The sequence below is a fragment of the Polyangiaceae bacterium genome (assembly GCA_020633205.1).
In the GTDB taxonomy this organism is placed as follows: Bacteria; Myxococcota_A; Polyangia; order Polyangiales; family Polyangiaceae; genus JAHBVY01.
In genome coordinates this window covers 1-57,671 of the sequence record JACKEB010000013.1, presented here as the reverse complement: position 1 = coordinate 57,671, position 57,671 = coordinate 1, and the positions used below count along the sequence as shown (strand labels likewise).

At 64.7% G+C, this 57,671-nt stretch carries 43 protein-coding genes (1 of these 43 running past the window's edge); 18 read left to right on the top strand and 25 right to left on the bottom strand.

All coding sequences use genetic code 11. The annotated features are described in order from the left end of the window. Together H6718_16560 and trxA are read right to left on the bottom strand one after the other, a co-directional pair. On the bottom strand, positions 1–502 hold the 5' portion of the coding sequence (locus H6718_16560; GenBank protein ID MCB9587013.1) for a metallophosphoesterase. The gene continues 485 nt to the left of window position 1, outside the view; the window shows 502 of its 987 coding nt (coding positions 1–502); its start codon is at positions 500–502; its stop codon lies beyond the left edge, outside the window. 176 nt (positions 503–678) lie between these two features. Next, a complete protein-coding gene (trxA, locus tag H6718_16555; protein MCB9587012.1) occupies positions 679–1,005 on the bottom strand; it encodes a thioredoxin in 327 nt (108 codons plus the stop codon). A gap of 347 nt (positions 1,006–1,352) precedes the next feature. On the opposite strand from trxA, the gene H6718_16550 reads away from it, so the two are divergent. After that, a complete protein-coding gene (locus tag H6718_16550; protein MCB9587011.1) occupies positions 1,353–2,804 on the top strand; it encodes a sigma 54-interacting transcriptional regulator in 1,452 nt (483 codons plus the stop codon). Positions 2,805–2,819: 15 nt separating this feature from the next. On the opposite strand, the gene H6718_16545 is transcribed toward H6718_16550, so the two are convergent. From H6718_16545 to H6718_16530, 4 genes are all read right to left on the bottom strand, one after another. Continuing rightward, positions 2,820–4,880, bottom strand: a complete 2,061-nt coding sequence (locus H6718_16545; GenBank protein MCB9587010.1) for a hypothetical protein — start codon at positions 4,878–4,880, stop codon at positions 2,820–2,822. Between the two features lie 165 nt (positions 4,881–5,045). Beyond that, complete coding sequence (locus H6718_16540; GenBank protein ID MCB9587009.1) at positions 5,046–5,993, bottom strand: hypothetical protein; 948 nt, start codon at positions 5,991–5,993, stop codon at positions 5,046–5,048. Further along, positions 5,993–7,105, bottom strand: a complete 1,113-nt coding sequence (locus H6718_16535; GenBank protein MCB9587008.1) for a hypothetical protein — start codon at positions 7,103–7,105, stop codon at positions 5,993–5,995. Before H6718_16535 ends, H6718_16540 begins: the two co-directional genes overlap by 1 nt. Before the next feature lie 59 nt (positions 7,106–7,164). After that, positions 7,165–7,986 (bottom strand): SDR family NAD(P)-dependent oxidoreductase, encoded by an 822-nt coding sequence (locus H6718_16530; GenBank protein ID MCB9587007.1) that lies wholly within the window; start codon positions 7,984–7,986, stop codon positions 7,165–7,167. A 186-nt stretch (positions 7,987–8,172) separates the two neighbouring features. On the opposite strand from H6718_16530, the gene H6718_16525 reads away from it, so the two are divergent. After that, on the top strand, positions 8,173–8,823 hold the full coding sequence (locus H6718_16525; protein MCB9587006.1) for a TetR/AcrR family transcriptional regulator: 651 nt from the start codon (positions 8,173–8,175) through the stop codon (positions 8,821–8,823). On the opposite strand, the gene H6718_16520 is transcribed toward H6718_16525, so the two are convergent. Next, entirely contained in the window at positions 8,759–9,694 is a 936-nt protein-coding gene (locus H6718_16520) for a YndJ family protein (protein MCB9587005.1), read from the bottom strand. The genes H6718_16525 and H6718_16520 overlap by 65 nt on opposite strands. 132 nt (positions 9,695–9,826) lie before the next feature. On the opposite strand from H6718_16520, the gene H6718_16515 reads away from it, so the two are divergent. Then, positions 9,827–14,677 (top strand): DUF3320 domain-containing protein, encoded by a 4,851-nt coding sequence (locus H6718_16515; protein MCB9587004.1) that lies wholly within the window; start codon positions 9,827–9,829, stop codon positions 14,675–14,677. 4 nt (positions 14,678–14,681) lie between these two features. On the opposite strand, the gene H6718_16510 is transcribed toward H6718_16515, so the two are convergent. Then, positions 14,682–15,722: a class I SAM-dependent RNA methyltransferase gene (locus H6718_16510; protein MCB9587003.1), complete on the bottom strand. Its 1,041-nt coding sequence runs from the start codon at positions 15,720–15,722 to the stop codon at positions 14,682–14,684. Between the two features lie 689 nt (positions 15,723–16,411). Here H6718_16510 and H6718_16505 point away from each other — a divergent pair. Together H6718_16505 and H6718_16500 are read left to right on the top strand one after the other, a co-directional pair. Then, positions 16,412–18,052 (top strand): DUF1592 domain-containing protein, encoded by a 1,641-nt coding sequence (locus H6718_16505; protein ID MCB9587002.1) that lies wholly within the window; start codon positions 16,412–16,414, stop codon positions 18,050–18,052. Further along, entirely contained in the window at positions 18,049–19,479 is a 1,431-nt protein-coding gene (locus H6718_16500; protein MCB9587001.1) for a DUF1552 domain-containing protein, read from the top strand. The genes H6718_16505 and H6718_16500 overlap by 4 nt, the downstream gene beginning before the upstream one ends. 24 nt (positions 19,480–19,503) lie before the next feature. Here H6718_16500 and H6718_16495 read toward each other — a convergent pair whose 3' ends face one another. Beyond that, positions 19,504–21,234, bottom strand: a complete 1,731-nt coding sequence (locus H6718_16495) for a serine/threonine protein kinase (protein MCB9587000.1) — start codon at positions 21,232–21,234, stop codon at positions 19,504–19,506. 219 nt (positions 21,235–21,453) lie between these two features. On the opposite strand from H6718_16495, the gene H6718_16490 reads away from it, so the two are divergent. From H6718_16490 to H6718_16480, 3 genes are read left to right on the top strand one after another with little or no spacing between them, the layout of a single operon-like run. Beyond that, positions 21,454–22,065: a hypothetical protein gene (locus H6718_16490; GenBank protein MCB9586999.1), complete on the top strand. Its 612-nt coding sequence runs from the start codon at positions 21,454–21,456 to the stop codon at positions 22,063–22,065. Beyond that, positions 22,052–23,278, top strand: a complete 1,227-nt coding sequence (locus H6718_16485; GenBank protein MCB9586998.1) for a hypothetical protein — start codon at positions 22,052–22,054, stop codon at positions 23,276–23,278. The genes H6718_16490 and H6718_16485 overlap by 14 nt, the downstream gene beginning before the upstream one ends. A 43-nt stretch (positions 23,279–23,321) precedes the next feature. Next, positions 23,322–23,813, top strand: coding sequence for a hypothetical protein (locus H6718_16480; protein ID MCB9586997.1), 492 nt, complete (start codon positions 23,322–23,324; stop codon positions 23,811–23,813). Positions 23,814–23,849: 36 nt separating this feature from the next. Here the strand turns inward: H6718_16480 and H6718_16475 are convergent, their stop codons facing one another. Both H6718_16475 and H6718_16470 read right to left on the bottom strand, forming a co-directional pair. Then, entirely contained in the window at positions 23,850–24,338 is a 489-nt protein-coding gene (locus H6718_16475; protein ID MCB9586996.1) for an HIT family protein, read from the bottom strand. Positions 24,339–24,341: 3 nt separating this feature from the next. Then, complete coding sequence (locus tag H6718_16470) at positions 24,342–25,466, bottom strand: hypothetical protein (protein MCB9586995.1); 1,125 nt, start codon at positions 25,464–25,466, stop codon at positions 24,342–24,344. A 103-nt stretch (positions 25,467–25,569) separates the two neighbouring features. On the opposite strand from H6718_16470, the gene H6718_16465 reads away from it, so the two are divergent. Then, a complete protein-coding gene (locus H6718_16465) occupies positions 25,570–27,990 on the top strand; it encodes an NACHT domain-containing protein (GenBank protein ID MCB9586994.1) in 2,421 nt (806 codons plus the stop codon). Here H6718_16465 and H6718_16460 read toward each other — a convergent pair. The 5 genes from H6718_16460 to H6718_16440 all read right to left on the bottom strand — a co-directional run bounded on the left by H6718_16460 (position 27,921) and on the right by H6718_16440 (position 33,783). Continuing rightward, a complete protein-coding gene (locus H6718_16460; protein MCB9586993.1) occupies positions 27,921–30,677 on the bottom strand; it encodes a protein kinase in 2,757 nt (918 codons plus the stop codon). The genes H6718_16465 and H6718_16460 overlap by 70 nt on opposite strands. 48 nt (positions 30,678–30,725) lie before the next feature. Next, positions 30,726–31,394 (bottom strand): RNA polymerase sigma factor, encoded by a 669-nt coding sequence (locus tag H6718_16455; GenBank protein MCB9586992.1) that lies wholly within the window; start codon positions 31,392–31,394, stop codon positions 30,726–30,728. Positions 31,395–31,491: 97 nt separating this feature from the next. Continuing rightward, positions 31,492–32,667, bottom strand: a complete 1,176-nt coding sequence (locus H6718_16450) for an Ig-like domain-containing protein (protein MCB9586991.1) — start codon at positions 32,665–32,667, stop codon at positions 31,492–31,494. 120 nt (positions 32,668–32,787) lie between these two features. After that, entirely contained in the window at positions 32,788–33,501 is a 714-nt protein-coding gene (locus tag H6718_16445; GenBank protein ID MCB9586990.1) for a class I SAM-dependent methyltransferase, read from the bottom strand. A 6-nt stretch (positions 33,502–33,507) separates the two neighbouring features. Next, entirely contained in the window at positions 33,508–33,783 is a 276-nt protein-coding gene (locus tag H6718_16440) for a hypothetical protein (GenBank protein MCB9586989.1), read from the bottom strand. 53 nt (positions 33,784–33,836) lie between these two features. Between H6718_16440 and H6718_16435 the strand changes: the two genes are divergently transcribed. Further along, positions 33,837–37,730, top strand: a complete 3,894-nt coding sequence (locus H6718_16435) for an RHS repeat protein (protein ID MCB9586988.1) — start codon at positions 33,837–33,839, stop codon at positions 37,728–37,730. Here H6718_16435 and H6718_16430 read toward each other — a convergent pair. The 4 genes from H6718_16430 to H6718_16415 all read right to left on the bottom strand — a co-directional run bounded on the left by H6718_16430 (position 37,727) and on the right by H6718_16415 (position 43,448). Next, on the bottom strand, positions 37,727–38,749 hold the full coding sequence (locus tag H6718_16430) for a hypothetical protein (GenBank protein ID MCB9586987.1): 1,023 nt from the start codon (positions 38,747–38,749) through the stop codon (positions 37,727–37,729). The genes H6718_16435 and H6718_16430 overlap by 4 nt on opposite strands. Before the next feature lie 47 nt (positions 38,750–38,796). Next, entirely contained in the window at positions 38,797–39,783 is a 987-nt protein-coding gene (locus tag H6718_16425; GenBank protein MCB9586986.1) for an aldo/keto reductase, read from the bottom strand. Positions 39,784–39,907: 124 nt separating this feature from the next. After that, a complete protein-coding gene (locus H6718_16420) occupies positions 39,908–40,846 on the bottom strand; it encodes an AraC family transcriptional regulator (GenBank protein MCB9586985.1) in 939 nt (312 codons plus the stop codon). A 46-nt stretch (positions 40,847–40,892) separates the two neighbouring features. Next, a complete protein-coding gene (locus tag H6718_16415; GenBank protein MCB9586984.1) occupies positions 40,893–43,448 on the bottom strand; it encodes a hypothetical protein in 2,556 nt (851 codons plus the stop codon). 186 nt (positions 43,449–43,634) lie between these two features. On the opposite strand from H6718_16415, the gene H6718_16410 reads away from it, so the two are divergent. Then, complete coding sequence (locus tag H6718_16410) at positions 43,635–44,366, top strand: hypothetical protein (GenBank protein MCB9586983.1); 732 nt, start codon at positions 43,635–43,637, stop codon at positions 44,364–44,366. Continuing rightward, a complete protein-coding gene (locus H6718_16405; GenBank protein MCB9586982.1) occupies positions 44,363–44,746 on the top strand; it encodes a hypothetical protein in 384 nt (127 codons plus the stop codon). The genes H6718_16410 and H6718_16405 overlap by 4 nt, the downstream gene beginning before the upstream one ends. On the opposite strand, the gene H6718_16400 is transcribed toward H6718_16405, so the two are convergent. The 3 genes from H6718_16400 to H6718_16390 form a co-directional block, all read right to left on the bottom strand. Beyond that, positions 44,700–47,267 (bottom strand): hypothetical protein, encoded by a 2,568-nt coding sequence (locus H6718_16400; GenBank protein MCB9586981.1) that lies wholly within the window; start codon positions 47,265–47,267, stop codon positions 44,700–44,702. The two genes, H6718_16405 and H6718_16400, sit on opposite strands and share 47 nt — an antisense overlap. 99 nt (positions 47,268–47,366) lie before the next feature. Next, positions 47,367–47,903 carry a type 1 glutamine amidotransferase gene (locus tag H6718_16395; GenBank protein ID MCB9586980.1) on the bottom strand — a complete coding sequence of 179 codons (537 nt, stop codon included), beginning with the start codon at positions 47,901–47,903 and terminating at the stop codon, positions 47,367–47,369. Positions 47,904–48,130: 227 nt separating this feature from the next. Further along, positions 48,131–49,879 (bottom strand): sel1 repeat family protein, encoded by a 1,749-nt coding sequence (locus H6718_16390; GenBank protein ID MCB9586979.1) that lies wholly within the window; start codon positions 49,877–49,879, stop codon positions 48,131–48,133. Between the two features lie 121 nt (positions 49,880–50,000). On the opposite strand from H6718_16390, the gene H6718_16385 reads away from it, so the two are divergent. Then, positions 50,001–50,963, top strand: a complete 963-nt coding sequence (locus H6718_16385) for a hypothetical protein (GenBank protein MCB9586978.1) — start codon at positions 50,001–50,003, stop codon at positions 50,961–50,963. 1 nt (position 50,964) lies between these two features. On the opposite strand, the gene H6718_16380 is transcribed toward H6718_16385, so the two are convergent. Beyond that, a complete protein-coding gene (locus H6718_16380) occupies positions 50,965–51,333 on the bottom strand; it encodes a hypothetical protein (GenBank protein ID MCB9586977.1) in 369 nt (122 codons plus the stop codon). Positions 51,334–51,438: 105 nt separating this feature from the next. Here H6718_16380 and H6718_16375 point away from each other — a divergent pair, with 105 nt between their 5' ends. Next, complete coding sequence (locus H6718_16375; protein MCB9586976.1) at positions 51,439–52,533, top strand: hypothetical protein; 1,095 nt, start codon at positions 51,439–51,441, stop codon at positions 52,531–52,533. Positions 52,534–52,544: 11 nt separating this feature from the next. On the opposite strand, the gene H6718_16370 is transcribed toward H6718_16375, so the two are convergent. Next, positions 52,545–53,447 carry a hypothetical protein gene (locus tag H6718_16370; protein ID MCB9586975.1) on the bottom strand — a complete coding sequence of 301 codons (903 nt, stop codon included), beginning with the start codon at positions 53,445–53,447 and terminating at the stop codon, positions 52,545–52,547. Between the two features lie 722 nt (positions 53,448–54,169). Here H6718_16370 and H6718_16365 point away from each other — a divergent pair. The 4 genes from H6718_16365 to H6718_16350 form a co-directional block, all read left to right on the top strand. After that, positions 54,170–54,469, top strand: a complete 300-nt coding sequence (locus H6718_16365; GenBank protein ID MCB9586974.1) for a hypothetical protein — start codon at positions 54,170–54,172, stop codon at positions 54,467–54,469. Beyond that, complete coding sequence (locus tag H6718_16360) at positions 54,466–55,113, top strand: hypothetical protein (GenBank protein ID MCB9586973.1); 648 nt, start codon at positions 54,466–54,468, stop codon at positions 55,111–55,113. Before H6718_16365 ends, H6718_16360 begins: the two co-directional genes overlap by 4 nt. Continuing rightward, positions 55,110–56,558, top strand: coding sequence for a hypothetical protein (locus H6718_16355; GenBank protein MCB9586972.1), 1,449 nt, complete (start codon positions 55,110–55,112; stop codon positions 56,556–56,558). Before H6718_16360 ends, H6718_16355 begins: the two co-directional genes overlap by 4 nt. A 151-nt stretch (positions 56,559–56,709) precedes the next feature. Next, on the top strand, positions 56,710–57,671 hold a 962-nt coding region (locus H6718_16350; GenBank protein ID MCB9586971.1), incomplete at its 3' end, for a hypothetical protein.

Sequence of the window (57,671 nt, the reverse complement as noted above, 5' to 3'; positions counted from 1 at the left end):
CCCCACGCCGTGCGGAAAGGGCACCAAGCACCTCGGCGGCAAGCGGATAGCCCCAAGTCCCACTCGTGACCAGGTCACCGGTGACCGCGACCAAATCCGGTTTCAGGGCGTTGACTCGCTCCGCCCAGCGCAGGCCGACGCGCGTGGAATCGAAGCTACCGATGTGCAGGTCGCTGAGGTGCGCAATGCGAAAGCCCTCGAGGGTTTGAGGCAGGTCTTTGCATACGACGTCCAGCTGTCTCACCACGAACCATCGGCGACGAACGAACACTCCGTACGCAGCGATGGCGCTGCCCATGAGGTACGCGGACAGCGGAGCAGCAGCCAGCACGCCAGCGCGCCAAGCGATCAGCACACCAAGGGGCAGCATCACGAGCCCAAGCAGCACGCCGATCAGGTGCACGAACACGAGCTCGATGCCCCAAACCACCAGTCGCGAGCGCTGCTTGTCGTCGAACAAGTTCCACAGGCGGCTCAGCCCCAGCGGCAGGGCGACGCCCAACCAGATTACCGCGTGGATACGGTATCCGAGCGTCCAGGCACTCGCAAAAACCAATAGATGGGCGAACGCAGCGATGCTCCGCAGCCCCCACACAAAACGCAATCGGCTGCGCGCCGATCTGGCACGCAGCCTAGAAAGCGACGCCTCGGAGGCGTCGAGGGCGTCGTGCGCCGTGCTCAACCGCCGTTGATGAACTTGAGCAGAGCTGCCTTCGGGACGGCACCGGTATGGGTCGCGGTGCGCTCGCCATTCTTGAACAGCATCAAGGTGGGCACACTGCGAATAGCGTACTTCGAAGCCGTGACCGGGGACTCGTCGATGTCCACCTTGCCGACCTTCAGGCTGCCCTTTAGCTCCTCGGCGACCTGTTCGACGATGGGGTTCAACATCTTGCAGGGGCCGCACCAGGTCGCGCTGAAGTCGACCAGGACGGCGCCATCGCTCTTGATGACCTCTTCGTCAAAGTTGAGGTCGTTGAACTCCTTCACGTTCTCTGATGCCATGATCTCTCGTCTTTCCTCTGCGTAGTCGGCGTGGCCGCCTGCCACGACGCCCAGCGGACGCACAACATAGTGCGGAAGTCCGCCGCCGCAAACCTGTTCGGTCGCCTGGCGTCGAGCAGAGGTCTAAAGCGGCGAAGTGGGCTTGGCAAGCAGGCCCGTAGGCTGTTCGCGGGCGGTCGCGAGAGTGCGGGACGGTCCCATGTGGGCGAAGAGACTGTTCTTTGTTCGCACCTGCCGGCGGCAGCCTGTCGGTTCGCACCCCGGCGCTGCGGCCAGCGTTGGTGGCTTTCCCTGCTGCGGCCCCCTTGTTGACTCCGAGCCTTTCGACTTCACTGGAGCATCGACGAATGAGCGGCGGAGAAGTCACAGCCACCCTGAGCATCGCGCGGTCGAGTGACGGGCGCGATTTGTACAGGCCACTTCCTGGCTTGGTGCTCCTGTTCACTGAAGGGCGCCGCGTCGATCTCGTGCCGTCCAGCGGGCCGGCGCCCCGCGCAGTCGAAGAGCCGGTGCGCATCGGACGCGAGGCCTCGACGGACTTTTGCCTCCCCGACCAGCACGTCTCCCGACTACACGCGATCGTCGAGCCCGCTGGCGGCGGGCTCCTGGTGCGCGACCAGGGAAGTCACAACGGTACCGGCGCCTTGTTAGCACGCCCCGAGACCGGCACGCTTCACTCTGCCACCACGCTTCACTACGTGAGTATCCGCACGGAATTACTTGTCCCCTTCGACAGCATTCTGCGCATGGGCAACACGTTGCTCTACGTGACCGACGACGTTCAGGCCTTCCAGCAGCCGGGGCACGGGCTCACCCTGCTAGGGGGTCCGTGGCTCCGGCGCCTGGTCGATCCCCTGAGCGGCGCGCTCGCAGCCTCCGAAGCCGCGCTCTTGGAGGGTGAGACCGGCACCGGCAAGGAGCGCATGGCTCACGAGCTTCATGTTCTGAGTCAACGTCAGGGGCCGTTCGTGGCGGTCAACTGCGCCGCGTTGCCCGCCGAGCTGATCGAATCGGAGCTATTCGGCCACGTCAGGGGCGCGTTCTCTGGCAGCAAAGACAGCCGCCAAGGCTTGTTCCGGAGCGCCGATGGCGGAACGTTGCTCCTGGACGAGATTGGCGACCTGCCGCTCGCCGCCCAGAGCAAGCTGCTCCGTGTGCTCGAAGAGCACGCAGTGCGCCCGGTGGGACAAGACCGCGCCGAACCAGTCGACGTGCGGGTGCTTGCGGCCACGAACCGCGACCTGCAGCGCATGTGCACCGACGGTTCGTTCCGTGAGGATCTATACCATCGCCTCGCAACGCTGCGGCTGCGCTTGCCGCCGCTCCGCGAGCGGCGCTACGATATCCCGGCGCTCGCCTGCCACTTCCTCGACGGCCTGCAACCGGATGCTGCGATTCGCCTCACCGCGGGCGCAGTGGAGGGCCTGCTAGCGCGATCCTGGCCAGGCAACGCCCGCGAGCTACGCAACACCGTTCGCGCGTCGGGTCTTGCAGCGCGAGCCGCAGGCCGCAGCGAGGTGCGCCCAGAGGATCTGCTGGACCTCGACGCTCCTCCGTCCCGACCTGCTTGGAGCGCTCATAGCGAGCCACCCCTCGTTCCGCCCCAGAGCGGAGTTCACTTGAAGCCTTCGCGCGTCGACGTCGAGTCGCTTCAGAAGGAGCGCCTGGTCACGGCGCTCGAGTTGTGCGGTGGAAACGTCGCAGAAGCGGCCCGCCGCTTGAACATGCGGCGGGCCCGGCTCTACGAGCTCTTCAATCGCTTCGGCATCAACCCGGAAACATTCCGTCCGGAAAAGTAGTACCGACGCACGAGCTCACTTCGGCGGTGCCTGGGAGCAGAAGCTGTTCACGCACTCGCCCTGACAGCAGTCAGAGCTGACTTCGCAGTGCCCGCCCTCGGGAGCACAGGTCTGGTTGCCCGGGTTTCCGCACACCAGACTTCCGCTGCCGTTCGGATCGTCGATGCACGAACCGGTGCAACAATCGCTGCCAACACTGCAGCCCTCACCATCCTGACGGCACGGATCCAGGGCCCAGAAGCCGCGCATATTGGGCTGGTTGATGTCTTGTCCCGGCACCCAGAAGGCCGAGTGGCTCGGGTCAGTACCAGCCGTGGGATTCATGTCGATCGCCGCCACCCAGAGCTGCTTGACCTCGGCTGCGCTACCGAGCAGACGGTTCCCCAACGTCCGTCGAGAAGTGAACACGACCCAGAAGTACCCACCCGATGCCACCGGCGCGAAGGTGGGCTCGTAGTTCAAGTGGCGATCGCGATCCCCGGCTCCAAACGGATAGGTGGTGCCGTTCAGGCGATCGAGGGGAATTTCCACCTGGGTACCGTCGACCGCAGCGATAGAGAGATCTGCGGCTCCGCTTCGCGTGTCGTAGGGACCGCGGTGGAACACGGCCCACTTGCCGTTGGGGCTAACGCTTGGGTACGCAATCGTCGCGCCGCTGGCCGCGAGGGCGACCTTGCGTTCGTTGGCAAACGCCGGAACGCCAGCTCCGAGTGTCGCGTCCATCGCATGCAGATCCCGAGTGCTCGGGTCGATGAACAGCAGTGAACTGCCGTCGGGAGCGAAGGCGGGGAGCCCGACGACGCGACCGTCGAGTGCGGTACCAGGGACCGCGGCACCAGTGGCTACATCGTACACCCCGGGCAAGTCGTTACCGACCCAACGCCACTCAGGCAACCCGGAGTTCATCACGGCGTACTGGCCGTTGGGGGTGAGAGCGCTCATCGCCCAGCCGCGTCCGCGCGCCGTCGCGGTGACCGATCCGGCCTGGAGATCGAACACGCTGGAGTCCGAGTCAGTGGCAGACTGCGCCTTGCCGTTGCCGAGCACCAGCGTGTTGCCATTGGCGCTCACGGTGTGGCACGTCGTGCACCCGTCGGTGACGCCCGCCTGAGCCAAGAAGTCTTCTGGCGCGCCCGCTCCGGGGCTGATGCGCAGCACGCGGCCGGGAGAGTTGGCCCAGTAGTAGACCGAGCCGCGCAAGCTGCCTGTCGCGAAACGCCAGCTCTGCTCCATCACCTTGCCGACGCCACCGCCGGCGTCCATCCGCGAAACAGTGATCTGGACGGGAGTGCCGTCACTCGACTCAGTCAGCTGGGTCCAGGCGGCGTTGTCGAAGTCGTGAGCGCCCTCGGTCGCAACGAAGTAGCGCGTGTAGTCTGCGTAGGTGGAGCGTACGGAGACGCGCATCTTGTCGCCACCGGCAAAGCCATTCCACATCAGGCGCGGAGGCAGTAATCCTTGCGGAAATACCGTCGAGTCGTAGGGGTAGAGCCAGCTCGCGGTGGGGTCCGGATTGACGGCACCATCCAAGGCCGCGATGTCTGAAGGCGTCACCTCTGGTGCCGTATCCGTGAGGGTCAAGCGCACCTTGATTTGGCTCGTCGCCGTGAGGCTGCCTGACGCCGCCGTGAGGGTCACCTCTCCCCCGAGATCCCCGACCGCGCTGACCTCGTTCGTGGCGCTATCGAAGTCTGCGATGCCACCTCGGGACAGCGCCCAGCCAGTGGGCACCACGTCTTCTTTGCTGCCGTCGTCCTTGACGAGGCGAGCCGTGACCGCCACGGGGGTCGACACACCGTTGAGCACGTCGATTTGGATCGCCGGAGGATCGAGCTCGAGGCCCACCACCTGGGGCACGTCGATGATGCCGCCGCTGCCGCCCTGATCCGTACCGCCGCTGGATGAACCACCGGTGCCAGCCGTTCCGCCATCACCGCCCAGAGTCCGGCCTCCGCCGGACGATTCAGCGCCGTCACCGCCGCAGGCGGAAGTCGCGAACGCAGCGCTGCAAGCCAGAGCGAGGAGGGTGGCAAGCCAGCGCGAGCTACGTGTCGAAGAGGGAGCCAGAAGTCGCATACGCGCCTACCAACGCAAGCGCGATGCCAGCTCAGAAGTAGGGCACTTCGCTCGGGAAGCAGGTGTTCGGCCAGCTGGGCCGGACACTGTGACCCGGACAACCGCTAGTACTATCCAGTACTTAGCCAAGGAAAAGTGTACGGCTAGTGTCCGTACACCCGCCGCTCACTCGAACGGAACGACGCGTACACCAAACCCCCAGAGCGCTTCGCGCCGAAACGCGAGGAGCCCCTTTCCGTGACCTAAGGCGAGGGAGTTGAAGACCTGCACCTCGCCCCATTTGCCGGGAAAGATCAGTCCCGTGAGGTTCCGCAACAGGTAGTTATCCGGGGTACGCACGCGTTCGTCTTCGAAGCTCAATTCGGTCCCGAAGAGGTACTCCCCAAACGTCGAGTTGAAAGGCTGCAGGCCGTCGCTCAGCAGCCAGTGCAAGATCAAATCAAAGCCTGGACCGACGCTGTAGGAGCGCTCGTATTGCCTCCCGAAGAAGTACTTCAACTGAGCACGCGCCTCGAAGTTGAAGTCTCCCAACGGTATCCTCACGGCAACGTCTGGCATGACAAAGTTGTCGATGTTCGGTACGTCGGCGTAGCGACCCTCGTTGCCGTCCCGGGAGCCGCTGAAGTGCTCGCTCTCATGGCGCAGCGACAACGCAAACTCCAGGCACCCCCGCTCCCCGAAGGTATGCTCACCAAAGGAGTCCAGTGACAGCGCCGCGGTGAGGCCGTTGGAACCGCGCCAGAGCAAGCCGACGAGCGGCAAGATCAGCTGGTCCCCGGCGTCTCCGGACGTCAGCGGACGCTCGCTCTCGAGCTCGATCAAGCCGTAGAACCCAAAGCGCAGCGAGAGATCCGGTGTCTCGAGCCCCACGAATGCGAAGTCCCCGCCAGCCATTTCCGCGGTGTAAGGCGTGATCTGATACGCCAGAGCCGGCGTATCTCGAGAAGCGGAGCGCCCGTGGCTGATGACGCGCGACGACCCCGGCAGCACCGTCCACTTCGCGCCCTCTCGCTCCGCAAGTGGCGTTGGCTTCGCGTGCCCGTCCACGCAGTAGAGGATCACCAGCAGCGCACCGAGAGCAACCGCGACGGGGAGACAAGCAGCCCGGCGCATCACAGCTCCAACCGATGGCTGACCAAACGCACGCCGGGCTCGGGTGCGCCTGGCTGGCTTTGATCGGGACTCGAAAGGTAGCTGAACCAGATCTCATCCCCTGCCCCGAGGCTTGGGTGCTGAGCCAGATCGTGGATGCCGAGAAACCCGTCCGGCACACCGTCAAAGACGTGATGAGTCAGGCTATTCACCTCACTGGGCGAGCCCCCGACTTTCCCCTGTACTTCGTTGGAGAGGACCGGTGGAAAAGCAAAGACGTATTTTCCTATATGGGAATTGTACGCAACGCTGAGCTCGCCCATCCCCGCAAGAATCGCCGCCGCCTGCTTCGGCTCGCTCTCCCAGTCGAAGGCCCCGCGGTACTTCCAGGCCGCCGGGTCCGAGATGCCCGCTAGCGGTGCCCGACCCACCCTGCAAGTGTCGTCGAAGGGTCCCTCGTTCACGCAGCGATAGCTGTAGACGAGCCCGTCCTGGCCTAGCAGCGCGGAGCGGCCCCAAACCTGCGGCTCCAGCCAGGTCAAGCTTGGTTCCTCGGGGTAATAACCGGGAGCGAGTCGAACAGCCGCGCCGTCCGCGTCCAGCGCAGCCACACCGACCCCGACCACTTCGACGTCGAAGAAGCCACGCACGAACTCCTTGCGGTAGAACACGAGCCCGCGTTCAGCGCCCTGCCACTCCGTCACGAAACCGGAGAGAGGCGTGAGCACGAGCTCACCTCGTGCTGCGTCCAGCTCAGTCGCGTCCGGCTCCAACAGCTTGAGCAGAGCGCCTTGGGAGTCCCTCAGGTAGTCGAAGGCGTAGCCACACTTGGTATCGGCCGGGCTCACGCGCGCGCCAATGGTGCCCAGCGACTGACCTTGCGCATCGCTGGCTCCGGGGAAGATCCACAGCGGGCCTGCGCTGAATGCCAAGCTGAAGCCGCCGCTGAAAGCCACCGCCGGCGCCGCTGGCTCGATGACGCAGCGTTCAGTCGCTGCACCCGAAAGCGCCGTAGTGAGCTGCTCGTCCCCAAGGCGCTCGGAGCAGCCAGCGAGCAGCAGCGCACCTAACCCCCAAACCCCGTGCGTCGCCGTTCGCCGCACTGACCGAACGCCGTGTTCGACTCGCCCCATCGGCCGTCGAGCATAGCCGAGCAAGCAGCCGCGGAGCCACCGGGGCGTTTTCCGCGGAGCTATCCCTGGTGGAGCACCGCCTCCAGCTCCTCCGCGTGGGCCGGCTGCAGGAACTTCTTGGGCCAGGCATCGGGCTTGTCTTCCAGGATCCACACCCCTTCGCCACGGGGAACCGGCTGCTCCAAGATCACTCGCGCGGCTCGTGACGCGCAGGCCTCGGGGGTCTCCCAACGGCGCTTCATCCAGCGCGTCGCCCGCCCCATGAGTCCCTCCCCCACTCCCAACTCGGTGCGCACCACGCCAGGGTGTAGCAGCATGACCTCGAGCTCCGGGTGCTCCAGGGCGAATTGCCGTGCGTAAATCGCGCCGCACAGCTTGGTATTGGCGTAGGTCTTCACGCGGCTGAAGTCGGTTCCTTTGGGCGTCCGTTGTTTATCCCAACGTCCCATCACCTTGAGCAGCCCGGCGCTAACGAACACGACGCGCGGCGGGCGATCCAACGTCCCGCGGAGCGAGGGGAGCAGCGACTCGTTTAGCTCACGCGTCCCGACGTAGTTCACCGCGAAGCCCCGCTCGAAGCCTTCCATCGTCAGCTCGCGCTTCGTGGGCCAGATCCCCGCGTTGTGAATCAAGAGGTCGATCGCAGGCATCGCCTCGCGGATACGTTCAGCGAGCTGCCGCGCACCCTGACGGGTGGAGAGATCTCCCGTCACCACCTCCGCCTCCGCACCAGCACGCCTGACCAACTCGCACGTCGCCTCGAGCGCGTCTCGACGCCGCGCTGTCAACACCAGGCGTCGCCCAGGCGCAGCCAACGCTACCGCCAGCGCAGCACCTATCCCGCTACTCGCCCCGCTCAGCACGATCGTTCGCTCACTCATCGCTGCCTCCTTCTGAACAGAAGGCCTGGGGCCAACTGAACGAATCGTCCAGTTGTATTTTTAATACAACTAGCGGCGGCGCGCAGCGGGCACAAAATCGCGCGGTTTTCTCCAGGTTTCTGCCTAGCGCCAATTCAGGCGGCGACGGCGTTGCGCCGAGGGGCGGGGCTTGCAAGGCTCCTGGGGATGGTGCAGCCCCAGCGGCGAGATGGCGAGAAGCGGCGGGATGCGATCCTGAACGCTGCCCTGCGCTGCTTCACCCGGACAGGCATCTTGAAGACCAGCCTCGAGGATATCCGCGCGGCGTCGGGCTCGAGTCAGAGCAGCTTGTATCACCACTTCGGCGGTCTCCAGGGCATCGCCCACGCGCTCCTGCAACGTAGCTTCGAGCATATGTTCACGGATCTGCGCGCGGCGCTCGAGGGGGTGAGCACAGCCCGAGCGGCGGTGCACGCGCTGACCCACGCCTACCTCAGCTGGGTGTTCCAAAACCGCGAGGAAGCGACGTTCGTCTACCAGATGACATCCCTGGAGATGCCAGAGGACCAACGAGAGCCCTTCCTGGCCTTCAAGGCTGAGCTGTATGCACCCATCGTCGAGCGCTTGAGCCCATTCATCCTGAAGGGAGAGCTCCCGAACCTCCCGCCGCAACTCTACGATGTGATCGTACTTGGCCCGGCCCACGAAGCCGGACGCCGCTGGACCGGAGACGCACCCTACCTGGAACAGGCGTGGCTGCTTCAGCACGTCCCCGAGGTCGCTTGGAACACCGTCAAGTATTTGAGGCGTCAGTGCGACTCGGCTCCAGGCACTCCGCCGCAAACCCCAGGGAAATGAATCCCAGAGCGTTCGCCAGTCCGTGATAGCGAATCATCTGGTTCAGATCCAGCCAGCTGACGCGGAGAACCACGGAGAGCGACCAGGCCAGGGCCAAGCTCATCGTCAACAGGGGCACCAGCGCGCTGAGGCTCCGCAGCAGGCGCACAAGGCCGGTGCCAGCCTTTGCGCGCAGCGCTCCAAACGCGTAGCTCCAGATGGGGAGCACCATGCAGGCGGTCCCGAACAGCGCCAAGACCGGTGAGAACGTGATCCCCAGGGCAACACTTGGCACGCCCAGCGCCAGCAACGCCACCTCCGCCCACTGCCGAACGCTCGAGCCACCGGCGCGAAACAGGCCGCGACTCAGTAGGATCGGCGTGGCAAAGCCGGCAAAGTGAAAGTGCGCCGCGGTGAGCCCCGCCCAGAGTCCAGAAAAGCCGAGCACCGTCCAGCCCATGCGCTCTGCGAGGTGCCAGGCCCCGGCCACCGGTAGCAGCAAAAGGCCGAGGTTGCTACACACAGACGCCGGCTGCCTGAAGCGTCGCCTGAGCTCCAAGGCGCCCACCAGCGCCACGGCCAGACAGAAGCCTAGGTAGAGCGAGGCGAGTACGCCAACCCACGCCGCGTCAATTTCCCCAAGGAAACTTAACACGCCAAGTAGCGCGCAGAGCGGCCACACGGCGAGCAGGCGTCGCCGCGAGCTCGCTCCCAGCGACGCGAGCTCGAGCCCCAGCGGCACTGCAACCCACATGCCCCACGCCACCGCGAAGGCAACCTTGTCGAGGACACCGCTCGACCCGAGGACCAGGAGCACCAGCGCTGCAAAGGCTGCGGCGCCGAGCGCCCAGCGCCTGCCGCTCGTCGTCGCCGCGCTCCGTTCGGGACCCACCGCGGCTCAGCGTGGCTGCAGCGCGCCGCACGAAGCAAGGGAATCCGGCTCAAACTGCTCGCTTGCGGCGGATGTGGAAGCAGACGATTGCCAAGCTCGGCGTGTTCACGCTACTCGGGTCAGTGCCGAGCCATGGACGCAGCGCGCCGCCTCGATCACTGGAAACAAGAGCTGCTCGATCTCAGCTATCGAAACGCCTTGTTGAACTTCAAGAGCCCACGCGACGGAGGTCGCCGGGCCCTCGAGCTGCGCTCTCCCGGGCTGCCCGCGCTACTGGCTACGCTGAGCGACGGAAAGCAGCTCAGCCTGAGCAGCGCCAGCGAGTTGCCGCCACGACGGGTGGCCCCGGTAGGTGAACTCGGGCAGAGCCCGCCCGAGCCGGACCCCGTGGTGACGGCACTCAGCCAACGCAAGCTCTACGTCGAGCAAGACACGACTGAGCTCGAACGGCGGTTGGTCTTGCTCGGCCGCGACGCGCGCCTCAGCCAAGAGGAGCTCGGCCTCAACACGTTGTTCTTGGCCCTTGGCAGCGTGCTTTTCCCCGAGGCACCAGGGAGCGACAAGTTGCGCCGCGCGCCCCTGCTCCTGGTGCCGGTCGAGCTCAAGCGCAAGGGGCCGACCAGCGCATTCAAGCTCAGCGCTTCGGATGAAGACGCCGTCTTCAACATCACGCTGCTCGAGAAGCTCAAGCGCGATTTCGGGGTCGAGCTCCCCGCGCTCCAAGGTGACCTGCCCAGCGACGAACACGGGATCCGCATCGACCAGATCCTCGCGGCAGTACAAGGCGCGCTCCCCCAGCTCCCCGGTGCACGCATCGAACAAAGCGCCTACCTGACCCACTTCTTCTTCACGAAGTTCTTGATGTGGCGCGATCTCGACGCGCACACCGAACGGCTCCTCGCCTCCCCTCTGGTGACGGCGCTCGCTAGCGGACAACCGCTGGCTGGTCAGGGAACCGAGAGCAGCTTGCCCCTGGCAGAAGAGCTGGACCGGCAGTTCAAGCCTCTGGACCTCAGCTGCGTCTACGACGCGGACTCGAGCCAAATGGCGGCACTCGCAGCGGCGCATGTTGGCCGTTCCTTCGTGCTCGAGGGGCCCCCAGGGACTGGCAAGTCGCAAACCATCACCAACCTGATCGCCCATTTCCTGAACACCCAGCGCTCAGTGCTCTTCGTCTCGGAGAAGCGGGCGGCCCTCGACGTTGTTCAGCGCCGCCTGAGCGCTGCGGGCCTTGGGCGCTTTTGCCTGGAGCTCCACTCGCACAAAGCGGGCAAAGCCCAAGTCGTCAAGCAGCTAGCCGAGGCCTTCGAGGCGGAGGTGGGAGAAGCGAACGACGCTCAGAGCCAAGCCCTGGCTCAAGAGGTCACAACTCTCCGCACGGAACTGAACCACTACGCAAGTGAGCTCCATCGTGAGCGAGACGGCGGCTTCTCCGTGTTCGAGATCCTTGGCCGGCGCTCCCTCGTCATGAGCGCCCCCCGCATCGAACATCGCTTGAATCCGGCCCTGGGGCGCGCCGCCCTGGATCAGCTGCTAACGAAGACCCGAACCTTCAAAGAGCGCGTGCATGGGGTGGGCGCGCTCGACCAACACCCGCTCCGTGGGAGCCGCCTGTCGGACTGGGACCCGCAGCTTCACGAACGGGTGCGCAGCCAAGCGCGGCAGCTCAGCGCGGTGCTGCAGCAAACCCAGCAGGTCGCGCAGTATCTCTGTGCGCCCCTCGGACAACCTCCCCCGAGCAGCCTGAGCGGGCTGCTTGCCCTCGACCACGCTTTCGATGCGCTGATCGCCTGCCCCAACCTGGGCCCGGGTTTGATCTCGGACGACGATCGCGCGGCGCGCAGCCAGCGCGCCGAAGCGCTAGCCCAAATGTGCAGCCTCAGCCGCGACGACGAGGCGTACCTCGGCGCACGCTACGCGATGGATCGCTTGTTCGCGCTGGATCTGTCCCAGCTGCGAGAGAAGCTCCAGCACGGCAACGGGGTCTTCAGCTTCGTTTCACTGTGGGGTGTTCGCAAGCAACTCGAAGGCGCGATCCGCATGCCAGCACTGCCCTCGAATAGCCAGCTGCTCGACGACGTCACGCGCGCAGAGCGCTTCCGAAAAAACCTCGGCGAGCTGAACGCCTTCGCTCCCCGGGCCGTTGAATTTCTGGGTGGCAACCCAACGGACTGGCGCTACTTCCCGGAGCAATACGCCTCGGCAAAGCAGCTGGCGCGGGACCTACGCGAACGCCTGACGCGCCTCGGCTTGAGCGTGCTTGGCGACACGCACGGACTGGTGCAAGCCCTCGCGTCGCCGGAGTGGGCGCGCCAGCGCGACTGGCTCAAGAGCGAGAAGGCAAAGCTACACGCGGGCCTCGCCGACCTAAGCCAACTAAGCCAAGCGCTTGCTAAGGAGCTTGGCTTCGATCTCGGCGTATTCGGCGCCCCAGAGGATCCGCAGTACCTCACGCGCCTCCGCGACCTCGCAAACCGCTGGCAAGAACTCGAGCCGCAGACCCTCCGCGACTACGCCCAGCTCAATCAAACGCGCGTGGAGCTCGACCAGGCCGGTCTCGACCAGCTGACGCGAGAGCTCTTGAGCGGGAACGCGCCAGGGGTGCTCGAGCACCTCGAAGTCAGCGTTGAGCGCGCCTTCTACGAGGCGTGGCTCAGCCACGACGCATTCAGCCATCAGCTGTTGTCGAGCTTCCGCGGGCGCGACCACGAGACGAAGATCGAACGTTTCCGTACGGTTGATCGGCAGTTGATCAAGGACGCACAGCCGCGCGTGGCCGCGATGCTAGCGGCGCGTAAGCCCGCGCTCGACGGCAGCGACGAGTCGGAGAGCGGCGTGTTGCGGCGAGAGATCCGCAAGCAACGCCAGCACCTCGCGATTCGGCGCTTGTTCCAGAAGGCGCCCAACGCCCTCCGCCGCCTCAAGCCGTGTGTGATGATGAGCCCGCTCTCCGTGGCGCGCTACCTCGATATTCACGGCCCACAGTTCGACCTCGTCGTGTTCGATGAGGCGTCTCAAGTCAGCGTCCACGACGCCATCGGCGCCCTGGCGCGCGCCAAGCAGGCGGTTGTCGTCGGCGACTCGAAGCAGATGCCGCCGACGAACTTCTTCATGAAGAAGCAGTCGGAGTCAGACACGGAAGACGATCTGCCCGATGACTTGGAGAGCATCCTCGATGAGTGCGCTGCCGCTGGCTTACCTGCCCTTAGCCTGCGCTGGCACTACCGCAGCCGCGACGAGAGCCTGATCGCTTTCAGCAACTCACGCTACTACGGCTCTGCGCTCTTCACCTTCCCCGGTCCCGTCGCGGACAAGTCAGCAATTGGTGTCTCCTATCAGCGCGTCGCTGGCGTGTACGACCGGGGTGGCAGCCGGACGAATCGCGTAGAAGCCGAAGCGCTGGTCGCCGAGGTGGTCGAACGGCTGAAGAACGGCGAGGAGAAGAGCTTTGGTGTAGTGACCTTCAACCAGCCACAGCAGATCTTGGTGGAGGATCTGCTGGAGGCCGCACGGCGCGCTCACCCCGAAATCGAGCGCTATTTCAGCGAAGATACGCTGGAGCCCGTGTTCGTGAAGAACTTGGAGAACGTGCAGGGCGACGAGCGGGATGTGATCCTGTTCAGCATCTGCTACGGCAACGATCCCACAGGGAAATTCTATCAGAACTTTGGGCCGCTCAACCTGGACGGTGGTCAGCGGCGCCTCAATGTCGCGGTGACTCGCGCTCGAGAGCAGCTCAAGGTCTTCGCGAGCATCAGTGGGGCGGACATCGGCTCGAGCGAAGCCAAGGGCAGCCAAGACCTGAAGCTCTTCCTCGACTACGCGGAGCGTGGGGCGATTGCCCTCACTGGCGAGGCACGCATCGACATGAGCCAGGATCGCTTCGGATCCCCGCTGGAGCGCGAAGTGTGCTTGGGCCTCAGGGGGTTAGGTCACACGGTTCATACCCAGGTCGGCGTTGCTGGTTACCGTGTGGATCTAGCCATCGTGGACCCTGCGGCGCCGGGGCGCTACCTCGTGGGCATTGAGTGCGATGGCGCGATGTATCACTCGGCCAAGGTCGCGCGGGATCGCGACCGCATCCGAGGAACGGTGCTCGAGCGCCTAGGCTGGCAGCTTCGCCGTGTCTGGAGCAGCGACTGGTGGCTCGACTCGAAGCGTGAGCTCACTCGACTGCATGAAGCCATCGTCGAGCTCAAAGCGCAGAGCGCCGAAGCTGCTCAGTCCCTGGTACCACCGACAGAAGACACACCAAGCGCCGAGCAGGCACCCACTCCGGCAGCGGATGAAGCCGCGCCTGCGCCTACAACGGAGGAAGTGGCGCCTGTATCCAAGGCGCCTCCAACATTGGTCGGAGACGAACCCGCGCCCGCGGGAGCCACGGTGTTGATGCCGGCGCCGGGAGAGCAAGCGGCAGCAGGCAGCCTGGGCGCGGTGCGTGAGACGTATGTGGTCACCAAGCTCAAGCTGCGCCAGGTAGAGGGCGACGCCTTCTATGAGCAAGATGCTGAGCTGGTCGCCGACATCACGCGCATTATCCACACAGAATCTCCAGTGAGCATGGAGCTGCTCACGAAGCGCCTCCTCGGTGCTTGGCCCCAGAGCCGTGTCACGTCGCGCGTGAGCCAACGCGTGAATGAGCTGGTAGACCGCGTCGTTCAGGCCTCCCCAATGGAAGCCGAAGGAAACGTGCTCTATCGCCACGGCGACCCGCTTCACCAACTCACGCGCTACCGGCCTCTGACGGAACCAGACGGACGTGAACTCTCGGACGTCCCCGTCCTTGAGCTGGCGGCCGCCGCGTTGGCCGTGCTGCAGCGGGACATCAGCCTACCTCGCGAGGAACTAGCCAAGCAGACGGCGCTGGAGATGGGCCTCAGCCGCTCGGGCAAGACCCTGAATCAGCTCTGCGATCAGGCTGTGGAGGTCCTGCTCTCGCGAGGCAAGGCACGCCTTCACGAGGGGCAAATCGTGCTCGTTTGAGGCATCAACTGCGCTCGAGCCAGGCGAGGGTCTCCAGATGCGCGGTGTGAGGGAACATATCGAACGCCGATAGACCGCGAAGCTCGAATCCACACGGTAATAGGAGTGCCAGATCCCGCGCCAAGCTGCTCGGGCTGCAAGAGCAAAGAGCGATCACACGTGTCGCGCGGCTTGCTAGGGCCGGCGCAGCCTTGGCGTCGAGCTTCAGCCCCGCGCGCGGCGGGTTCGCCAAGAGCAACTCACGCGGCTCGAGTCGATCGGTGATGTTCCTCGCGTCTGCGACTTCGGCGTGGTGCCTGAGCGCAGCTTGCCCCGGCAGCGCCGCGGCGCCGCGCTGCAAAGCGGCGATTGCGTGTGCGTCGACCTCGAACGACGCGCCGCTCAGACCATCGGCGAGCAGAGGCAAGCTGAAGTTACCCGAACCACAGAACAGATCGTTGAAGCTGCCGACCTCCGCCGCGCGCACCAGTCCACGCACTGCGGCCACGAGGGCGCGACTGACGGCGCTGTTCACCTGCACGAAGCTCGACAGGGGCACGCTGTAGGCAAAGCAGCCCGCATCCGATTCCTCGAGGAAGTACTCCAGGGTAGGCAGTGCAGCGTCCTGAGCGAACCCTACACGCCAGCCTTCTGGGAGCGCGCGGGTCAGGGCCTCACGAACTGTGGAGGTAGGCACGCTGGGCGCATACATGCAGAGCCCGATACTCCCGTCGTCACCTACGCGCAGCTCCAGGTGTTCTGCTGTGGCGAGTCCCTCCAGAGGACCAAGCGCCTGCAGCGTCGCGACCGCATGAGCTAGTCCGGGCACCAGCACCGCGCAGCTAGTTAGCTTCTTCGGGTTGAAGAACACCACTTCGCCCTGAGCGTCGATACGGAGTCGCAGTCGGTTGCGATAGCCGAGGTCAGAACCGGCGCGCACGAAGCTCGGCTCGGGTGGCGTCACTCCCAGGTCTGCGAAGGCACGCCGCAACGAGTCGAGCTTCCGCAGACGCTGGCCGTCGAGTTCCTGGTCGATCCAGGGACAGCCGCCACACTCCCGGGACACCGGACAACGCGGACTGAGTTGGTGAAGGGTTGGCCTCGACAGATCCACGAGAAGCCGTTTCGACACCCAAGTCGCAGCTCATTGCAAGTTGAATCGGTGACGTGGCAGCCAATTCGCGCGCTTTTGCGCTTTCCAACGAACCCAGCGGTGGGTTGGCACGCATGCGTCCGCGCATGGCAGGGAGGCTCACCCATGGGACGAGCGAAGATTCGCGCCATCCCCACGTGAGAATTCACACATGGCAAATCGCGCACCAAAGAACCAAGTGTTGCCGCACCGGAATCGCCGCGGCGTTTCCGTGGCAGAATGGCTGGTTTCCGGGCCTACATTGTCGAAAAACGCTCGAGGAATTCTGCAGCGAAGATGTAACCACACGTAACCACATGGGTATTGTTTGTACGAACGGAACATGAACCCGAGCGCTTATCGCTTTTCTCGACTCAAAGGTTCTCACCTGCGTTCACCCGGCTAGGCTAGTCGAGTGCGGCGGACGGGGCCTGCTCCCGCAGGGAACAGCACCGCGTCGTACTCCTCTCCAATCAAATGTCGCGCACGGCGATGCGCGACGTCGCGAGGTTCCCATGGGGCAAACTCCACACGACGCTGAGGTTCGCTCAGTGTCCCATGAGCAGACGAGGCACGCGGCGCGCTGGCTTCGACGCCACAAGCACTGGCTTGGCATCGGTGCGATGTCAGCAACCCTCGCCGCATTGCCCCTCGGATGCAAAGGCACCGTCGGTTCGGCGGGTGGCTCCGATGGTTCGGGCAGCAGCACCGGGAACGGCGGCAGCGGTACGGTAGCTCCCAACGCGATCCCGCAAGCGAGCCGGATCCCGCGGCTGAATCACGAGCAGTACGACAACACCATCCAAGATCTCTTCAACGCGCCCCAGCTCACTCCGTCGAACTCCCTCCCCCCCGAGGCCGTCGGCAGCATGGATGATCGCGCTTGGACTGGTTACAAGGATTCGGCTGCTGCTCTCGCGAAGACAGCAATTTCCACGCCGGCAATTCACGACTTCATCCTGCCGTGCACCCCAAGTGGGGATGGCGCCGCCTGCGCCAGCCAGTTCATCACGAGCTTTGGCGCGCGAGTGTTTCGCAGGCCACTCACCAGCGCCGAGCAAACGCGCTTCGAGACCTTGTACGCCAAGCGCGCAGAGACGACCGCGACCGGTAGCTTCGATGAAGGCATCGAGCTGTTGCTCGAAGGCTTTCTCCAGTCTCCAAGCTTCCTAAGTCGCGCGGAACTCTCGACGGAGCGCGTCGGCGACAACATTCGGTTGAACGGCTACGAGCTCGCGAGCCGCCTGAGCTATGCGCTGTGGGACAGCATGCCGGACCAGGCGCTCTTCGACGCGGCGGCCAAGGACGAACTCAGCACCGAAGAGCAGATCCGCGCCCAAGCCCTGCGCATGCTCAAGGAGCCGCGGGCACACGACATGGTGCGCACCTTCCACGAGCGCTACCTGCGTATGGAGGGCACGGAGGGCGCGCGCTGGACGGATTTCGTACGCGACGAGACGCTGTTTCCGGCGTTCAAGTCGGAGACGATCCCCTACCTGAAGGAAGAGACGCTCCGCTACGTCGACTACATCGTGTTCGAGAAACAGGCGGGCTTCCAAGGCTTGCTCACGGACAACACCGCCTTCGTGAACAACCTCACGGCGCCTCTGTACGGCCTCGATGGCACCGCCTACGGGACCGAACTCACCCAGGCGACGCTGGACCCGACCCAGCGCTCCGGCTTGTTCACCCGTGTCGGCTTCTTGGCCTCCCACGCTCAAGTGGTACGAACGTCACCTATCCTGCGCGGCGCCCTGATTCAGAAGTACGTGCTCTGCCGCAAGATTGGCTCGCCACCCGCTGGCGCCGAGATGACGCCGCTCCCAGAAATCACGCCGGACATTGTTACCACACGGCAACGGGTAACGGTGCAGACGTCTCCAGACGAGTGCAACTTCTGCCACAGCGTCATCAACCCGACCGGGTTCCCGTTCGAGCACTACAACGCCGTCGGCTCCTGGCAAGACATGGACACCGGCAAGCCAGTCGACAGCACTGGCACGGCGCTGTTCGGGGAACGGGAGGTCGCCTACCAGGGACCGGTGGACTTCTCCAAGGCGCTGGGCGACGCGCCGGAAGCCCAGAGCTGCTACGCGAAGAACTGGGTGGAGTTTGCCTTCGGCAGGCGAGCTGAAGGCATCGACCTGAAGATCATCGATACCCTGGCCAAGAAGATGCAAAGCCCGGACTACAAGATCCTCGACCTCTTGGTGGACATCGTCGTCACAGACACCTTCAAGAGCCGCGCACCGGAGGCACCATGAACAAGAAGACGCTGACGACTCGTCGCAACTTCCTGCGCGGCCTGGGCGGTGTCGCCCTGGGGATCCCGCTCTTGGGTTCACTCGCGGGTCGCGCGCTGGCCGCACCTGGAGATCCCATCAAGCGCTTGATCATCCTGTTCACCCCCAACGGCGTGAATATGGATCGCTTCTTCCCGAACGTGGACTCCGGCGCCATCACCGCCGCGTCTCTCCAAGGGCGCGCCCTCGAACCCATGAGCAGCTTTGCGGATCGCCTATTGGTTCCGCGAGGTATTCATATGGTGCCCCGAGGGTTCGGCTGGGATCAAATCCCCGGCGACGACCACATGAAAGGCATGGCGTGCAAGCTGACGGCGCAGCCCACGACGGATCCTGACATCTTCGCTGCGGGGGAGTCGGTGGACTTCGCCGCGGCACGCAGCCTGAACGTCGGTGGTAAGGCGCCGCTCGTGATCCAGGTCGGGCGTAACGGCAACAACGTCTTGAACTACTGCTCCTACGCAGGCCCCGGCACGCCGTACGCGGGAGAGAACAATCCGTACAACGTGTACCGTGCCTTCACAGGCTTGATCTCGGGCTCCGAAGGCGATGACCGCGTGATGAAGCGCGGACAGAGCATGGTCGACCTCGTGCGCGAGGACTTGAACGAGCTCAAGCGCACGCCGATGAGCGGCGAAGACACCAAGCTGCTCGACGACTGGCTAGCGCTCGTGCGTGACGTCGAGACGGGCATGAGCTCTGCGTGCTCTCCGGACACGGTCGCGGCGCTCGATCTGAACGGGGTCGATCGCTACGACATGATGGACAGCAACACCGTGGGCAGCGACGGCGAGTTCAATGAAGTCGCCAAGCTAATGATGAAGCTCACCGCGCTCACCATGGCATGCGACGTCAATCGCGTAGCCACCATCAAGTTCTCGAGCGGCGCCTCTGGGCCGACCTTCCGCTGGGATGGCATGAACCACGAGTTCAATCACCACCAGCTCTCCCACCGCAACGGACGTGATGATGCGGAGGGCGGCGACATCCCCGGTATCGAGAACTTCATCACCGAAGTCGACTCGTACTACGCGAGCCGGATGAACGACCTCTTGACCTACCTCGAGATGTTCAACGGTTCGTCCGGCACGATGCTCGACGACAGCGTGGTGATGTGGATCAGCGAGCTGTCTGACGGCAAGGCTCATGACTTCCGCAACCTGCCCATCGTAATCGCCGGTTCTGGTGGCGGATACCTGCGTCAAGGTCAGGTCATCGATTGCTCCAAGGACGGCGACCTGATGGCCCAGTCTGGCGCGCCTCACAATCGCTTGCTGACGACTCTGCTCAACGCAGTTGGAGCGACGGACGACGGCGGTCAGCCGTACTCCGCCTTCGGCGACCTGAGCTACGGTGAGCAGGGTGAGTTCGACAAGTTGAAAGCGTAGCCGCGAGACCGCGGCGCGCGCGTTTCAACGCGGAAAGATTGGTAAGGTCTGCAGTCGGGTGTTGGGCGCCAGTGGCATGAGCCAGCCCGACTGCGGACAGGTGATGGTGCTGAAGCCTAAATCCGCACGGTTTGCCAGCGTTTCTACTGCGCCGTTCCGCTCGAACTGCACCTGAACACCTGCCCCGCCAGTGAGCAAATCACCGATCCGCGCCTGGATAGTCGGGCTCCACTGATTGCCCCGCGCGCAGCGTCGCTGTCCGGTGCGCAGGTTGGTCAAGCAGAGCCCTTCGTCGCTCTTCAGGTTGCGCTTGCTTCCGTTGTCCGCGAGCTCCACTGGTCCAATCCACAACGTCACCTCACGGCTGGCCGGAAGTGCACTCCCCGACGCGCAGATCGCCGCTGGTGGACCGGCGCTCGCGGCTTGGCGATCTCCAAAGGCGAACAGCGCAGCACCGGACACGCCGACCACCGCGACGATGGCGAAGATCACAGCCGCGCCTAGTCCGAGGGCGAGACCGATCGCGAAACGATTCGAGCGGGCCGGAGGTGGAGGCCCGTAGCCGCCCGAAGGAGAGGGACCACCTGGCGTGGGCATCGCCAGCTGTGCAGGCGAAGCTAGGGCTTGGCCTGGCGTGCTGGAAGCGAAGGCGGTGCTGGTTTCTGCGGAGTGTTCACCGCTCACGGACGGCTGGGAGAAGCTGGCTGAGTTACTAGCCGGCTGACTTATATTTCCTCGCGGTAACTGACCCGGGGAGTAAGCTGTAGGCAACGCGGACGGCGCCTGGGCGCTCGACACCGCGCTGGAGCTACCTCCCGAGAGCGGCGCGGGGGTGTACCCGGGAGCGGCGACCTGCGTCGCAGCGAGCTCTTCCTGAGACGCCGGCATCTGCGATGAGCGCAACGCCTCCACCAAGGCCGCGCCGTCCGGCAGCCGCTTCTCGGGTTCGAGGCTCAGGCACTGCCGCAGCCAGCGCAGATCCGGTCGAGCATCGAGCGCCGAGAAACGCCCCGGTTCGCTCTTCATGCGACGATAGGCGATGGCGTAGTCCGCCAGGTTGCGCGCGTTCTGTACGCCGCTCGGGTGACCCGGGAGGAACATGCGCCAGGCCATCACACCAAAGGCGAACACGTCGACTGCCGGCGCGTTCATCGAGCCGCCCCAGGCCGCATCGAGGGTCTCCGGCGCCATATAGGATGGCGTTCCGACGATGTGCCCAGCTTGGGTGAGCTTGCGCCCCCCGGTCGGCGCGAGCGCAATGCCAAAGTCGATCAGCTTGACGTGCTCCGCCACTTCCGGTTCCGCAAGAAAGCGATCGTCGGCCAGGACGTTGTCGAGCTTGAGGTCACGGTGGACGATCTTGCGCGCGTGGATGAACGCGAGCGCCTCCGCGAGATGCGTGAGCAACAAACGCCTTCGTCGGGCGTCGAAACGAGGGTCGTTCAGCAGCCCACCGACAGGCATGCCGTCGATGTAAGTGACGACGAGACCAAGCATGCCCTCGTTCACGTCTTCAAACAGTCCATGACACGGAACGATGGAAGGATGCCGCAGTTGTGCGAGCTGATGCGCCTCACGCCGCACTCGCTCGATGCCATCGGGATTGGCTTGCACCAAGTCCACCAGCTTGACCGCCCTCGGCGCCGATGGATCGAGAGGGTCACGCACACGCCAAACAGAGCCCTGACCGCCTGCAGCCAGCGGGGCCACCAGCTCGTAGCGATCGAGGCGCATTCCAGGGCGTAAGTGGTCCATTCGGCGGGTCCGGCGAGCCCTTGCCGGGCAACGGGTCGGGGCTCGGTGGGAGTCTACGCTGCAATCCTGCGCGTCGGGGTGTAGGATTCTCCGGAAGTGGAGCCGGAAGCTGCAGCGATGGTCGTCATCTGTCCCGCATGCGGGAGGCACGTCGCAATTCCCAGCGGACAGACCGTACCCCCGCCATGCGACGGATGCGGAGCAGATCTCCGCCACGCGATGGGAAACGTGGATGAACGCACGGACCTGAACTCCCACACCCCGTTCGGCACCGCCGTGATGCGGCGCCCCGACATCGCGGGCGGCGTCCCCTCCGGGCCTGATACCACCAAGATGGCCCAGCCCATCACCGAGGATCTGGAGCGCACCGCGGCCAGCCCCGGCTTCGAGCCGGTCGCAGCCAAGCGACGCGCGGCCTCCCAGCTCGCGCTCGCAGCAACCGAGCCCGCCGGGCCTAGCCCCATCGGCCTGGATAGCACGCTCCAGAGCCGCACCGACTCAAAGGCCGCAGCGGAGCAGCTGCGCGCACGGTTTCCTCAGGTCGACGTTGTTTCCACAGGGAACGAACTCAACGAAGCGGCGGGCAAAGGCGTGCGGTGGGTCGACTCCGACGTTGCGCCGACCATCGAACAAACCGAGATCGCCGGGGCGCCGGCACCGACCCCCGCCGCGTGGGAAGTCCCTCCACCCAACTTCCAGCCTCCGATGCCACCCCTCGGTAGCCCCGCCAGCAAGGCTGGGCTTCACTGGGGGATCTGGGTGGTGCTGCTAGTGGTTGTACTCGGGATGCTGGCTGCGGTCGTGGTGGCGGTGCTGTATGGGGCTCTCTAAGCTAGTCGGCGTCGCGTGCGTTTCTCTGTGCGTTGCCGCCTGTAGTTCCGATTCCGACGGCGGAAGCGGTTCCGCAGGGCAATCGAGCGGGGGAAGCAGCGGCGCCGCTGGTCAAGCCGGCAGCGCCGGCGCCGGTGGCGGTGCTGGCTCCAGCGGCAGTGGAGGCAGTGCTGGCACGAGCGGCAGTGCTGGCTCCAGCGGCAGTGCTGGCTCCAGCGCAACGCTTACCCCGAGTTGCTTCCAGGCGCCTTCGCCTGACATGGTGATCCGCTACGGCGACTTTTTCGCTGAGTCGACTTGGAACGACCCGCAGGTGCTCAAGCAGCCAGACGGCAGCTACGTGATGTACGCCTCGGCGTCGGTGAGCTTCACCAATCCGATCATCGTGCGCGTCTACCGTCTGACCTCACCAGATGCGCGAAACTGGACCCTCAACCCGATGACCCCAGTGCTCGAAGCCAGCGGCACGATGGAGAGCGTGGAGACGCCGAGCGTGGTCTTGTTCAAGGGCAAGTACCACCTGTTCGTCACGACCTACACCGACCAGCTAGACGTCACCACCTACCACATCGCTCAGGCGACGAGCGACGACGGCGTCAACTTCACTTTGGCAAACGCAGCGCTCGTCGCGCCCACGGGGGACGCCTACGACTTCAACGGCATCATCGTTGGTGAGCCGGGCGCAGTGGTGGTTGGCGACGAGCTGTTCCTGTACTTCACGTCGGTCGGCGTCGACAGCACGACGATGCAGTCTCACCAGGTGATCGGATTGGTCACGTCGGGCGACGGCGTGACGTTCTCTACCCCAGAGGTCGCGCTGAGACCAGACCCGGCGCTGTATCCGCGCGGTGATGGTTGGATTGGTTTCTCCACGCCGTTCGCGGCGGTGATCGACGGCAAGGTGCAGCTCTTCACCGACGTCGCCAACGACAAGCACGACGACGCGCACGACGCCGACTGGCTTCAGGTTGCGCTCCAGCTGTCTGTGTCTGAAGACGGCAAGTCGAACTTCACTCAGTACCCGGATCCGATCTTCCAACGCTCGGACTTCAGCTGGACGGGTCGCGAGATCCGCTCCGTAGCCGTATTGGAAGACACGGATCGCGTGCGCATGTGGTTCGCTGGCGACGAGATCGTCTCGCGAGACGCGTCAGGCAACCTCATGTTCACCCCCAACGTCTGGGGCATTGGGTACGCAGAGTGTGTGCGATGAGCACGCACTCCAAAAGCGGCTGTGCGTGCGCTAGACTCCCGCGATGCGTCACCTTCGGTTCGCTCTAGTCGTCGCTGCACTGCTTCCGGCATGCAAAAACGACGCGCAAGACGTCTCTGCCGAGTCCACCGCTAGCACTGCTCAAGGGAGCTTCAGCGCCGTGGAGCTCTCTCCCAATCAAGGTGACTTGCCTGCACTGCTAGCCTCGGAGGCGGCGAAGGCGAGCGCGAAGGGACAGAAGCCATTCGTCGAGGTTCACGCCGGTTGGTGCATGCCCTGTAAGCAGCTTGAAGCAAGCCTCGGAGACCCGATGATGCAGGACGCCTTCAAAGGCACCTACCAGATCCGTCTGGACAGTGACGCGTGGGGCAACCAGCTGATGAAAGCTGGCATCAACGCCAACGGCATTCCCGCCTTCTTCGAGCTCGACGCTCAAGGCAAGCCGACAGGGCGCACCATCGACGGTGGCGCCTGGGACGAGAACATCCCCAAGAACATGGCGCCGCCGCTAAAGCGGTTCTTTCACCCCGCCTGATTCGCTCCGCTGCCACCAAGAATCACGTGGCCGTGATCATGCCTCCAGGGCACGGCGTAGCCGCCTGCGCAAGTCGAGCAGCTCTGCTTCTTCCGCACGGATCACGCCACCCGACCAGGTCAGCACTTGCGCCGGACGCGCGTCAGGGTCCAGCACCGGAATGACGTGAATGTGCAAGTGCGCGCATGACATCGGGACATCACTACGAGGTGTACCCAAGGATGCCACGTAGCAGCGCGCTGGCTCGAGCGTGCGCTCCAACGCGCAAGCGACGCGTTGAGCCAGCGCGCTCATCGCGAGCCAGGTCTCACTCGGGAGCTCGACGAAACGCACCACGTGCCTTCGCGGCACGATCAGCACCTGACCGAAGGCCACCCCGAGCCGAGGCAGCAAACAGACGAAATCCGGCTGCTCCCACAAACTCACCGCCCCGCCCATCCCACGAATCAGCTCGCAGGCCAGGCATTTTCCCGGTGGCAACTCGATGTTCGCCACCGCGGCGTCTCGGGAGATGCGCTCCGGCATGAGTCACCACATGATACGCTTACGCCACCCCGGAGGGCGAGTGGGCGTCTTGCGCTGCACTACCAATGGTGTGCCGAAGGGAATGGTTACCTTGACGTCCAGCGCGCCGTTCTTCTCGGTCTCCGACAGCGCCTTGACGAGCTCAGCTGCCTGATCTGGCGCGTAGTCTGCTGAGCTGAACGCCAAGCAGGCCGCGAAGCGCTGCTCGAAGTCCGCGCTAGGGTCGTTGGCCACCTCGATGCGGTCCCAGCGTTCAGCAAGGTCCGTATGCCAGCTCGGAGCGGGTTGCGAAACCTGAGGAGCGATAGCGCTCAGCAGTCGCTTATCCCGCTCCAGGCGCTCACGCACAGCAGACGTGTCCACCTCCCAGGTGTCAATCATCGACTCGTTCACCAGGACGAACTCGCGGAACGCAGGCCGCGCTTCGAGCTCACGCATGCCCTCGCCGGGATGCTTGGGGTCCCAGCTGTGATAGACCACGGCCAGCGAGCGGATCACCTCGTTTGCCAGCGCGGTCCCGACGGCGACGATGCCACGTTCATTGCGGAACTCCCAACCGTCGCCGTCCAGGCGCCCGACCATCGCCTCGGGCTTGAGGCGAACCTTCACCAGCACGTGACCGTAGGTATCGCTCTCCCCCCAACCTCGACTAGTTCCCCACGGATTCACCCAGGCGAAGCGCCGCAGGCCCAGATCCTTCTCGAGCAGGCGGCGTGAGACCCGGCTCAAGGCAAAGTCCGAGGAGTTGCGCATCAACTCCAGGCGCCGATCGAAGAACGCTCGGCTGCCATCGTCCGCGCGGTCCTTGATCAGCAACCGACGGCGACTCCGGAGTTCGTTCAGCTGGGCGGTGGTGGTCCAGGTGTAGAACTCGCGACGCAGATAGTCACCGCGGGTGACGCCAGAGTTCGCGAGGTACAGCTCATCGTCCGCGCTCAGCGTCACCGTCGGCGCCTCACGCGGAGCCACCGAAGCTGCGGCGGTGACCGCTGTCGCGGGTAAATCGGCACTCGCCGTGGCAGCCGGAGTTTCCGGGCTCGCCGTAGAGGACACTGCACTGGGAGCCTGCTCGGCTTTCGCGCATCCGGCGCAACCGAGCGCGACCACCACCCAAGCCGGCACACGCATGGCGAATGTTACGGCCGTGATCTGCGAAAGTTCTCAACCTTGTGCCGAGGTTTGAGATAGAGACCTTTCGCCGATCGGAAGCCCCTCCGAAGGCTCCTTCGGGATGAGTCGAGTTGGTGCGATGGAGCCCAAAACAAGCGAACAAACATCCCTGGGCAGACTCGAGCTGCGGGAAGCGCTGAGCACCCAGCCGAGCGGGGTGCTGTATCGGGCTCACGACACCGACTTGGAACGCGACGTGGCGGTGCTGCTGCTTGCCCCGGACTCCACTGCGGCAGAGCGCGCTCGCGCCATGACCCGCGCGAAGGCCCTGGCGCAGTCCAACCACCCAAACCTACAGCGGGTTTACGCGACGACCACCGAAGGTGAGCGGCAATACATCACCCTAGAGCTCGTGAGTGGCACACCGCTCAGCTCCTGGCTTGCCCAACCTCACACCGACGCTGGCCAAGTGCTCGACTACTTCCTTCAAGCTGGACGCGGACTCGCCGCCGCGCACGCCGAAGGAGTTACTCACACCAATTTCCATCCGGATAACATAATCATCGACGCTTTCGGCCGGGCTCGCTTGGTGAACATCGAGCAGGGCGCCAGCGAAAGCAAGAGCGCGGTAGGCGGCGTCAACTCGGACCGTCGTGCGTTCTGCCGCGAGCTACTCGCTGCCCTCGCTGAGTGCGGGGGGCCGCCTGAAGTTCGCACGGCCCTCGAAGCAGCAGTCGACACGACCCAAGGACCTAGCCTGAGCGACCTCATTGACACCCTCGAGAGCTCCCTTCAGCGCACCGATGACGAACACCTACGACTCCTGATGGAGCGCCTGCAGCGGCTGTGGCTCGACGGGATCCTCGATGCTTCCCTGGGGCACCAAAGCGCGGCCCCACTACCCATGGAAGACCTCTCCGAAGTGGTCGCGCCGGCATGGGAGGGCTCGGCGATAACACCGGGATCCACAACGCGAGAACTCTCGGATCTCCTGATCCAAGCGCACTCGGGGTTGTTGCTCGTGGGGGCTCCCGGTGCGGGAAAGACAATCGCGTTGCTGGAGCTAGCAAAGGAACTCCTGCAGCGGGCAAAGCGTTCGTCAACGAGTCCGGTGCCCGTCGTCTTGAACCTCTCGTCCTTCGAGGGCCAACGGGAGTTGTTGCCCTGGGTGGTCGATGAGATGGTCTCCAAGTACAGCTTGCCTCGGCCTTCGGTGGAACGTTGGCTCGAGCACGATCAGCTCGTCTTGTTGCTCGACGCCCTGGATGAGGTCGCACCACGCCAGCGCAAGGCGTGCATCGAATCGCTGAATCATTTCCTCAAGGATCATGCCCCGCTGATGGTCGTGACTTCGAGGGAGGAAGAGTACCAAAGCGCAGGAGCGAAACTCGCTCTGGGTAGCGCGGCTCGCCTACCGCCGCTTACCACGGAAAGCGGACGCGCTTTGCTTCAGCACCTCGGACTGGACGCCATGCAGCTTCCCGCCACTGCCCCCGAAGAGCACCGGACACCACTCTGGCTCAAGCTAGTTGGCGAGAGCGACCCGAACGGATCGCTGGCCGGGGCGGAGTCGACGCTGAATGACGCCTACGAGCGCCTGCTCTCAAAAGCGTTCAGGCCTGAGGAGCGTTCCGCCGCGCTGCCCCGACTCGTGTTCTTGGCGAAGGCCATGACACGCACCGACACCAGCGACGTTTGGCTCGAGCGCCTCTCACCCCAGTGGCTACCTCGCTATGTCGACCGCGCAATCGTCTGGTTTCTGGCGATCACCTGCATCTTGCTCGTGCAAGTTCCGCTCTCTCTGGGCGTCGCCCGGCTGACTCAACGAGCACCCGGAATGACGGCAGCGCTGGTGCTTGGCCCCCTGCCGGTGATCGCGATTCTCACTCAGGGGTTCCGCCTCAAGGCGCTGGAGAAGCTGCGCTGGTCTTGGCGAGTCGCGCTTCGACGGGCCCCACGCAACGTAGCGATTGGCAGCGCTGTCGGCGCAGTGATCGGACTAGCGCAGCATGACCTCGCCTACGCCCCGCTGTGCGGCGGCGTCGGGCTGCTGCTTACGCTGATTAACGCCCTGGACAGCGCCGACAAGCCTGGCAGCGTCGCCCCCAACGCGGGCACCCACTACTCGCTTAGAAACGCGCTAGTCCTCGCGAGTATCGGGGGGCCTCCCGTTGGCCTGATCTACGCCTATGGCTGGTGGCCCTTCTTCGTGGATGTCGCACACAGCGACGTCGCGCAGTGGAGCGACCCGAGCTTGCCCGTAGCCGCATGCGTGGCGATGTTCTCGTGGCACATCGTCTTTTTTCCGTACGGAGGAGCATTTGTGAGCTTGCACTGGTGCCTCCGCTGTGTGCTCGCGTGGCGTACGCCCCTGCCCCTCAAGCTGGTGCCCTTTCTCGACGACTGCGTGCGGCGGGGCCTGTTACGGCGCATCGGTGGCGGGTACTTGTTCGTGCACCGCACACTCCAGGCCTACTTGGCAGGCATGAGCGAAGGCGCCCCGACGACCTTCAACGACTCGTCGTCGAGGGACGCGAGGTAATCCAGCAGCTCTCGATGCATGAATAGGTAACCGCCACCAACCCGTCGCAAGATACCTGCGTGAGCGGCGTCATCCAAGAACGGCACCAGAGCCAACGGAAGCGGGGTGCGCAACGCGAGCACGAGGCGCAGCGCGAGGTGATACGCGATGGCCGCACCGCCATAGACGAAGAAAAGCGTCGCCCCAAGCAGTACGCCCGTTCGCACCGCGAGCTGACCGTGGTTGTTCCACACGCCCCCGGGACGAAACAGCGGTTCGAGGACCAACGGCATCACGACGTAGGCTAGGCCAACTGAGGTCACGAGCCCCGTAGGCAGCGAGATGGTGAGCGCAGTGATCAAGCTCTGCCGCAACCCGGCGCCGGGTTCCGCTGGCGCTTCTTGGTTGCCTGGTTCGAGTCCCATGGTGAACGCCGCGATGACGCCGACCAACGCGGTGTAGGCGATATTGGTCCAGAGGCCGCCGAGTGGACTGGCAATGGTCGATGCGTCGGCACCGGGGACCCAGTACCGCAGGCCCATCGCTGCCCCGATTGCTCCGCAGGAAATCACCGCTGCAGGCAGCCAGCGTAACGCGCGCTTCCACGACCACCGCAGGCCCTCCACCGCGCGTACCTCGAACGTCCTCAGCAAGGCAAAGCACGTCACCGCGGCACCAACGGAGGTGATGACCGAAGGCAGCGTGGTGAGCCCTAGTGCTTTCTGCACCCCGACGCCCAGTAAAAGTATCCCCGCGGTAATAAACAGCGCACCTAGCAGGCGCGCGAGCCAGCGTTCCCAAGGCGCAAGCAGCCAGCTTGCTTGCAGTCGCTCGAGCCAGATATCGCTGGTGCCCCGACGATTCATGGCACGCGCCAGCCAGCGCAACCCCAGGGCAACCTGGCTGCGAGCCTCGGGTTGATTGCTGGCGCGCGAGAGCAGGTGCGCGACGTAGTGCGCGTACAGACGTCGACGCAGCCGCGAACCTTGAGCATCCAAGAGATCCCCGGCTCCGCTGCTCGAGGCAAGTCGCAGCATCAAAGGGTTGCACAAGAGCTCTCGAAGGTCTGGATCCTGTGACCATTGCTCCAGCAGAGGCGCGGCCTGGGAGCGCCGGAGCACCCCCAACGCGAGCGCCTCGTTCACCGGCGTCACGCGCACCGTTCCACCCAGGTCGGGTGGGTCGCTTAGGTCCGCGTACACCGTCTCGCGACACGTGATCACCAAACCGGCGTGCGCTCCTTCGAGGCTCAGTGAGCGGAGGGAGGCGATACATGCATCACGCCGTGTCTCCGGCACCTCGTCGAGCCCATCGAACATCAACACGAGGGCGTGACGGGCGATCCACTGCTGCGCCCAGCGGCTCGGCAAACCGTACTTGGTGTGGAGCTCGGCGGCCAGCCACGTCGCAAACGGTACATCGGGGTCAAACGCAGCCAAGCTGATCACCACAGGTACCGGCTCCGCGAAGTCAACCTGCGCCCGGCGCAGCAGCGCCCGCGTCAAGGACAAGAGCGCGGTAGTCTTGCCTGCTCCGGGTGCGCCGATGATCGTGAGCGAGCGCTGCGCGCCGTCGAAGAGGTCATCCAGCTCGAGGATGCTCCGCGCCTCGACCCGCCGCGCGAAACGCAGCTCTTTCGGGTCAGAGGCGGCACGCCTCCCTCGGTCAGTCACTGGCGATGGAGTCACGGAGAAGCGCTGCAAATCCTCACGGAATATTGGCTCGAGCCCGATCGCCAAAGGCTCTGCGCCAGACAGCGACTCCGCGAGCAGGCCCTTAAGCCACAGCTCGTCGACGCGTTTGAGTAGCAGGCTGCGCTGGCGTTCGTCCGAGCCGGGAGACAGGTGGCGAGCCAACGCGGCGATCAGCGCTTGCATGCTTGGCCAGCGCCGCTCCGGGTCGCGCTCCAGACCGCGCTCCAGCGCCAAGACCAGTTGCTCAATGACGTGTTCATCGCCGAGCGCGGCGCGCGGTTTCAGCGCGTCGCGAAGCGCGACGCAGAAGCTGTACTGATCGCTCAGCGGACTCGGCGCGAGCCCCAGCACTACCTCGGGCGCCATGAAGTGAGGGGTTCCGCCCGTCAATCGACTCGTCGGCGCACCGGAACCCAGGTCAGCAGTCTCGATCCAGGCCAGACCGAAGTCGGCCACGCGCACGCGACCGTCTTGGCCGACCAGCACGTTCTCAGGCTTGAAGTCCTGATGGATCACGCCAGCGTCATGCGCGGCGGCCAAGCCTTCCGCCGCCTGTAGAAAGAGGGAGACCACCTCACGCCAGCGTGCCTGAGGGTGCGTGTCCAGCCAATTCCGCAGGGTACCGCCCGCGACGTACTCCATCGACACGAAGGTGTCGCCTTCCGTCGTCTCGAGATCGTAAACGGCGACCACGCAGGGATGGGACAGGCGTGCCAGCGCCCGGGCTTCTGCTCGCAACCGTCGGCGCTGTTGTTCCACCGCTTGGTGCCTCAGCACTTTCACGGCAACCGTGCGCTCCAGGGTCGGATCGTAAGCGCGGTACACGATACCCATCGCGCCCTCACCCAGCTTCTGCTGGATCTCCAAGCGCCCCACCTTCACGCCAGCGTCAGACTTCTCCCGTGCGCCGAGGATGGCGGCAATCGCGAAGCGCTTCTCGATGCGCGTCGGCGCTGCTGGCCTCAGCGCTCGCAGCGCCGAGAGGCGGTCGCTTTCCAATGCCGTGTCGGACACGGGGGGAGTTTCACCTCCGCCGCGCCCGCGACCAAAGGGCAATGCGCCTCAGTCGTCGGAATCAGTGTCGAGCTGAAACATGCTGCGCAGGCTCTCGCGTTCCTGGTCGCTCCCTGGCAAGCGATTCATTTCGTCTCGCAGTAGCTCCCGCGCTCGGTGGAGCCGGCTCTTGACGGTACCCGCTGGGATCTCCAAGGCCTCCGCCAGCTCCGCCACGGAGAGCTCCTCCCAGTAGTAGAGCTCGATAGCCATCTGCAGGTCCAACGGCAGGCGCTGAAGCGCCTCCACCAGGAGGCGTTGCTCCGCGCGCTGAATCGCGATCGTCGAGAGCCCCGGAGCGAGGTCCATGATCGAGCTGCTACCGACGTCCTCCACCGCGCGCGCGGCGTCTCGGACCTTGCCGCGGATGAACTCGAAGACCACATTGCGCGCGATCCCAAACAGGAACGCTCGGAAACTTGAATCACCGCGGAACTGCGCGCCCTTGTCGAGGCACACCAGAAAGACCCGTTGGACGAGATCGTCTGCGTGAGCCCCAGCTTTGGTACGCAAGAAGCGCGCGACGGAGTCGTAGTGACGCTCGATCAGCTCCTCGCCGGCCTCACGCTCCCCAGCGAGCCAACTCGCGAACAGTTCCTTGTCGTCCGTCACCAGCCGGGAAGCTAGCACGCTCTGAGAGTCGTTCGGCTGACTCACGAGCAACAACCTGGGTTTCATCGGGCCCTCGTATTTGACACGGGGAAGGGTTCGGGGGTGAGAGCGAGCCGTACAGAAACGCATGCCTCGCCCCCACCCCCTTTCTCTCGAAGCGTCATCACTCCGCGAGATAGGTCACGTCGATTCCCAGCGTGCTCGGTGAGAAGTTCGCGCGATCCGAACTGCTGTCGAAGTCGCTCGCGATGTCGAACTGCAGGCGGAACTGGCACAGATCCCCGAGCGCGGCGCGATTCGTGTAGTCAGCTTCGAGTACCGAGGTCACGTCCTTCGATTTCTCAACCAGCGTATCGAAGTGGGTGAACTGACCCAGCGACTGTAGAGCGGGTGCGGAGAACGAGGTCTTGTCGAGCGCCGCGAAGTCGACCTCCTGCAACGTGAGGTTTCCGTGCCCGACGTAGGGCGTCCCGATGACTTGAACCTGCTCGACTCTCAGCTTGGCCTCCTCGAACTCCAGCACTCCGTCGGGTAGCGTGGACATGTCCACCGTGAGAAAGCCGCGATACTCGCGGTTGTCGTTGGCGTCGCCGACGAGAATCGCGGAGCCGCCGGCGACGAAGTTCGCGCCTTCTACAAAGCCGGTCAGCGCCGGGACGGGCTTGAGCGCCGCGGTCCTAAGTCGCGCCCCGGTGAAGTGGTACTCGGGGTCCGTCTCGAGAGCGTTGCCGGCGAGGTCCGTCGCCGTGGTGTTGATCTTGTAGGCGAACTCGAAGCCGGGGAGATCCTTGATACCCACGTTTCGATACTTGAGCGGCGCATTGGGCGTGATGGTGAGGACATCTCCGGCCGCGTTCCACTCCATGGTGGCTTGACCAGCCGGAATGTCCGGCGACTCGTAGGCGGCCTCGGTCGCAGCCTGGTCCATCGGCTCGCTGAACGTGATGACGATCTTCGCATCGTCGCGCACGCCGACGGCGCCGTCTGCCGGGAGCGCTTCGACGATGCGCGGGGGCGTGGTGTCTTCTTCCACACCGCCTGTGCCACCGCTCGCGGCGCCGGCACTTCCGCCATTCCCCGCGGAACCACCCACGGCACTTCCGGCGCTGCCTGCGTCGCCGCCTGCGCCGGCGCTGCCAGCTTGACCGCCGCTGCCTGCGTTGCCGCTGCCAGAGCTACCGCCGCTTCCGGCGTCGCCACCGCTACCGGCCGCGCTGCCACCAACGCCTGCCGTTGCTCCCTCTCCCCCAACCGAGGATCCGCCGTCCGAACCACCACAGGCGGCAACCAACAGACCCACGGAGACCAGACTCAACACTGAACTTGCACGAACTCGCATGACACATTCCTCCGATTGATGACGCTTCTCAGCCGACCGAGCGACGCAGGCTGCGTGCTTCGTGGCTTCAATGGGCAAGTGACGAAGGGCGGCGATCGGTTCGCGAAAAACTGGAAAATGTCAGACGAGCGCCGATTTACAGCGGAAGAAGACGCTGTCGCCAATGGTGACCTGAGACAGCACCCGGAGTCCGGCGGCCTCGCACGCCCGCTCCAGCTCCCCGCAGTCGAAGAACAGGAACTCCGTCTTGAGCTCGATCATCTGGCCGTCTTCGAGACTCGAGAGTTGCAGCACGGTCACCAAGCACCTGCGTTGCTGATCGTAGCTCCACGCCTCTTCGACGCGCGCACCCCCGGCCACTGAGGGCAAATCCATCCACGGGACCACACCTCGCCCACCGGCGACATGCCACGACTGGCAAGTCAGCACGTCGAAGTGCACCTCGCCGTCATCGCGACAGTGAATCGCGGCAGTGCGGAGCAGCCTTTGGGCATCTGCTCGTTGTGGGAGGCAGCCTACGACGTTGAACGGCAACAGCACCCGGTCGAACTGAGCACCAAGTCTGATCGTGCGGGCATCCCCTTGAACCACCACCGGAGGCGGCGCTCGGAGTTCGCGCTGGAGCACAGCCAACATCGCCGCTGAGTGGTCCACCGCCGTCGTGTCGTGGCCGGCGGTGACGAGCTGCGAAGTGATACGCCCCGTCCCGCATCCCAACTCAAGCACCGTCGTTGGTCCAGGCTCAGTGCAGCGACGGTAGTACTCCACGTCCGTATCCCGCACGGAAAAGGCCCGTGCGAAGTACTCAGCATAGAGTTCTGCCGAGCTACTCAAGGAGCGTCAATAACCCGCGAGATCGGCGAGCAAGTCGCTCCAGCGCTCGATATCTTCATCGGTCGCACCCGGGACCCGCTCCAGCGCAGGTGGATTTTCCACGCTGCCTTCTTGTGCGAAGTACTCCGCTAGGCCGAGCTCCGCGGGCTCGCCACCCCCAGCAATGTCCAGGTAGCCCTTGATAGCCTTCTGCAACGCGAGTTCTTCAGCAGAGGAGTCGCCGTTCGCCGCCGCTAGTTCCTCAACCAATTTATCCGCAACGCCCCGATACGGATCTGACATGGGCGAACTCTTTCCCCAAAGCCGACGGGAGTCAACGCGCGTAGACTGACGGAATGCGAACTGCTCCCGTGCCCAACATCCCTGCCCCCCCCGGAATGAACCCGGGCGCCTTCGTCGCGGGTGGAGGTGGCGACGGAGGCGGCGCCGGCGGCAAAGGCGGAAAGAACGGCAACGGCGAAGAGGGCGCTGGCACCGGCGACGGCGACGACGACGCCAGCGGTGACGGCAACGACGGTGGTGAAGGGTGCGGCGATCCTGTTTGCCCGATCACCGGCCGCATGTTCCTCGACGTATACGACTTCGGCTTCGCTGGCCCAAACCCGCTGCGCTGGATCCGCTCGTACAACTCTCGAACCAGCAACGTCGACAGCGAGCTCGGGCTTGGCTGGAGCCACCCCTTCGCATTCAGACTCAAGCAGAAGCGTCGCAAGGTGTTGCTAGTCGACCACCTGGGGCGGGAACAGAAACTCCCTCACGTCGAGCCAGGCGGAGCTCCGATTACGACGGCCCTGGGATGGCGCTACGCAATCCGCGGCGGTGTACATCGCCTCAAACTGAGTGACGGCGCTGAGCTCGTGTTCGGAGAGCCAAAGCCCAACGGGTGGCGCTACGCCGAGCAGTTCCTCGACCACAACGGCAACACCACGCAGATCCTGCGCGACCAGAAGGGCCACCTCAGCGCGATGGTTGATTCCGCGGGGAGATACTACACGGTCACGACCAATCCTCAAGGGCGCATCGTGCGCATCGCCGTCGCTACAGATCCCGAGCGTCGCGGCCAGTTGACGCTGGTGCACTACGCGTACGACGACAAGGGTCGCCTCATCAGCGCAACCGACGCGGGTGGCTACGACGCCGCCTACATCTACGCGGGCACGCTGATGATTGCGCACCGCACCCCAAGCGGCTTGACGTACAAGTACCGTTACGACGGCAAGAAGCCTTCCGCGTACTGCCTCGAGACTTGGGGCGAGTACACCCACGACGACCCAGCGCTCGCCGCTCCGATCCCCCAGGCGCCCAAGGGCCGGCAGGACACGCGCAAGCCGAAGGGCATCCACTACGTGTCCTTCACCTACTCGAAGGACGAGTACTACTGTGAAGCCGAGAACGGACTCGGCGGCGTGACCCGCTACTTCGGAGACGCCACCGGGCGCGTCGTACGCAAGGTCGACCCCAACGGCGGGGTAAAGGACTCGTACTTCCACACGGAATGCAGCGATGTGGTGAAACAAGTCAATCCTGATGGCGGCGAGCGCAGCGTCGAACGCGGCGCACGAGGTGTGCCTTCCGTGGTCACTCTCCCCGACGGCAAGCGCATTGAGTATGGCTTCGATGAAGCCGGAAACCATGTGCGCCACGAAGCGGACACCGGCGCCGTACTACGACGCGGATTCGACCGCAGGAACAACCTGGTCTACCTGGAGCACCCGGACGGGAGCCGCGAGACGTTCGACTACGACCCCCGCGGCTTGATGTCGCACCATTCCGCACGGAATGGTGCGACAACCAGCTATAAGCACGACGCCATGGGCAACTGCGTCGAAATCGTGGAAGCCAATGGTCAGGTGGTGCGCCAGGAGTTCGACTACCTCGGTCGGCGCACGAAGCTCGTCAACGCCTCTGGCAAGGCGACTACTTGGGAGTACGACCAACGCAGCGAGGTCGTGCGGCGCGTTTCCCCCGATGGGAATGAGACAAGAGTCGTCTACGACGCCAACCGCAAGCCCATCACCGTCTACTCCGGTCCGCGGGTGATGCGCTTCGAGTGGGGCGGCATGGGTTGGCTAAAATCGATCGTCGGGGCGGACGGCGCCCGAACGGAGATGCGCTACGACGTCGAGGGGAACCTGGTCCGCGTCGTCAACGCCCGCGGACAGACCTTTGAACAACAATTCGACATCGCGAACAAGTGCATTTCCGTACGGACATTCGAGGGCATCGTGCACCGCGCCGGCTACGACGCGGCTGGCAACGTCGTCTGGCGCGAGTCTCCGCTCGGTATCGAGAGCCGCGAGTATGCACCCGGGGGAGACCTCCTCGGCGCGGAGCTCCCAGATGGCAGCACCGTCGCGCTTGAGCGAGATGGCCTCGTCCTGAAGATCTCGAACCCAGTGGTGGAGACCGAAGTCGAGAAGGACCGCGCCGGCCAGGTCATCAAGGACCGGCAGGGCGAACACCGCAATCATGTGACATGGGTGGGAGGCAACGTAGACCGCATCCAGAGCGACATCGGCCCCGATCTGGAGTACCAGCGGCGCTTCGACGGCCGCCTCGAGGTGCTCACCTGCGGACCGGCCCGTGTGGTGTTCAACCAAACCGCTCCAGGAGGCGAAACGCTCACCTACCTAGGGCAGTTTCTCGCCCTGCGCAGACGTCACAACGACGCGCCTCGCCTCGAGTACGTTGGCCTCGCCAAGCTGACTCGAGGTTCGACACAGCAGAGCCTCGGCACTCCAAACGACGCTGGTTTGATCACGAGCCGCGTCTATCGCTACGACGCAACCCAGACTCTGGTGGAAGAGATCCACGATTACGCAGAGAGCATTCAGTACGAGCTCAACGCCAATCGCCAGGTCACCGTCCGCCGCAGCGTGCGCGATGGTCAGGTGACTGACGAGCAGCGGATCCAGTACGACGCCGCTGGCTCGCCTCGGCTCCCGGACGTGGGCTACGACGCCCTCGCGCGTCCGATCGCCCTCGGCGATCAAACGCTGGACTACGACGACTGCGGGAACCTGGTCGAGCGCAAGTCGCCTACGGATAGCTGGCGCTATCAGTGGGATGGCGCCGGTAACCTAGAGAAGGCCTTCACCCCGGCTGGCACGGTCGAGTTCGACCACGACTCCCAGGGCCGCAGGATCCGTAAGCGCGTCATCAAAGACGACGTGCTCGTCGCCTCCGTGAGCTACCTGTGGTCGAACAACACCGTGCTGAGGGAACACGATGAGCTCACGGGCGCGACGCGTACCTACCTCAGAGACGATGGTGCTTGGGAAGTCTTGGGACACGTCGACACCGATCCGTCCGGAAACGCCAAGGCCTACTACTACCTGACAGACCCAGCGGGTGCGATCGACATGGTAGTCGACGAGCAGGGTCAGACGGTTTGGTCCGGCACCCATAGCGTGTTCGGTGACTGGGTGCCGAACCCATCCGAGCTTCGGATCGACTCGCGCTTCGCGAACCAGTTCGACGACCCCCACGTCGGTTTGGTCTACAACAACCGGCGCTGGTACGCCCCAGAGCTGGCTGCATACGTCAGCCCCGATCCGCTGCTGCTTGATGGCACGCTGAACCCTCGCGACTACGTCGCGAACCCGACGACCTTCATCGACCCAATGGGACTCGGGCACGTGCACCCTGGTGTGCAGCCCGATCCGACCACCGGCGCGATGCCCACGCAGCCGCCAGCCAACGGGCACTCACCTCGCCCCGACATGCCCTCGACCAGCGACTTCGCTGACGACGGCACGTACCTGCTGAGCCCGGGCCACTTCGCCACCACCGGCGGGCCCGATGCTAGCGGCAACCATGTGCCGGGCTACGCCGTCGCCGAGGGCTCGGTGCGCACGGGGAGCCGCACGTTCCCTGACGACATTCGGGACACGGTGGACGCGGCGGGTCGCACCCACGGCTGTCACTCGTGCGGCAGCAAGGACCCCGGCACCGCGCACGGTCACTTCATCCCCGACCATCAACCCCCGGCGAACCAAGTTCGCCACGCGGAAAGCCGGGGCATGAGCGTGGGCGAGGTACGCCTCTACCCCCACTGCCTGAACTGCTCGCGATCACAAATGCGGCAGGCCAACCGTGGGACACAAGAGCACCGTGCCGGCTTGGGCGTGCTGGGTGGCCTGCGGAACTCCAGCGAGGCCAACCCGGGCCTGGCCGGTCTGGGTCCCAACATCGGGCCCTTCGGTCCGATGGACGACGACTGGGATTAGCCAGAAAGCGCAGCCAACAGCACAGCAGCGCGAGGGTCTGCACTCTGGCCTAGTGCCTCACGGAAACGTTCGCCGTAAAGTTCGAACCAACCCTTGAGGTTGGGACGCGACTTCGCGCCGTCCCACGCGTCGAGCGCAACGTCCAGCGCGCGCGGGTGCTCAATTGCCCCGACGCTAACGGCATACAGTTCCCGAGCAGCTTGCCCCTTGATGGCCTTGAACTTCGCCGCCAGCTCCGGAACCACAATCGCAGGGTCTCCCAGGTAGGCTAGCCGTGCGTGGTACAGGCCATCCTTGCTGAGCTTCTTCGAGAGCTCGGTGACCTTCGGCGCGCCCCGCTCCATCAACACCGCCATCAACGGATTCACATCGGATCCCACTTTGTGGCCACTGCGAGACGCACCGTCGGTCCCGTTGAGCAGCGCGTCGGTGATCCACTTCACGAACGGAGTCGGCGCGCGTTCATGGAGTGACTGGAGCCGTGCCTGCCCGGCCTCACGCTGGTGGGTTGGGACGCGTAGGGAAATCGCGTGCAACGCCACCACGACACCCCACGCCCACACATTGAACTTCTTGAGGTCGTCGTCGCTCACGTCCAAGGCGTTGATCACCGCGTTGAAGACAGGTTCTGAACCGAACAACGCCTCCAGCAACAGCACGAACTCCTCGTGCCCCTGAAAGGCGTTGGGCGCGCCGCCGCGAACCAAGCAGGTAGTGGCCTGGTCCAGCGCCTGAACTCCGAAGTCAGGTTCGAGGTTCAGCCGATTGGAGACCAGGTGACGCGCGACCTGCTCTGGCCAGATCAGACCGAAGGTCTCATAGGACTTGGCCTTGTCGAGCTTAGCCAGCGTCGCCTCGAGCTTCTTGTGCGCGGGGTGGTCATCCACCACGAAGCGCATCAGGGGAAACCCCCGAGCAAACAACACGTCGAGGGCCTCACTCCAACACGCGCCGGTCAGCTCCTCTTCACGCGGATCGGAGATGCACGGGGCAATCAGCTCACGGACTTCAAGCGACATGGCCGGCGGTTCTAGTGCACTAACGCGCCGGCCAAAAGCCCTACTCGCTAACCGTTGAGCGAACCCATCGCGGCCTCGGGGTAGCGAGTGCCCGCGGCGACGTCCTTGGGGAACGCCGCCTCGATGCGCGCGATCTCCTCGGGGCTGAGTTCGATGTCCGCCGCGCCAGCGTTCTCGTCCACGCGCTTGCTGCTGCGCGTCCCGGGGATCGTGACGACCTGCTTCGACTTCGCGATCACCCAAGACAGCGCGAGCTGCGCCGAAGTGATCCCGCGCGCCGTCGCCAGCTCCTCCACCTTCTTCACGATGTCGAGGTTCTTCTGGAAGTTCTCGCCCTGGAAGCGCGGACTGAAGCGGCGAAAGTCGTCCGCCGCCAGGTCATCGATGGACTTGATCGCGCCGGTGAGAAAGCCTCGGCCGAGGGGCGAGTACGCAACGAAGCTGACCCCCAGCTCCTCGCAGGTCGCTAGCATGCCGTCCTCCGGCTCGCGAGACCACAGCGAGTACTCGCTTTGCACAGCGGAAATGGGGTGTACGGCGTAGGCGCGACGCAGAGTTTCCGTGGAGCACTCTGAGAGGCCGAGGTACTTCACCTTGCCCTCTTTCACCAGCTCCGCCATTGCACCGACGGTGTCTTCGATCGGCGTCTCCGGATCGACGCGGTGCTGGTAGTAGAGATCGATGGTCTCGATGTTGAGGCGCTTGAGGCTCTTCTCACAGGCGCTCTTCACGTACTCGGGCTTGCCGCTGATGCCGAAGCGCGAGCCGTCGTCGCCGCGCACCACGGCGAACTTCGTGGCAATCACCGCCTGATCACGCTTACCCGCGAGCGCCTTGCCTACCAGCTCTTCGTTGCGCCCGACCCCGTACATGTCCGCGGTGTCGAAGAAGTTCACGCCGCGCTCCAGCGCGTGGTGGATGGTCTCGATGGATTTGCTGTCTTCTGCGGGGCCGTAGAACTCGCTCATGCCCATGCAGCCCAGGCCGACCACGGCCAAATCGATGTCGCTCTTGCCAAGCTTGCGCTTCTTCATCTGTGTTCCTCCTCAGTGCTAGACCTCACACCTACGCCCGCGCGCTGGCAACGCCCAGCCTCACAACTGCGGAGGTTTTGCTCAATCCTGCGATTTCCGACGGCGACCGCGGCTTCCGACGGCGCTACTCGCCAGCGTCTCCGCCGTCGATCAGCGCGGTGGGGGCCGTTTCAAAGGCGCGTGCGTAGTGAGCGGGGGCGAGGCCGAACTGTCGCTTGAAATCTCGGGTGAACTGCGCCGGGCTCGCGTAGCCCACCTCGAGCGCGACGTGGCCTGCCGTGGAGCCGTTCGCCAAGAGCAGCTCCCGAGCACGCTGGAGTCGCAGATGCTTTTGAAAGCGCATCGGCGAAACGCTGGCGATCTCCTTGAAGCGATGGGCAAAATGCGAAGGACTCATCGCGACTTGCTTGGCGATGCTCTCCACGCTGAGGCGCTCGCACACATTTGCCTCGATGAAATTCATTGCCTCACGGATCCGCTCACGCTCCGGTTCCCGGACGGCCTGGCGCAGCACCGCGGCGGCGTCTGTCTCCAGGAGTCTGAACACGATCTCTCGCTGGATCAGCGGCGCCAGCACCTGGCGCTCGAGCGGACTGTCCAAGGTGCGCAGCAGGCGACACAAAGCGTCGACCAACGGTCCTTCGAGCGGTGAGACGAAGGCTCGAGCGTCGGGCAGGCTCTCCCTCACCCCCCCATGCTCGCTCACCTCGAGCAGCGTACGTAACACCACCTCTGGAGGCAGCAGCATGCCGAGGGACAAGTAGGGTTCCTCTGGCGTGGCATCGACCGGCGCGGCGCTGTATTCCGTTTCCCCACGGAGAACCAGGTAGCTCAGGCGGTCGTAGAACAGGTCTTCTCCTGACACCTGCACGTGCTTCGCTCCGGACACGGCGACGGCGAGATACATCGCAGACGTCTTCGCGGGCTTCGCCGGATAGGGGGAGGAGAAGCGAAAAAACCACAGGCCCGGCAGGACAGAAGCCGTTCGGCCTTCCTGCGCCGCACGGCGCGCTATCAGCCGCCTGAGCTCGTCGATTCCCCCCGTCTTGCGACCCGCCGCCATTAGCCGAGCCTTAGCACGACAACCCTGGAACTGGCTCGGTGCGTCTTCAGCGCTTTCGGCGGCGCCAGAGGGTGAGCCCCAACATCAATAGGCCCAATGCCCGAGGAGCAGGCGAATCGTTGCTGGCGACGCGGCAGCCACAACCGCTGCTGTCCGTGCCGCTCGGTTGCGCCGGTGCACCTCCACTGCCCGCCGTTCCAGCGGCGCCAGCAGCACCGCCGACGCTCAACCCAGCGCTGCCACCAACTCCGGGCGTGCCAGCGGCGCCGCCGGTTCCCGGCTCTGGAGGATCGAGTGCGGGAGGCATACCACAGTCGGCATTCCCGGTTGTTTCCGGGGTGATACGCCGAGCGAACGCGCGCTCGCGATGGTCTGCGTCGATGCTCCGACTGTAGACCGCGAGGGTGTCGCCCCCGCACTCCGAACTCAGCCGCAAGGTGCGATTCACAGCGCCTGCGTTCGGCGCCGGGAATGCTGCCTGTTCGTCGGATACGACACCTTCTGGGCTCACGTAGACCGTGTTGATCTGGTCTTCTGCACCGTAGGCAACGACGAAGCGTGTCCCGTCGAAGCGCACGCTGGGTTCGTGATCGTTGCCCCCGAGATCGGGCAGCGGCACGGGTGCAGGATCGAGGATCGAGCCGTCCGGCGCGACGCGCTTGAAGTACACCTCGGACAACCCCTCGTGGATCACAACCAGGAACACCCCACCACCGAACGCGACCGCCGGCGGGCCGAAATCGAAGAAGGCGTCGATCTCGTCCTTGCTGGCGATCAGGAACGGCGCGCTGTCGATGACCTCGCCCGCCGCGGTAACTCGCCGCCCAAGAACGCTTCCGATCGAATCGCTGAACGTCACCAGGTAGTAGCCACCCCAGGCCACTGCGGGACCAAAGGCGAACGAAACGTCCCTGGCGAGCACGAATTGCCCGCCTTGCGGGGTCCCTTCGCTGTCGATCAGGCGTCCGTAGTACTCGCCGTTGTAGACGTACGCGGCCAGAAACCCATCAGGCCCTGCCGCCAAGTCGCTGCTCCAAGAAGTCAGGTTTCCGGGAGAAATGTCGACGGGCTCACCCATCACCGCGCCGGAGTCGTCAACGCGTACACACCGCACCTTCGACGTCGCGTCGTCGGTCCAAGACATCAAGTAGGATCCGTTTCCGCGCGCCAACGCCACGTCGTGCTGATCGCCGCTAGCGGTGATCAGGGGAATGGTGGGCGCGTCCTCGGGTACGTCACCAGCCCCCACGCGAGTGCCAACCAGGTCGAGCCCATTGCCCTCACTCTGGCTCTGCCAGACGACCAGGTGTTGCGTGCCATCGAAGGCCGCGGCCGGCCGCGCTTGAACGTTCAGGTCACTGGTCAGCAGACGTTCGGCGCCAAGCACCCCAGCCGGTGAGAGCGAAACCGATCCCAGTTGGCCATTGCTACCACTGGCTTCGCCCGACCAGAAGACCAGGTAGTCGCTACCATTACTCGCGGCGAAGGGGTTCTGGCCTGTGCCCTGGGAGGCCCTCAACCCTGGAGCCGCATCGAGCAGCGAGCCCGCGCTGGAGACCCTCGCTGCACGTACAGGCCCTGGGTCCTCGAAGGAGAAGACCTCGCGCGCCCAGGTCACCACGAAGTCGGTCCCGTCGGTCGTCACTCGCGGCGAGCCCGCGTCGTTGGACCCGGCTTGGAACGTGAGCACGGAGAGAACATTTCCGCTCGGATCTAACAGGCGGCCGAGCACACCGTTTGAGGCCTCGAAGGCCAAGAGCACGTTGCCCCCCGCGGCCGCCACGTGGGGCGAACGGAGCGAGTTGGCACCGCTGGGCTCCGCCAAGCGCATGGGCGAGGCGTCGACCAGCGTACCCGCGGGAGAGACGCGGATCCCTTCGATGTTTGGGTGGTTCGTCCAGACGACGAAGTAGTTCGTTCCGTCGAAGGTGACTGCTGGGTGCCGGTCACCGTCGGGCACCTGAGTCGTCAGCGCGAGCTCGGCGCCGAGTGGCGCGCCAGTGAGGTCGAGTCGCTGGGCGTAGACCTGCTCCGCTCCGCTGCGCTTGTCCGAGTAGACGAGGAGCATCTCGCTCCCGGAGGAAGCGAGCGTCGGGTAGTGTTGGTTCTCCGGGGCGACAACCAAGTCGTTCGTGGCACCCACGGTCCCGTCATCCGCGACCCAGGTCGATTGCAGATCGTAGACCGTCCCCACACCAGGCTCGAGCGACTTCTCGTAGACCACGAGGTAGCCGCCGGGAGCGTGAAGCACGGCCGCGGTGCCTCGATGATCTGAGACGATGCACGAGTTGCTCGAGAGTTGAAGCGGAGGCTGATCGAGCAACTGACCCGCAGAGTCCAGGCGCGCGGCAAAGCGCCGGGTGTCTGCGCCCTCTTGATACCTTCCACACCAAGTCACCAGGTATCCGTTGCCGTCACTCGCCGCGGAAACAGCGTACGCGCGTCCGTCAATCGGCACGCTCGAGCGCACCGGATCCAGTTCGATCTCCGAGCCCACTTCGAGGGCAGCCGCCGCACTGGAGGTCTCTTCAGGTGACGGGCTCGCAGAGCAAGCGCCTAGCGCCAAAGCCAAAGCGACCAGACAGGTTCGTGAGGGCCTCATTTGGGGTCTTACGGTCTCGTCCCCAGGGCCTTTCCTTGGCAAGCCACTCGCAACTGCTCGGATCTTCTCGCGGCGATGTGCGTCTCACGATCCGCCCAGGTGTAAGTCTTCCCTCGAGCCCGCGTTTTCGCAGCCAAACGCGCGGCGCGCTCCCCACCTCAGAGCGTCGTGATACTTGGAGGACTTATGAGAACACCCAACTTCTTGGGCGCTGGGGCGTTTTGCGCCTGCATCGCGCTGCTCACCGGCTGCGGCACCGGCGCGATGGGTCAGGCGCAGTTCGCAGAGAAACACGCCGATGGCGCCCACAGCTTGAACGCGCCTCTGGCGCAAGGCGCGAGCCTGGAGCCTGAGGTCAACCTGCAGCTGCCCGGAAGCGCAGCACCCACGCTGGAGCTCGTCAGCGCCCGCGCCGACGTCGCCAGAGTGCAAGACGGCCGCATCGTCGGCACGGGCCCTGGCGTGACGGCAATCCTGGTGACGAACAAGGCCGGCACCGTGCTCGACTTCTATCACCTCTGGGTGGAAAAACCGACCCGCGCCACGCTACACCGCGTGGAAACAGACAAGGACCTGGGCGAGCTCGAAGGCGGCCTGGATCTGGTCGTGGGTGAGTCCGTGGAGGTCACCCCGAAGGTCTACTACAACACCCAAGAGCTGGCCGGCCGCGTCGCCGCCGAGTGGAACGTTACGCCACCCATCATCACTCCCATGCGCATTGGAGCGCACGGCGGGCGGCGGTTGCTCGCAACGACACCCGGCGACGCCCAGCTCAACGTGAAGCTCGGCGAGATCACCCTCACGTTGCCGCTTCGAGTGCTGGCGGTGCCAGACGGCGCACCTCCCCCCCAGCCCAAACCCTCAGTCGAGATGAAGCAGGTGCCATCCACCGCCGCTGCCGAGGAGCCCGCATCATGAATCACTGGTTGAAGCGCAGCCTGTTCATCGCTGGCTTGGCCTGGCTAAGCAGCGCTTGTACCCACTACTCCGCGTTGAACGCGCCGCCCCCAGGGCACACGGCGCAGCTCAACAACGCCGAAGACGAGCTCCGGGTGTCCCCGGGAGTAGCCCTGGCGTTCACCTGCACGACGCCTGGTGGGAACCCCTGCTCCAGTTCCGCACGGATTGAGAACCCGGACATCGCGAAGCTCATGCCGGGGCACCTTGCCCAGCTCGACAACTACGCCGATGGGCGGCTCCCTCAATCGAGCTACGTGGTGATCGGCCTGAAAGCGGGCAAGACACGCCTACTCATCGACGACGAAGACCCCATCGATGTGATCGTCGAGGCCGAGTAGCCCGCCGGCGGCGTCTCGAAGCAACCAGAAACACCAGCGACGCCGCGAGGAGCAGCGGTCTGCGGGGTGAATCCGTGGATACCGAACAGCCGCACAGGCACCCGTGCTCGAATGGGATGTCACCCACCGACTTGTAGGACTGGAAGCACGTCCCTGTTCGGACATTACAGGCCGCGTCGGGTCCGCACTGGGATGAATTCAGGCACGACGTCCGACAGGTCTGCGTGCTCTGGTTGCACGCGTAAAGCCCGCAGTCGTCGGAACACGGCGCATCCACCACGCACTCGCCATCGACACAGTGCGAAAGCCCTGGGCACTCACCACCGGCAAGGCAGCTCGAGAAGCAGGACTTGCCGTCGCAGCTGCCTGTGCAGTGCAGCTCGCTCTCGACGCACTGGCCGTTCCCATCGCACAGCTTGCGGTGCAGCAGCCCCAAGCCACACGTTGACCCGCAGTCTTCGCCGCTCGGCATTGGCAAGCACGCACCGTGACCATCACACTGCCGGCTCACCGCACACGGGTCTCCAAAGACCGGTTCGCATCCTCGGGGAGATGGCTGATACGCGGCAACGTCGTGGCATGTGCCTGAGAGCCCCGACTCCGAAAGGCACGTGCGGCACTCCCCGTCGCACGCTTCGTCACAGCACACGCCTTCAGCGCAGAAGCCGGAGCGGCAATCGTACTCACTCGTGCAGCTCGTCCCGAGCGCTCCCCCAAGCAACTCTACGGAACTGAGTGGTCCGTCGCCGCCATCGCCGCCGATGATCAGGACGCCGCCGTCATTGCCTTGGAACGGTTGCGGGGCCAGAGCCACCAGGCCCGCACCGGCGCGGGGGATCTGCAGCGACAGGGAGAGGCGCCACTCTGCCGCGTCCAAGTACTGCACCAAACTCGACGGGGAGCCGTCTGGGGCGATGCCACCCGCAACCCAGATGTCCCCAGACACGCGGGTGACGCTCGAGCGGCTCAACGGCCTGCGAAGGTCACGCCCCACCAGGAGACGTAGATCGAATCCTGTCTGATCGAGGAATGAAGTCGCGGCGAGGGGCACTCCATCAGCCTCCCCCCCAATCACCCAGCCGGATCGGTAGGCTGCGAATGAGACGCCGTTCGGGTAGACCGCGCTGATGTCGGGTCCGGGTGTCCAAACCACGCGGGCGAGTTGCTCGTCGCTGCCCAGTGTGGGATCCGAGCGCAAGATCCAGGTGCTGGTTGGCTGCGTTCCATCCGCTTCACGGCCGCCAAACAGCAGGACCCCGCCGCCCGCCGTGCTGAGTGGGATGCAAAGCGGTGCCTCCCGGAAAGGAATCGAAGCATCCTGCTGGGCTTCCTGCCAACCGCCCTCGCTGCGCTCATACTCCACGCGAACTTGGGTCGCCGAGTTGTCCGCACCGCCCACGAACACTGGGTAATCTTTGCCATTCGCGACGAGCGTGATGCCGCAACCGACGGTGTTCTGGGTGGCCCCTGTGTCTCGCCAAGTGCCCGTGGCCGGTTGCCATTCATCGACGCGACCCGCGCCACCGAACAAGTAGAGCGAACCATCGGCGAGGGACAGCACTTCGCTCTCACCGCGTGGCCCCGGTAGCGGGCTGCCGCTACTCCAGGTGGCGGTGTCTTGGTCGTAGATCTCAGTCGACTGCAAGGCGACTCCCCCCTCTCCGATACCGCCCATCACCTGAACCTGAGATTCGAAGTCGTAGACGAGCCCGAAATCTTGGCGCGCTTCAGCCATACCACTGGTGAGCGTCCACTCAGGGTCAACCCAAACCGGGAACTTCGCCGCTGCAGAGAACCCGAGCTTGAGCACGCACGAGTCACTGCCTGGTGGAGTCACCCCACGGCGCCAAGGCGGCCTGGCACTCGTATCCGCATGGCAACCTTCCAGCTCGACGCTCAGGGGCCAGCTAGTGGTCCCAGCGTCCACCGCCTCAGGCGCCCGCACGCGCCATTCGGGTGTCCCTCGCTCATCCAAGAACTCCAGCACGCCGCCCACCAGACGCAACCCGGCAACTCCGCTCAAGTCCAGACGGTAACGCACCACGACTTCAGAGCCCTCCAGCGTTGAAACCTTGGAGTCCGGCGCTGGCACCCGCAGGTAGTCTTCAGCTCCGCCTGCGAGCCCGCCAATCACCCAGCTGACATCGCCCAGCTCGAGGAGAGTGAGCCCGCTCTGCTGCAGCACCTCCCCATCATGGTTCAATTCCTCACGGATCAGCGGTTGAGCAGCCACGCTCAGCTCTCCCTGAGGGGTCCGCAACACCAGCGGCTCGGCGCTGCTCCGGGGCAGCCTCACCCGAGAGTCAACCGGGACGCGCCGCTCGGCTGGCCCCAGAGGCTGCAGCCCGAGACGTTGCAGCTCGAGCAACGCGCGCTCGGCACTCACCCGCGGCTCCTGCGGCTCCTGGGATAGGGTACCCAGAGCGGATCGCTCCTTCGGCGGCTCCGCCGAGGAGCTGCAAGCAAGCTGAAATGGCGCGCAGACGAGCAGCGCGCCCCCAAGTAAGCGCCCCCAAGCCATATCCCCTGAGTGTGACGGGCTCCACCGGGAACTCAAGCCTCGCGACGCGACCGCAGGGCAGCGGCCCAAAAAGCCCGCGCTTCAGCCCTTGCTCATGCTCTACATGACCAAGGTGGGCGCTTCTTCGAAGTCCAAGCGAGCGACTAGCGCTTCAGAGAAGGCAGGCAAGTCGTCGGGGTTCCTCGAGGTGATCAGATTGCCATCCTCGACGACTTCGCGATCCTCCCAGCTGGCTCCTGCGTTCTCCAGGTCTTGGCGCACGGAGGGCCACGAGGTGAGGCGCTTGCCGCGGACGACGTCAGCTTCGATCAAGAGCTGAGGGCCATGACAGATCGCCGCCACCAGCTTCTGCTGCTCGATGAAGTGCTTCACGAACGCAACCATCTCCGGCTCGGTGCGCAGATGGTCAGGTGAGTATCCTCCGGGAATCAATAGCGCATCGAAATCTGCCGCGGCGTGGCTCTTTGGTGTGCCACGCACCGTGACCTTCGCCTCCCCTTGCTTACCGGTGAGCACCGCGCCCTCCTGAGTCCCGATCACCACGACTTCGTGCCCGGCTTCCTCGAGCGCCACCGCCGGGTGAGTCAGCTCTGAGTCTTCGAATTCCGACGCGAGCGCCACAGCCACCTTTGCCATGTTTGCCTCCCTTGCTTGGAGTTGAGTGTCTTCTTTTGGGGGTGAGGCCAGCCATCGCTGACTCCACCACTCACAAGTCAGCAAGTGCCGTGCCGCGGCGTTTGCAGGCATTGATTGATGAAATGTTGTTTGTTCGCGCCTCCCGGGCGCGAAATGGCGCGCGCTCACGTCACGCCCGCGCCATCTCGACACGCGTCGCTTGTCGAGGTGCGTTGGCTGCGTGCCGCTCAACCCTGGAACGTTGAATCGGCGAGCTTACAGATGAACTTGCGGTTGGTGTTCCTGCAGGCGTCTTGAATCAAGCCGCAGCCGATCTCCGCCATCGGGTTGTAGCCTTTGCTGACCTGGCTCGAGCGGCAGTAGTCCGCGAGCTGGCGACAGGCGCGATCGTCTCCCGCTTCACACGCCGGACCGAGCAGCCAAGCTTCCAAGCGTTCGAAGTCAGTGCAGGCGTCCTGGCGGCCACCGTCGCACGCCTTGTGAAGCGCGGCGCGCGCCGGGCCCGGCTTCTTCGGGAAGCCGTTGTCGCCCCAGGCGTACGCGAACGCCAGGTGGTGACAGGAGCTCAGCCAGCCGCCGTCGCACGCCTTGGTCCAGTAGCGCTCGGCGCCTTCGGGGTTCTTGCGAGACACCGCCAAGTAGGCCGCTGCGTCGCAGCCATTGAGCTCGCCGCGCTCGCACGCCTCCGCAAAAATCGCCGCGCGCTGAGCGTCGGAGCTGTTCGCTGTGCAGGCCGTGCGGTGCCCGCCCTTGCACGCACGCTCGATGAGCTTCTCTCCGCGGGCGCGCTCGTCTTCCTTCTCGCTGCCCATCACCACGAGGCCATACTGGTAGCAACCGAGCATGCTCCCCGCTTCGCACGCGCGCCGATACAGATCCGTCGCCAGGGCTGCGTCTTCTTCCGTGTAGCCTTCGTCGTACATCTGCGCGCGATTGACGCAGCCGTTGGGCTCCCCGGCAACGCACGCCTTCTCGAACAGAGTCTCCGCGCGGGCGGTGTCCTTCTGTACGCCGTCGCCGCGCGTCGCCATCACCCCCAGGTTGTTGCAGCTCCCGCCGTGCCCTTTGTCGCACTGCTGCGTGCAAGCCACGACGTCGCCATACTCGCAGAGGAAGCGTTCGGCCTTCTGCTTTTCCTCTGCAACGCACGCGCCGGATTCCGCGAGGATATACCCTTTGGGGCAAGTGCCTTCGTTGATCTGCACGCCGCCCTTGGCCTCGGCGTCACTGCTGCCCAGCGCGCGGAGCTCGAGGCGCAGCACGGCGCTGCACTGATCGGGCGGGTTGTTGTCCGTCAACTTGGCGTGACCACACGCCTGGGGATCGCCATCGCGGTGCTTGGCCAAGCGCGAGCTGTCACTTGCTGCCGAGGCTCCTGCTCCGAAGATCTGTGCGGCAGCTCGCGCCTGCCCACGCTCGCTGGTGCTCATGGCGAACGCGCCCACGAACACGCCGCGTACGAAGTGGGTCGCTTCCCGGCAGCCCGACGTGAGTCCACCGCTGCGAATGCTCGGCGTGTCCGTGCGCCGCATGCCCACCATCATCATCGCCAAGTCGAGGGAAGCACCCGCGGCGAGCTCACTCTTCAGCTCACCTGCCAGCTGCAGCCCGGTGAGCGGTAGGTTCACCGCCAGCTCGTTCCGATCACGCAGCGCGACCACCTCTTGCTTGCTGGTCACCCCGACATACCCGTAGCTGCCCTTCACGGTGCAATCCGGCAGCACCTTGAGCTGCTTGCAGTCGTAGTGAACCAGCGCGACCCCGGCGCGCATATTGGCCTCGAGCAGCGTGCGCTCCTCAGGCGCGAGGTCCACTGCCAAGGGCCGCGCATACTCGCTCACCGCGCTGCACTGGACGGGCTTCTCATCCAACGCCTGATGCGCCGTGTACGCCGACGGCTTCACGGCTTGCCCAGGCGTCGCCCCCCCGCAAGCAACGGTCAGCGCGCACAAGCTCAAGGCGCGAAATCTGAGCATGCAAGAGGTGTAACTGGATCAAACCGCTGGATCAAACCGCCCCATCAATCCGCCCCATCAACCACGCATTGCACGGCTCACATTGCACGGTTCACGGGCCGCGCGTAGCTTTCCGCGCACCTTGTCGCCGAGTTCCACGTCACGCCATTTGGCTGCGCTGCTCTTCCTCGGACTGGGCGCGTGCAGTGCTACCTCCCCCCAAAATCCGAAGTCTCCGGATCCGGAAACGCAGTCGGCAATCGCGTTGGAGGACGAGGATCCGGATGTGTCCGCTGTAAAGCCGACGCTTCGGGATGCGGGCGGTGCGCTGGTCTTCGTGCGGGAGCTGTGTGACGCGGCCAAGCGTGGGGACGATGCGTTCGTCGTGGAGCACGCGGCGCTGCCTTTGCGAGGTCAAGAGCAAGTCGGCACCGAACAGAAGCCGCTACGCGTCGCCGGGATTGCCACGGACGATTCGCCGGGTTCAGTGAAGAACCGCGCAGTGTGCAAGTACCTCAAGCCGTCGACTCGAGAGCTCGCGAACTTCAAGCTGGAAGACGACGAGGTGCGCGGCACCGTCAAACTCAATGGGCACGACTACCGCCTGACTTTCGAGTTGGACCCTCCGAAGCTCGTCGAGCAGAAGCTCCTGGTGGAGAATCGCGATCCTGGAGACCCGAAGATGGCGCTCTTCATGCTCCATCCACCCTTCGTGTTCAGTGTGCGCGCGCATGGTCAGAAAGACGCAACCGAGCACCTGCTTGCGCTGCGCTTAGAGGATGAACTCAGCTACGTCTCGAAGTGCGCGCGGGAGCAAGCCGCAAGGGAGCGGGTGGGTGCAGCGCTCTCGGTTCAGGTGCGCACTCGCCCGGAGCGCGTCCCCCAGGTGGATCTGTATGCGTCAACCGTGATCGATGCGCGCTTCCTCGGTTGCCTGCAGGCGCAACTAGCGCCTGTTCTTCAGAAACAGCTCGCGCGCCCCACGGAAAAGCGGCTGTACGACCTGTGGATGATCGTTGGGATCCCCACGGATAGCGCCGACACTGCAGGCGACAGCGAGGTCGGCGGCGTGATCAGCGGGCCGGAAGACTTCGTGCGTCCCTAGCTCACCAGGGCAGAGACCACACCGACACACCGAGCAGGTGCACCGCAAGCCCGATGGCCAGACCCACCGCGAGGAACGCGATGTCGAAGACCAGCGCCTTGCCGGTCGGCGAGTTCCACGCGCGCCCCGCCACGGCAAGCGCCGCATTGCCCTGCTCCGCACGCCGCACCAGCAATTGTTTCCGCACCCAATTGCGCCGCAGCTCGCGGTACGCGAGCACCACCAGGAGGCCGATGGGGCCGAGCAAGATCGTCAGCGCCAAGAAGCTGAGCGTGTAGACCAGGCTGCGCAGCGCGGCGCGCCAACTAAACTTGCGGAAATTCGGAGTGCTGCTTGGGGCCGCCTCCGTCGCTGGTGGTGAGTAGGGCATCCGTCCAAGGTGGGTCGCTTCGCCCCGCTGGCGAGTCCGAAAGTGCTCACATTTTCGCGGTTTTTTGCCTGGAATTTCTGGCTCCACGGAGCGTACAACTTCCGCGTGACCCGTCTCTCGCATCTGGGCTGGCTACTGACCTCAGGCGCCGTGGCGCTGGCTTGTGCGGAGTCGAGTGGCTCCGGCGTCGCCCAGACTTCCGGCGGGGCGGGTGGATCCGCGGGGAATAACGCCACGGGCGCGACTGCAGGCGTCGCGGGTTCGGCCTCGGTTGGAGGCAGTGCAGCTCAAGGTGGTAATGCAGGCTCCGGCGGTGCGCTCGATGGTGGCATGGACGCGGCAGGCGCCGGTGGCGCGCCCTGGGACGGCGGCTCAACCGGCGCCGCGGCGATCAAAGCATTCCTCGACCAGGCCTACGCCGACCTCAAGCTGAGCTGCGACAAGGCGCAGCCGTGCTGCGCTGCCGCAGGGAAAGGATACGACAAGCAAAGCTGCGAGGACGGGCTGGCTAGCGGCTTCGGCGTCGAGAAGGACCTCGTCGACGACCTCCTCGCGCTGGGAGCTGCCTTCGACGAGGCGGCCGCCGCCGAGTGCCTCGAGGCGCGAAAGGCCGCATTGGAGACCTGCGCGCGTTTGACCCCTGAGGTCTGCGAGCGCGTCTGGAACGGCCCGCGAAAGATCGGCGAACCCTGCGAGGACGTAGCCCAGTGTGAGAAGATCCCGGGCAAGCAGGTCAGCTGCTACTCGCTCAACGGTTCTCATGTGTGCGCGGAGCGCACCCGCGCCAAGCTGGGTGAGGCGTGCACTCGGAGCTGCTGGGAGCACCGCGGCAACATCATTTGTTCCAATCCGAAACCAGAGGCCGCCGCGAGCGAGGCCTACTGCTACAAGTCCGACGGGCTTTACTGTTCCGCAGGGAAGTGCGTGGCAACGGGCACCCTCGCCCAAACCTGCATCAACGCGCCCTTCTCCTGCGCTGACCCGCTGGTGTGCGACAGCTCCACCTCGGAGTGCACGTCCCAAGACTTCGCTTGCGGCGGCTGCAACAGCGACAGCTACTGCGACACCGACGGCAGCTGCAAGCCCAAGCTGGCAGACTTCGTCGCCTGCACGGAGCACTACGAGTGCACGAGCGGCGACTGCGGCTTCAACGGCTGCGGCTCCGGACTGTGGCCCCGGTGGCTCATGTACTGTCAATGAGCTAGCCAGCCTCAGAGGGGCGTTTCGCTGCAAACCTCCCCGCACGCGCCGAGGTCGAGGCCGAAGCTGCCAAACAAGCAACCCAAGGGTTCAAGCCACGCCTCTCCCTTGGCGCTGGCAAAGCAGGCATCAAAACACGCTGTATCCGTGCAAGCGGCGAAGCAATCGAAGGCGGCTTCACAGTCGGCGTCGGCGCGGCACGTGCTGATTTCAGCTTCGCAACAGCCACCACTCGCCTCAGCCCCCGCGCGGCACGTCGCACAGTCAGCGTTCGTGTCGCCACCGGCGGCGCACTCAGGTCGCAAGGAGCCCTTGCCGTCACACCAGAGGTTGCTTTGACCTTCGCACTGGGTCTTCTGCGTTGCCCCGGGGATCGAGTAGTACTCGATGGTCGAGCTGTACGGCGCTCCGGGGATTTCACACCAACCCGCCGTCGCACCAAAGCAGCCACCGTCGCTCCAGATGCTATCGGCAGCCTCACACTCGGCTTTGAAGTCGATGCCGAGGTCGTAGTAGTAGGCCACACAGTACGTGAGGGTAGCGCCAACGCTGGTGCAGGAGCCGATGGGCTCGGGTCGCTCGCACTTGCCTTGCTCGGCCATCACGGCGCCGCCGCTTCCACCCGTTCCTCCGGTTGCTGCACCGCCCGTTGATGTGCCACCGGTCGACGCGCCGCCAGTGCCGCCGCTCCCACCAACGGACGACGAGCCGCCTGCCGACGAGCCCCCAGCCTGGGTTCCGCCGCTGCTCGAGCCGGCATTGCCGCCTGTCACTGCGCCCGAGGCCCCCGCGGTCGACCCACCGGCGCCAGCGGTGCCAGCGCTCCCGCCGCTGCCTCCGTCATTTTCGCTTGAGCAAGCGAGGGGTGAAACGAGCAGGACGGCCAAGAGCGATGCGCGCGGGATGAGTTGCATTGCACGACGTACGCAGCGTGCGACCTGAGCTTCCTCACCCCCCGCGAACACGTGCGACGCTCACAAAGGCGCACCCACGGGACAGAGCGCGCACAAAGAAATTCTCCTCGCGCTTTGGGCGCGCGGAACGGAGCGAGTACTCGACTCGGGCGGGCGCCCCCATCGTTTAGTTCCGCGTGGCAATTGACCCAGACACCCCTCAACGAACGAACGCGGACCGACCGCAGAGGATCAGCGCGCCCGATTCCGCGAAGAATCGCAACCAAGCCATTCATGACACAGTGTGCCCCCACCACCGCATCAGACAAGGCGACCTTGAGCAACGGCGGACATAAGAGGCCGGCATAAGACGGAGCTGCGACCGGCCTGAACAATCAGGGCCTGAACAATCAGTACCTGTCTCTTTTTCAGTCTAGACACGGGGCAGACGAAACCTGTATCCACGGGGTTAAATTCGGACTCTCCTCATCCAGAGTCGCACATCACAAGTGCGACACGAGTCGCCCTAAATGAAGAACGTATCAACTCCACGTCGCAAGCGACGAGGCCGGGCTGCGCTCGCGCTAGCCACTCTACTTTTATTACCGTACGGATGTGTCAGTGAACGTCCGGAGCGCTGCAGTCAGCAATCGGACTGCGAAAACGCCGTGTGCTCTGGGCGCGGGTTCTGCCAGTCCGAATGCAAGACTGACAACGACTGTCCATGCGGTTCCTCGTGTGTGATGACCTGCGGAGTCTGCATCAGAGACGATGGCAAGGCGCCGGCGACTTGCTTCGGCAAGCAGCACGGCTTGAGCGACGCCGAGCTCCTGGGTGCCTGCCGTGCGGAGGGTGAAACGGCTCTCAAAGACGCTGGCTCGAGCTGCAGTGTTTCGGGAGATGGGCCCATTTGTGCCGCATCCGGTTCTCCTGAGGCGGGCACCGATGCGGAGACCGGCACTGATGCGGAGGCCGGCGCCAGCCCAGGAACGGACGCTTCGAACGACGGTGGCTCGGATGCAGAAGCGGGAGTACCCCAATGATCAGTAGATCCATACCGGCCTTTCTACTCGCTGCGGTCTTGGCGTCCTCGCCGGCGCTCGCGCAAGACACCACCAGCAGTACACAAACCAAGGAAGAGGATAGCGACGACCCGGGGAAGGCGAAGTCTGAAGCCACGAGTCGTCATGAGCTCAAGACTGGCACCCTCGCATACGGCCCCACAGCAACCCTGCTTCGCTTCAACGCGACTCGTCGGTCGAGCGAGGCGGGTCGCAATCGCCGCTACGAGCCAGACTTGCAGCTCGTAAACGGTGAGCTGGGTTTCCAGTTCGTTTGGGAGCCTAATTCCTGGGGAAAGAAGACCAAATCCGGCGGCCATCTACAGCTCGCGGGCGTCGGCGGCGCGTTTCTTTTCAATGTAGTAAAAGACCGGCAGCGCTCGCTCTCCCTCGCCACCCAACTCACGTTCTTCAACAACTCCCTCGGTCTCGGGCTCGGTTTCGATCTCTATCGTCAGATCCCGATATCCACGAGCAGTACGGATCCTGCAGAGGGGATCGCCCATACAGGATTGCTCGCTTGGTCCTTTTCGGGTGAGGGAGAACTCACGGCGGAGAACGTCTTCTTCGTCGCCTCAATCAATCTCGCGTCCCTGGTCAAGGGCTTGAGTGGAGACGGCAAATGAAGACGCTCGACGCAGCCCTGGCTGCTGCACTGCTCTTTCTCACCGCGCTTAACAGCTATGCAGCGGACAGCTCGAAGTGCCCCCAGGCTGACCCAGCATGGACAGCCAAAGGCTACGTCGTGAAGCCCTCAGAGCTTTTCAAGACGATCGAGGACGCGAGGAAGTGGAAGCTTCGCGCGCTCGACTGCAAGCGGGGTGCAAAACCTGCCGAAAAGCTGGAAGCAGAAGCTCGCGCAAACCGAGCAGTGGCTGCCTACGACGACCTCGTCAAGCGTGCCAAGGAGAGTTCGTGCGCAAACGTCTCACCAGGCGACTGGGTGAGCACGCTAACGCGCACAGATGCGAAGGACGAACAGAGTGCCAAAGACGTACGCAAGGCCAGATTGTGGTACACCGCGTCTAAGGCCTGTGCCGCGTCGATCGAGGCGAGCCCCTGGGCGGACCAGGCGCTACGAGAGGCGGCACGCAAACGCTTGCGGGCTGCCGCTTCCCTTCGCGACCTGGCTTCCGAGCAGGCTCTCAAGCTGTCTGCGTGCGTCCCCACGCCCACGCCAGACAAGCAATGCTATGAGCGCCCAGAGCCCTGCTGGACGGTCGCCCTCGAAGAGTCGATGACCAAGAAGCACACGGTGCCGCTCTTGGAGCGAGCCAACACCGAGTACGATGCCGCAGACGCGTGCGTCACCCAAACCAAAGACGCGGTCGACACAGCCGAGAAAGCGAAGGCCGCCGCGGACGCGAAGGTGCCAACCGCAACGGACGCTGCCGCCGCACAGAAAGCCTCGAAGGAAGCGGCAGATGCGCTGAGCGCCGCCAAGGCGCACCTCGCAGCCGCCGAAGCGAGGCTCAAGCAGGCCGATACGTGGGAAAAGGCCGCGCTGATCCTGGACAACCACGTGGGGGTGAACGCCGGCCTCGCACAAAGGCCAGAATGGGGGGCTCGGGCTGCGGTTGGCGGCCTGGGCGCGGTTGATGGCATCACGCTCGGTACCGCGGGGATACGCTTCGAGCTCCCGGAAGGGCAGCTAATGCTCTACGACATCGTGCTAGATGCAGCGTACCTGAACAACCTGCCCAAGGCAGATGGCGGACACGACGACCAAGGCCGTTTGGGCTTCTTGGCTGGGGCTCGCGTCGATGTGGGCCGCCATTACCACTGGCTTGCGCTGGGCATACGCCTCGCCGCGGTCGCGCCGTTCACGGACTCGCTGCGCGGAGCCTTGCTGCCTGAGGTCGGCTACGCGCTGCGCCTTGGAGGCATCCGCGGCTGCGGCAAGTCGCCACCTGTAGCGCCGATCGGCTCGATCAGGCTGTTCGCCGCTCCGTGGATCCCCTTGGACGGCGCCCAAACTTCCGTCCTATTCGGAGCCGAGCTCTCGGGGGGAGTAGTCGATGGGCGCTACGGAGACGCCAAGTACCTGAACTGCTCCAAGAGCGCTGAGTGATCACCCGTCGGGTCGCGCCCTCGACCGCCTCGCGATGTGGACGTCCGTTGCGCGGGGCCAGGCATGACCGCAGGGGGGGAGCTCCGCTCGGCAGACGCGAGCAACTCAGGAACCGCACGGAATCGTGCCTGCGTGCTATGCTCCCGGCGTCATGACCCTCACCCCCACCCTCCGAACACTCGGCTACTGCGTTTCTTCTGCGTTGTTTGCGCTGGGTTGTGGCGGCTCCAGCTCCGGCAGCACTGAGCAAACGAGTGCCGGCGGTTCTGGAGGCACCGCAGGCTCACAGAGCAACGGCGGTGTCGCGGGGAATGGCGCTGTCGCGGGGAATGGCGCTGTCGGGGGGAATGGCGCTGTCGGGGGGAACGGCGGTTCGTCAGGCAGCGTTGGAGGCAGCGGCGGCATGAGCGGCGCTGCGGGCTCCGGAGGGGGCGCGGGCAGCGACGAACAACAAGCCATTTACGACGCGCTGACGGCGGCGGCCGACGCCTACTGTGGCCGCTTGGACCAGTGCTGTGAGCTGAAGAATCTGGGCTACGACGAAGCTGCTTGTCGGGCGACCATGCTGGGGGGGCGGGATGCAGCCGTTGACAAAGCGCCTGGCAAGCTAGCGCTCGGGCTCACCTTGGATCGAGATCAGCTCGCCCAGTGCGTCAGCGATGCCACGGATGCAGCGCACGTGTGCGAGGTTCTTTTCCCGGCGTCCTGCAATCACTATTGGAAGGGTCAGCTGCAGACCGGCGACGCGTGCGAGGATCGAGATCAGTGCGCCGCGGTGCCCTCCGCGACAGTTGGCTGCGAGTACGTGCAAGGACAGAATGTCTGCACAGCCAAGACCCACGCCGGCGCAGGCGAGGCCTGCGAGTGGACCTGCACCACGAGCAGCTGTCAGACATCGGTCGCCATTTCCTCACGGCAAGGTAAATGCTTCAAGAACGAGGGCCTACACTGCGACAAGGGCGTGTGCGCAGCGGACTTGCCGGTAGGCTCGACCTGCCTCGGCCAAGAGTGCAAGCTCGGCCTCCACTGTGAAGCGAACAAGTGCACTCCAGACGACGCAGCCTGCGGCGGCGACGGCATCACCCCCGCCTGCGACGAAGCCTACTGCGACAC

Coding starts and splice junctions, on each gene's coding strand:
- H6718_16365 (MCB9586974.1), top strand. CDS start 54,170: ATGACCTGCGGAGTCTGCATCAGAGACGATGGCAAGGCGCCGGCGACT.
- H6718_16360 (MCB9586973.1), top strand. CDS start 54,466: ATGATCAGTAGATCCATACCGGCCTTTCTACTCGCTGCGGTCTTGGCG.
- H6718_16505 (MCB9587002.1), top strand. CDS start 16,412: ATGTCAGCAACCCTCGCCGCATTGCCCCTCGGATGCAAAGGCACCGTC.
- H6718_16435 (MCB9586988.1), top strand. CDS start 33,837: ATGCGAACTGCTCCCGTGCCCAACATCCCTGCCCCCCCCGGAATGAAC.
- H6718_16465 (MCB9586994.1), top strand. CDS start 25,570: ATGAGTCGAGTTGGTGCGATGGAGCCCAAAACAAGCGAACAAACATCC.
- H6718_16490 (MCB9586999.1), top strand. CDS start 21,454: ATGGGAAACGTGGATGAACGCACGGACCTGAACTCCCACACCCCGTTC.
- H6718_16470 (MCB9586995.1), bottom strand. CDS start 25,466: ATGCGTGTGCCGGCTTGGGTGGTGGTCGCGCTCGGTTGCGCCGGATGC.
- H6718_16530 (MCB9587007.1), bottom strand. CDS start 7,986: ATGAGTGAGCGAACGATCGTGCTGAGCGGGGCGAGTAGCGGGATAGGT.
- H6718_16515 (MCB9587004.1), top strand. CDS start 9,827: ATGGACGCAGCGCGCCGCCTCGATCACTGGAAACAAGAGCTGCTCGAT.
- trxA (MCB9587012.1), bottom strand. CDS start 1,005: ATGGCATCAGAGAACGTGAAGGAGTTCAACGACCTCAACTTTGACGAA.
- H6718_16495 (MCB9587000.1), bottom strand. CDS start 21,234: ATGGACCACTTACGCCCTGGAATGCGCCTCGATCGCTACGAGCTGGTG.
- H6718_16355 (MCB9586972.1), top strand. CDS start 55,110: ATGAAGACGCTCGACGCAGCCCTGGCTGCTGCACTGCTCTTTCTCACC.
- H6718_16485 (MCB9586998.1), top strand. CDS start 22,052: ATGGGGCTCTCTAAGCTAGTCGGCGTCGCGTGCGTTTCTCTGTGCGTT.
- H6718_16540 (MCB9587009.1), bottom strand. CDS start 5,993: ATGCGCCGGGCTGCTTGTCTCCCCGTCGCGGTTGCTCTCGGTGCGCTG.
- H6718_16480 (MCB9586997.1), top strand. CDS start 23,322: ATGCGTCACCTTCGGTTCGCTCTAGTCGTCGCTGCACTGCTTCCGGCA.
- H6718_16390 (MCB9586979.1), bottom strand. CDS start 49,879: ATGCTCAGATTTCGCGCCTTGAGCTTGTGCGCGCTGACCGTTGCTTGC.
- H6718_16455 (MCB9586992.1), bottom strand. CDS start 31,394: ATGAAACCCAGGTTGTTGCTCGTGAGTCAGCCGAACGACTCTCAGAGC.
- H6718_16475 (MCB9586996.1), bottom strand. CDS start 24,338: ATGCCGGAGCGCATCTCCCGAGACGCCGCGGTGGCGAACATCGAGTTG.
- H6718_16370 (MCB9586975.1), bottom strand. CDS start 53,447: ATGCAACTCATCCCGCGCGCATCGCTCTTGGCCGTCCTGCTCGTTTCA.
- H6718_16430 (MCB9586987.1), bottom strand. CDS start 38,749: ATGTCGCTTGAAGTCCGTGAGCTGATTGCCCCGTGCATCTCCGATCCG.
- H6718_16500 (MCB9587001.1), top strand. CDS start 18,049: ATGAACAAGAAGACGCTGACGACTCGTCGCAACTTCCTGCGCGGCCTG.
- H6718_16525 (MCB9587006.1), top strand. CDS start 8,173: ATGGTGCAGCCCCAGCGGCGAGATGGCGAGAAGCGGCGGGATGCGATC.
- H6718_16380 (MCB9586977.1), bottom strand. CDS start 51,333: ATGCCCTACTCACCACCAGCGACGGAGGCGGCCCCAAGCAGCACTCCG.
- H6718_16405 (MCB9586982.1), top strand. CDS start 44,363: ATGAATCACTGGTTGAAGCGCAGCCTGTTCATCGCTGGCTTGGCCTGG.
- H6718_16425 (MCB9586986.1), bottom strand. CDS start 39,783: ATGAAGAAGCGCAAGCTTGGCAAGAGCGACATCGATTTGGCCGTGGTC.
- H6718_16450 (MCB9586991.1), bottom strand. CDS start 32,667: ATGCGAGTTCGTGCAAGTTCAGTGTTGAGTCTGGTCTCCGTGGGTCTG.
- H6718_16395 (MCB9586980.1), bottom strand. CDS start 47,903: ATGGCAAAGGTGGCTGTGGCGCTCGCGTCGGAATTCGAAGACTCAGAG.
- H6718_16550 (MCB9587011.1), top strand. CDS start 1,353: ATGAGCGGCGGAGAAGTCACAGCCACCCTGAGCATCGCGCGGTCGAGT.
- H6718_16545 (MCB9587010.1), bottom strand. CDS start 4,880: ATGCGACTTCTGGCTCCCTCTTCGACACGTAGCTCGCGCTGGCTTGCC.
- H6718_16440 (MCB9586989.1), bottom strand. CDS start 33,783: ATGTCAGATCCGTATCGGGGCGTTGCGGATAAATTGGTTGAGGAACTA.
- H6718_16410 (MCB9586983.1), top strand. CDS start 43,635: ATGAGAACACCCAACTTCTTGGGCGCTGGGGCGTTTTGCGCCTGCATC.
- H6718_16400 (MCB9586981.1), bottom strand. CDS start 47,267: ATGGCTTGGGGGCGCTTACTTGGGGGCGCGCTGCTCGTCTGCGCGCCA.
- H6718_16420 (MCB9586985.1), bottom strand. CDS start 40,846: ATGGCGGCGGGTCGCAAGACGGGGGGAATCGACGAGCTCAGGCGGCTG.
- H6718_16415 (MCB9586984.1), bottom strand. CDS start 43,448: ATGAGGCCCTCACGAACCTGTCTGGTCGCTTTGGCTTTGGCGCTAGGC.
- H6718_16535 (MCB9587008.1), bottom strand. CDS start 7,105: ATGGGGCGAGTCGAACACGGCGTTCGGTCAGTGCGGCGAACGGCGACG.